This is a genomic window from Congregibacter sp., from assembly GCF_965660375.1.
In the GTDB taxonomy this organism is placed as follows: domain Bacteria; phylum Pseudomonadota; class Gammaproteobacteria; order Pseudomonadales; family Halieaceae; genus Congregibacter.
This window is the reverse complement of record NZ_CBFHZO010000086.1, coordinates 1-45515: the sequence shown is the minus strand read 5'-3', so window position 1 is coordinate 45515 and position 45515 is coordinate 1. Positions and strand designations below refer to the sequence as shown.

The window sequence follows — 45515 nt, the reverse complement described above, 5'->3', positions numbered from 1 at the left end:
TGGTAGGCGCGCACTGAGGGTGTAAAGAGATCGCCGGGGTACTTACCGTCGAGGGCCTGATGAGGCCGCTCGTTGTTGTAAACCTCGATGAACCGGTCAAATCGCTCCTGCTGCTGCAGGAAGTTGAAGGAGGCGGGTTTGGTGGCCTCCTTTTTGAGCGTGAGATGCATGCGCTCATGCCGGCCGTTTTGCTCGGGGTGACCTGGTTTAATGCGCTCGATACGAATGCCCAGGCGCAGCCACCAGATCGACAGCCGACTCAGCCCAAACAACGCATTGGGTGAGGCGAAGGGCAGGCCATTATCGGTACGAATCGCCTCAGGTACGCCAAACTCCTGAAATACCCGCTCAAACACGGTCACTGCGGTGGGCATCTTGGTGGATTCGAGACCCTCACAGGCCAACAAATAACGTGAGCACTGGTCGGTGATGGTCAAGGGATAGCAGTACTTGCGGTTGCCCAGCTGGAACTCGCCTTTGTAGTCGGCGCACCACAGTTTGTTCGGTGCGGTGGCCTGACTGAGGGCCGTGCCCTGCGCTTTGTAGCGTCGTCGCTTTCGGCGTTTTACCAACCCGTTTCGATCGAGCACGGCGTGAATCGTGCTCTTAGCGGGCGGCGGAATGATGGGGTACTGCCGAATGAGCTTCTCGCGAATCTTGGGCGCACCCCAAGTAGGGTACTCCCGTTTGATTTGCAGGATCGTGCGTTCGACCTGAAAGGGCAGTTGGTTGCCGTGGCGGTAAGGACGTCGACTGCGGTCTTCGAGCCCCTCGAGTCCAGATTGTTTGTAGCGATTGAGGATCTTGTAGCCAGTAGGCCTTGAGATACCAAACTCTCGACAAAGCGCCGACATGTTCTCACCGTCGAGACACCTGGCAACAAACCTGAGTCGTTCTTCCATTGGTTTACACTCCTTCCAAGGCATCTGAAGTCCTCCTTCAAATACCTAAATGTGTAAACCATGTCTCCGGTATATTCTGTAAGCTATGTCTCAGGTACTACAAGAATTCCAGCGGTAGCGGTTACTAACAACACAGCTGGTAAGTGCACAGTAAGTGCAAAAAACTGCTAGAAAGCCCCATTTACGCACCGTAGGGGCTGACACTGACGATCTGTTTCTGACTTTCAGTCGACCCTCTCCTTGGATAATTTCTGCTACCTTGAATATTGTATTAAGGCCTATGGATCCAACGTGGAGGCGGGCATGATTCGCAAAGACGCACCGAGAGATCGGCCGAGGAACAGCGGTGCCCCTGGGAGTATTGCCAGCTTCTTTATAAGCTTGGCGAGAGATTTCATGCAGCTATTTTTTGCTTTTGCGATTGGCACCGGCGGTGCGGCGGTTGTGTGCTGGCACTATGAACTACCGCTGGCACTCTCGCTGGTGGGCGGCATTGGTGTTTTGGGTTTGGCCTTGGCCGTAAAGTCGGACAGCATCTTCGACTAAAGTTGGCTGATAGCGGCTGCTGCTTCGGGCGACTACGAATGTCCGCTATTGAGGACTGCCCCGTACGCGCCCAGTGGGGATGACTGGTGGAGGGGGCGTGCCGGTGAGATTTAGTAGGGGTCCGTTGGCATCGGCTTTTGCACTGCTGGCCTCACTTAGGAGTGCGTAGTGGTCAATTTGCGGGCAGTACCTTGTGTGCGAGGGGAGTCAGTCCCTCTATCGATGCATCTACTTCATCGCCCGGTTGTAAAGGTCCAACGCCTGCCGGGGTCCCTGAAAAAATAAGATCTCCCGGCTGCAGGATAAAAAGCTTTGACAGCGCACTGATAATCTCCGCGGTAGACCAAATCATATCCTGCAAATCACCCCTTTGACGCTCGTCACCATTCACATGAAGAGTTATTTGACCCTCATTGATATGCCCGCATTGTGCTGAGGGCGTGATTTGCGACACGGGGGCAGAGTGGTCAAAGCCCTTGGCTGTGTCCCAGGGACGCCCCGACCTTTTTGCCTCTGACTGCAGATCACGGCGAGTGAGATCATTGCCCACAGCATAGCCAAAAACATAATTCAGGGCCTGGTCTTTGGCGATATCGCCGCCGCGTTTGCCAATGGCGATTACCAGTTCAACTTCGTGATGCAAGTTGGCGGTGGCGCGCGGGTAGGGAACATCGTTTCCTGCGACCACGATGGCGTCTGAAGGTTTGGTGAAAAAGAAGGGCGGCTCCCGTTGGGGGTCCGCACCCATCTCTCTGGCATGTTCTGCGTAATTGCGTCCGACACAGAAAATACGTCTCACGGGAAAAAGCTGCTCACTTCCCGTAACGGGAATGGCAACCCGCTCAGGAGGAGCGATAATGAAACTTTCTTCGCCGGGTGCGCTCATGATTCCCTCTCGTCAGACTGTCTTAGGCCGGCCATAAATATGCGGGTGCTGCTGTCGAGCATGTCAGGTATGTCGGCATTGGGGTAAAAGTGAGGCAGCTTGCCGCTCATGGAAATGGCACTCATGCCATGCACCATAGACCAGAGTTTTACGGCGAGATCGAGGCTGTCTACATTTAAGAGCTCCTGTTCCGCGATATAGGCATTCACCGCGTCCACGAGCATGTAAAAGCCCGATGCTTTCTTGTCAAAGCTATCGGCGTCCATGGCCCGGGCGCCAAGATCGCCCCACATAAGATCATAGAAAGCGGCCTTCTCAATAACGTATTGGGTGTAGGCCTGGCCAATGGCGATGATGGTCTCGATGCTCCCTGGTCGCGTGCTGGCGGTGGCCTTCCGCACGCGTTCGCCAAGCCCGAAGAAAGCGAGTTGACTGACGGCTTCGAGAAGGGCGTCGCGATCACGAAAATGCCGGTAGGGCGCTGCGGTACTGACCCCGGCCTGCCGTGCCGCGTCGGCCATGGCAAAGTTCAGGGATCCGCTGTCCTCGATGAGTTGTGAGGCAGCGAGGATCAGCGTGTTCCGCAAATCACCGTGGTGATAGCTTTTGAACGCTGCCGTCATGCTGCGTTGCCCATGAGGCTGTCTCCATCATTGTTGGGCTCGTCTACCCGCATCGGATGTTGCTCTGCCTGTAGACGACGATGCTTGCGACGATAACAAAGCATGAACATGGGCGGTATGTAAAAAAATGAGACTACGGTGGATAGCAGCACGCCGCCGGCAATAGCCATAGCGAAAGGTGGCCAGAACTGGCTGCCCTCCAGGATCAGCGGCAAAAAGCCGCCAAAGGTTGTGATGGTCGTGGATACAATGTGCCGGCTCGAATCCATCACCACATCCCGGACTGCGGCCGGCTCCCCCCGGGATGCGCGGGTGTCCAGTTGCAGGGCCGTGAGAATGATGATGGCCGCGTTGATCGATACGCCGATGGAGCCGATGACCCCGATAAGCGCCTGCACCCCGAAGGGGTAGCGGAAGATCGCCAGCGACAGCAGGCTTAATCCCATGGACAAAACAAACACCGAAAACGCCACGGCTGACAGTCGCCAGGAGTTAAAGGTAAGCACAATGGTTGCCAGCAAGGCGGCGACGATGAGTCCCATGGGGGCAGCGATGTTCTGCACGACGCTCGCCCGGGCATCGGAATTGCCACCAAACTGATAGCGGTAGCCAAAGGGCAGGGCAACGGGATCTTCCGTAAGAATGGCCTGCAGGTCTTTTAACGCCCCTTCGGCGAGCACACCGCGGGTGACATAGCCTTGCACCGTGTTAATGCGCTCACCATCCCTGCGAGTGATGGGACTGTTGGACGGTTCGAGGCTGAATTGCCCGAGGGTGCTCAGGCTGATGCTCTGCAGGGTGCGGCTATCCCCATCAGAGGTGGGCAGCGGCAGACGGATACTCGCTATCTGCTCCGGATCGGACCAGGTATTCTCGTTAAGGCGCGCACGTACGGGGAGCCGCTGTGTGCCTTCAAGAATCTCGCCACCTATGCGGCCACGGAGGGCGGCATCCAGGGTGTCTGCCACCGTCGCGAGATCCAGGCCCGCCATGCGAACGCGCTGCTCATCCAGCTTGAATACCAACTTTGGAGCACCCGCAACCAGCCCCGTGGTGCTGTGGGTGATGTCCGGTACTCGTTCCATGCGCAGGCGGAACTCCTCACCCAGGTGGCGCAGTGTTTCCAGATCCGGGCCGAAGAGGTCGACCTCCAGGGGCGCAGATACAGGGGGGCCCTGTTCGATGCCTAAAACCAGTATTCGCGCCTGAGGGTACTCCGCATCCAGCTCTGTCTGGAGTCTGCGGATGAGGTCGTCCGTGCGATTTTCGTCCGTAGTAAGCACCATTGCCTGGGCATAGCTGGGGATACCTTCCTTGTTACGCACCAGGTTGTAATAAAACTGCGGCGCACTCTCGCCGACCGTCCAGTCCACGCGACGGATGAGTGGCTCGCCGCGCAATCGCTCGTCGAGCTCCTGCACCAGGGCATAGGTATCGGTGATGGAGCGTCCGGGAGGCAGCGTCACCTTTAAGGACAGCTGATCGCGATCGGTACCCGGGAAAAACTGTGCCGTGAGCGTGGGGAAAGCGAGAAAGCCTGCCACCGGTAACGCCAGTGCCAGAGCTACGGATCCGGCGGGGTGGCGGATAGACCAGTCCAGAGCGTGGGACAGGGACTTCCCCATGGCGCCGCTGGCCACGCCGGTCTCCCACCAGTGGGAGCCTTTATTGAGCCCGCCGGGCAGAAGACGCGCCGCCAGTACCGGTGTAATAACAAGCGCCAGCACCAGCGATGAGCCGAGCATAATCACCACCGCCTTGGCGATGGAGCCCAGAAAATCGCCCGCCGGCCCCGGGAGAATAACCATGGGCACAAAGGCAAGGATAGTTGTGGCTGTGGAGGACAGCAGGGGAATACGCATGCGTTGCACGGATTCACTGATGGCGTCCAGGGGAGGCTCGTTATCCAGCAGGCGCTTGCGTACCTCATCGGTCATCACAATGGAGCCGTCCACCAGCAAACCCAGGGCTACCACGAGGCCGGTGACGGACATCTGATGAATGGGCAGTCCTATCTGGTTCATGATAACCAGGGACACCAGGGTGCACAGCGGCAGAATCACCGCTACCACGGTGGCGGCGCGCAGGCCCAGGGTGAACAACAGCACCAACAGCACCAGCAACACACCTATGGCCAGGTTGGTCAAAACGTCTCGAAGGCGCGCTTCGGTATAAGTAGCCTGGTTATAGCTGGTGGTGATTTCGACCCCGGCCGGTGCCTGGGCGCGGTACTCGTCCAAAAACGCCTCAAACTGCTGGCTCCACTTGTCGACCTGTTGGCCTTCGTTCATGGCGACGCCTAACAAAATGCCCCGTCGTCCATCGGTCTGTGCCAATGCCTGGGGCGGCGTTTGCTGTGCGCGGTACACCCGCGCGATATCGCCCACGCTAACGGAGTTGCCCTTGGCGTCGGTTCTGATAATGACGTTGGCAACGCGTGCGGCGGAGTCAAATTCTCCATCGATCTCTATGAGCAGGTCGTTCACATCGCCGCTGGCACGCCCCGACGCTCTTCGGGGGTCAGCGCCCTGCAGCGCCAGGGTAAGTTCACCGATACTAATACCCCGGGCCAGTAAGGATTGCTCGTTAACATCGACCCGGATTTCCTCCCTGGCCTCACCGTAGATGTCGACGAATTGCGTGCCAAAGAAGTTTCGCGCACGCTCGGCAAGATCTTCGGCGCTGCGGCTTAACAGGGGTAGCGAGAGCTCATAGCCCGGGGCGGAGGTCAGGGCGATGATGCGCACGTAAGCGGTGGTGCGGTCGTTGTCGAAGACGGGTGAGGCCACGCCTGCCGGAAACTGACGACTGGCATCGTCGATGGCATCGCGCACTTCGGACCACGCGCGCTCGATGGCACTCGCCTCAAGGGTCTCGTAAAGCTCGATAACAATAGAGGACACGCCGGTAGAGGAGGTTGATTTGACCTCGTCGACCTCAGCAATGGCGCGAAGCTCACGCTCCAGGGGCTTGCTCACCAGCGCTTCTATCCGTGCAGGCTCAGCACCGGGGAAAAAGGTAGTGACCGTTGCGACAAAATTGGTGATGGTTGGATCTTCCTGTCGGCCCAGAGAGCGCATGCTCGCAGCGCCCACCATGAGGATGACGATGACCGTGAGCCAAAGATAGCGGCTGTGAGAATAGAGCAGCTTGGCCAACATGCTTAGGACTCCTTCTGCGAGACGGCGTTTTGCGACTGTTGTGATGATGTCAACGGAGCGACCGCAGTGCCCGGCGCGATGCGATGCACGCCATCGGCAATGAGCCTGTCACCGTCCCTGATGGAGCCGCGAACATAGGCACGATTGCCGCTGACATGGAGAACCTCAACGACTTCGCGAAGGGCCAGGGTGTTTCCCTCGCGCCCGCGCAAGGCCAGTACCGTCCAGATACCTCGCTCACCTTCGATAAGGGCAGAGAGTGGTAGCCATCCGCCGGTTTCCGGTTCGGTGCGGGGGACACTGACGGACACCGGTTCACCGTCAAAGGCGTCGACATCCTCGGGCAGCGAAAAGATAGCAACCGTGGTCATACTGACGGGGTTGACGTCCGAGCGTACCGCGATAAGCGGCGCCCTCAGGGACCGCTTACGCCATCGCAGGGGGTAGCTTTCACCGACAGTCAGGTATTGCGCCTGCTCTACCGCAACGCCGATGTGCGCTTCGCGGTTTTCCAGAGAGGTCAGGGTAAACACCGGAGCGCCAGGCTGGGTGACGGCACCACGGTCCAGTAGTTGACGGCCTATTCTTGCGGCATAGGGCGCACGGAGTACTGACTTCTCGAGATCTATTTCCAGGGAGTCCAGTCTCGCCTGCGCGGCGGACAGTGCGGATTCAACCGCTTTTTCTGCCAGCCGCGTGTCATCAAAGAGCTGTGCAGAAATGGCGCCGCTTTCTACCAGGGGGGCCTGGCGCACGGTGCGTGCGCTCGCCAACTCCAGTTCGGCTCTGGCCTGATCGACCGTTGAAGCGGCTGCACGGCGGCGTGCCTCCAGCGACTGGGTATCCAGTTTCGCGAGAGCAGTGCCGGCCTCAACCGCCTGTCCCTCACGGACGAGTACCTCGGCAATCGCGCCGGGCACCTCGAAGCCGACCTGGCTTCGGCTTGCCGCCTGCACGAGCCCCAAAAACTTTTGCTCTCGCTGAAAGTCCGGCTGTTCCACAAATTCTGTCTGTACAACGGGCATGGGCGCGCGGAGAGCTGTGCTTTGTTCGGCGGACACCCGGGCGTGAAGAGCCACGGTTACCACTCCGGTGATGGATACTGCGATGGCGAGGGCCATAGCGCTGCCGGTCCAGCGGGTTTGCAGAGGTTTGCCTGTCATGGGGGCTGTCCTGAGAAGTTCTAATGTTACGAATCATAACATTTATGTTAAAGGTATTAACATCTACGTCACAAGCACGCGTTTTGGATGAGGCTCCTTGAATAATTCGCGATTTTGGCCTCACGATCCCAAACAGATGCCTGACAAAAGAGCGTGTGGTTTTGCGCCTTGCTACCGCGAAGCCTTTTGGCGACAATGCGCGTCCCCGCTAGTTGGGGTATTAGGGTGGCCCGGGCGGTCCCCTCGCAATGTCAGGCAGTGAACTCCGCCAGGCCCGGAAGGGAGCAACGGTAATTGCTGGTACATGTGCCGGGGTGTGGCTGTCCGGGCCGCTTCCATTTGGGCTCGGGATCCGCCCTGAATCACCAGAGTCAGAGGTGACGAACCGGTAAACGGGGCGTCTATTAACGGAAAAAACATGTCCTATCAGGTGCTGGCGCGCAAATGGCGCCCGGCCACATTCGATGCCCTGGTCGGCCAGGAGCATGTGCTGCAGGCCCTGCGTCATGCGCTGGACAGCAATCGTTTGCACCATGCTTATTTGTTCACCGGCACACGGGGTGTGGGCAAGACAACCATCGCCAGAATCCTGGCACGCAGCCTGAATTGCGAGAACGGCATAAGCGCAACGCCCTGCGGCGAATGCAGCAGTTGCGTCGAGATCAGCGAGGGGCGCAGTGTCGACCTCATTGAAGTGGATGCAGCGTCGCGCACCAAGGTCGAAGATACCCGCGAGCTACTGGACAATGTGCAGTACGCGCCAACCCGCTCCCGCTTCAAGGTCTACCTCATTGACGAGGTGCACATGCTGTCCGGGCACTCTTTTAATGCGCTGTTAAAGACGCTTGAAGAGCCGCCGGAGCATGTTAAGTTTCTCCTTGCTACGACGGATCCCCAAAAGCTGCCGGCGACGGTGTTGTCCCGCTGTCTGCAGTTTAATCTCAAGAATATGTCTGCCCAGCGCGTGGTAGAGCACCTCCGTGATGTACTTACGCAGGAACAGGTGGAGTTTGATGATGCCGCCCTATGGCAGTTGGGACGGGCCGCGTCCGGTAGCATGCGTGATGCGCTGAGTCTCACGGATCAGGCCATCGCCTTTGGCGACGGTAGTCTCCGCGATGCGGAAGTCGCCAGCATGTTGGGCTCGGTGGATCGGCGCCATATCTATGATCTCCTCGAAGCACTCCTTGGCGATGATGCGCAGGCGCTGATTGCGGTCTGCGCGCACATGGACGAGCAGGGGGTTGATTTCGCCTCTGCGGTGGATGAGCTCACCAGTGTGCTTCACCGCTGCGCCCTGGCGCAGGCAGTTCCCGGAGCCATAGATCCGGAGTTTGGGGATGCCCAGCGAGTAGCCGATCTTGGGGGACGTATGACAGCGGAAGATGTTCAGCTGTTTTACGAACTGGCGCAGAGTGCACGAGCCCAGGTTGTGCATGCCAGTGATCCGAGGGCCGCTTTTGAAATGCTGAGTCTTCGCTTGCTGGCGTTTCGTCCCGTGTCGGTACTGGACCCGGATTTGTCCGCAGACGACCTCATGGATGCTTCTCCGTCGGCCCCGGAGGCCGACAATGGCCCAAAAAAGCCTGAGCCGCCTCCGGCGGCAGACGTTAGTCCGGTAGCAAATCCGCAGGCCCCGGCAATACCGGATACAACGGCACCTGACGCCGCGGTCATCGACGCCCCCGGCTCGGGGCCTCCGTCGGGACAGGCTCCCTGGTATGAGACGCTGGCAGCGCTGCAACTCAGTGGCAGTGCACTCAATATCGCGTCCCACTGTATCGTTGAAAACGTGGTGGAGACTCCCGGGGGTGAATCCTGGCAGCTGAGACTGGATGAGAGTCGGGCCAACCTGTTTAATGAGCGGCACATCGGCATGGTGGCCAAGGCCTTGTCGGATTGGCGCCAGAGGCCCTGTGACGTTTCCATCACGCCGGGGCCCGTGAGTCAGGAGACCCCTGCCATGCGAAGGCTGCGCCTGGAGGCGGAGCGCCAGGAAGTGGCAGTAACAGAAATTAACGAAGATCCACGAATCAAAAAACTGGTTCAGGAGTTTGACGCGACGGTACTGCGCGATTCAGTCACCGTTGATCTGCCTTGATGGTGGTCAAATGTTTGAATCGGTTTCAGGAGAGCGAATGATATGAAAGGCGGTATGGGCGACATCATGCAGCAGGCGCAGAAGATGCAGGCTGAAATGCAAAAGGCACAGGAAGCCATGGCCGATCTTGAAGTCGTCGGCGAGTCCGGCGCCGGATTGGTCTCCGTCACCATGACCGGCAAGCACGACGTGCGTCGTGTCGCTATAGATCCCAGCGTGCTCAGCGAAGAAAAGTCCGTTCTGGAGGACCTTCTCGCGGCGGCCGTTAACGATGCCGTGCGTCGTGTGGAAGAGAGCAATCGCAAAGCCATGCAGGATCTGACGGGGGGCATGTCCTTGCCCGCCGGTTTCAAGTTTCCCTTCTGATGCAGCGTTTCAGCCCCGCCATGGACGCCCTGATCGAGTCACTGCGTTGCCTGCCGGGCGTCGGGCCCAAGTCCGCCCAGCGAATGGCCCTGCATTTGCTGGAGCGCAACCGGGAAGGTGCCTCCACCCTGAGTCGCTCTCTTGCCGACGCGGTGGAGCGGGTCGGGCGCTGTCAGCAATGTCGCAACCTGGCCGAGGCCGTGCTCTGTGGAATCTGCGCGGACACGCGGCGGGATTCGTCGTTGTTGTGCATTGTGGAAACGCCAGGGGATATTCTGGCCATCGAGCAGGCGGGTGGCTATAGAGGACGCTATTTTGTCCTTATGGGGCACCTGTCGCCCATCGATGGTATCGGCCCCGAGGAGATCGGCTTGCCGCTTCTGGAGGCCCTGGCACGGGACGGTGAGGTGCAGGAAGTGATTCTGGCCACCAATCCCACCGTGGAAGGCGAGGCCACGGCGTACTACATCACCCGCATGCTTGAGCCGCTCATTCCTCGCATGTCGCGTATCGCCCATGGGGTTCCCCTTGGAGGAGAGCTTGAGTATGTGGACGGATCCACGCTGGCGCATGCTTTTTCAGGTCGCCAGCCGGTGCCAGGCTCATGAGCTGGACCCTTATAGATAGTGACGAGGGCTTGCAGACGGCGCTGGTTTCTCTGGCCGGTGCCGACGAGATTGCGGTAGACACGGAGTTTATGCGCCGCAATAGCTATTATCCACACATAGCATTGCTGCAATTGTGCACAGACGATCACGCCTGGCTTATCGATCCCCTGAAGATTACGTCCCTTGAGAGTCTGCGCACGCTGATGACCGACAGCAGCTGTGTCAAAGTTCTGCATTCCTGCAGTGAGGACCTGGAGGTGTTTCGCCATTGGCTGGGCGTGCTGCCATCGCCGCTGGTGGACACCCAGCGCGCCACCGCACTCCTGGGCAAGGGCTTTGGGTTGGGCTATCGGGCGCTGGTGGAGCAGTTGCTGGGCGTCGAGTTGGATAAGGGCGAGACCCGCTCTGACTGGCTCAAGCGTCCCCTCAGCGAGTCCCAGTGCCATTACGCTGCACTGGACGTGCTGGAGTTGGTCCCGGCCTGGAAAATCCTTCGAGAATTGGCGGAGGCGCAGGGCCGCATGCAATGGATTCTGGATGAGGGCGAGGAGGCTATCCGTCTGCTTAAGGATCGCGACGGTCAGATATATCGCCGGGTAAAGTCGGCTTCACGACTCTCCCCACGCCAGCTGGAAGCGCTGCGGCGCCTCTGCGAGTGGCGTGAGGACCTGGCCCGGGCCGTGGATAAACCGCGGGGATGGATCGTCGAGGACAAGGCCTTTCTGGCCATCGCCATGGCTATGCCCGACAATCACGACGCTTTGGCGAGTCTGGACGTATTGCCGGCGTCGGTGCTTCGCAAACAGGGTGACAGTCTCCTTGCCTGTGTGCAAAAGGCGCTGAGGCTGCCCGACGATGAACTTCCCCCTGCGCTGCCGGGTCCCCTGGCAGCGCCCCAGCGCAATCTCCTCAAAGCCCTCCGCGGCGCTGCCAGGACCATTGCAGCAGAGTTGAACGTGGCGCCCGAAATATTAATTTCCAGCGCGGATTTAGAGCTTATCCTTCGGGAGGCGTCGGGAGAGGTGATCACCGAACCCATGCGCTGGCAGGGCTGGCGGGCAAAGGCGGTGATCGAGCCGCTGCGGGCATCGCTGCCGGGGGCGAATTGAAGATGAAGATTCTGTGCGAAGTGTTTCGAAGTCCTCGCAAGGAAGGGATGTACTTGTTCGTCAAACGCGAGGAGGGACTGGAACGCGTTCCGGAAAACCTGTTATCGGTATTTGGGAGCCCAGAATCTGCCCTGGTCTTCGCTCTGGAGCCCTCGCGCAAGCTGGCGCTGGCAGATACTCAGGCGGTCCTGGCGGCGCTGGATTCCGAAGGTTATTACGTGCAGATGCCACCGGGGAAGCAGGAGGCAGCCCTGGATCAGCGGCGAAAGGCCGCTGTGACAAAGGGGGATGTCGATGCTCACTGAAAGCGCCTATATCACCGCACTGATTCTCTACACCCTGTCCGCAGTTATTGCCGTTGTGCTCATGAATGTCTGGTTGCTCCGCAGCCGCTCGCTCGCGGTGAAGCTAGTAGTTTCTCTTCCAGTGCTGGCGTTTTTGCTGACCCCGGCGCTGATTCAGCCCGAAGCGGACACCTTTGCTCCGGCGCTGATTGTTTTGGCATTCCAATGGCTCAGTCTTGGCAAGGAGGCTGCGGAACACGCGCTCCGGCCACTGTTACTGTTTACGGGCCTTAGCTTTGGACTGGGCCTTATTCTCGCACTGGTTGCACTGTTTCGCAGCCGTGGATCTTCCCGGGATCCGGGGGACCCTCCCGGCAGCGCCTAACTTGCCCGTCCTTGGCAGTGTTGGGTACCCTTGCACGCCTTTTATTTTTGATCAGTGCCGCCCAAGGCGCAGATCCCCGTAATTTTAAAGTGGAGCCCGTCGATGAAGTTTGAAGGTACCGAACGTTACGTAGCGACAGAAGATCTCAGCATGGCAGTTAATGCGGCCGTCGCTCTTCAGCGTCCCCTCCTGATCAAGGGGGAGCCTGGCACGGGTAAGACCATGCTGGCTGAGGAGGTCGCCAGTGGTCTGGGAGTGCCCCTGATCCAGTGGCACATCAAATCCACGACCAAAGCCCAGCAGGGCCTCTACGAGTACGACGCTGTCTCCCGTCTGCGGGACTCCCAGCTGGGTGACGACAAGGTCCACGACGTCAGAAATTACATTAAGAAAGGTAAGCTCTGGGAAGCGTTTACCGCCGAGGAGCAGGTCGTGCTGCTTATCGATGAGGTGGACAAGGCCGATATCGAGTTTCCCAATGATCTGTTGGTAGAACTCGATCGCATGGAATTCTTCGTCTATGAGACCGGAGAGACCATCAAGGCGACACGGCGTCCCATCATTATCATTACCAGCAACAACGAGAAGGAGCTGCCCGATGCCTTTCTCCGTCGATGTTTCTTTCACTTCATCAATTTTCCCGACAAAAGCACCATGGAGCGCATTGTGGACGTGCACTATCCGGGTATCACCCAGACCCTGGTGCAGGAAGCGCTCGAGGTGTTTTTTGATCTGCGCTCCGTACCGGGTCTCAAGAAAAAGCCGTCTACCTCTGAGCTTATCGACTGGCTCAAACTGCTCATGGCCGATGACATCCCTGATGAAATTCTTCGCGAGCGGGATCAATCCAAGGCGATTCCTCCGCTCTACGGTGCGTTGCTGAAGAACGAGCAGGACGTGCATCTCCTTGAGCGGCTTGCGTTCATGCACCGACGAGAGACGCGATAGCGTCTGATCCGGAGGTTTAGGCGTGCTACTTAATTTTTTCAGCTCCCTGCGCGACGTAGGAATTCCGGTCACCACCCGCGAGCTGCTGGACCTCTACGAAGGGCTCAGCAAGCACGTGGCTTTTGGTAGCGCCGACGAGTTCTACTTTTTCAGTCGCACCTGTTTGGTGAAGGACGAAAAATACTTTGATCGTTTTGACAAGGCCTTCGGCGCGCACTTTGAAGAGCTTCAGGACCTGGATGATGTGATCGAGGCGATGATTCCCGATGACTGGCTGCGCAGTGAATTTATGAAGCAGCTCTCAGAGGAAGAAAAAGAAAAAATAGAATCGCTAGGCGGGCTGGAAAAGCTCATCGAAGAGTTCAAAAAGCGTCTGGAAGAACAAAAGAAGCGTCACGAAGGGGGCAACAAATGGGTGGGTACCGGGGGAACCTCACCCTTTGGGCAGGAAGGCTATCACCCGGAAGGTATTCGCGTAGGTCCCAACGGCGGCAACGGAAAAGCGGTGAAGGTCTGGGATCGCCGGGACTTCAAGAATCTGGACGACAGCGTAGAGCTTGGTACGCGCAATATCAAAATGGCGCTTCGTCGCCTGCGCAAATTTGCCCGCAACGGGGCGGCAGATGAGCTCGATCTTGATGACACCATCCGCTCCACGGCACGGAACGCGGGACTTCTGGACATCAAGATGGTGCCCGAACGTCACAACGCGGTAAAAGTACTGTTGTTCTTTGATGTAGGCGGATCCATGGATCCTCATGTGCGGGTTTGCGAGGAGTTGTTTTCGGCGACGCGCACCGAGTTCAAGCACATGGAAAGCTTTTACTTTCACAACTTCTTCTACGAAAGTGTCTGGAAAAATAACGTACGTCGCCATGCGGAGCGTACCAATATGCTGGATATCCTCCACAAGTATGCCCATGACTACAAAGTGATCATCATCGGTGACGCATCCATGTCCCCCTATGAAATTATGCAGCCGGGCGGGTCCGTGGAGCACTGGAACGAGGAAAGTGGTGAGGTTTGGTTTAAGCGTATGCTGGAGACCTACGAAAAGGTTGTGTGGATCAATCCTGTGCCCCAGGAGGAGTGGGAGTTCACCCAGTCGATTTCCATTACCCATCAGCTCATGGATGGGCGTATGCATCCCCTGACGCTGAAAGGGCTCGAGGACGCCATGACCTACCTGTCTCGCTGATCCCGCTGCTTCAAAGGGGCTGTGCGCCGTTGGCAGCGATGTAAGCCACCAGAGCGCCGCTCACAGCGACATTGAGAGATTCGACTCCGTTACTCATGGGTATGCCCAGATTTTCTCCGGGGAGGGCGCTGAGCTCCCTGGAGATGCCATCTGATTCGCCACCGAGCACAAAGAGTGCCTGCCGCGCAAAACCCTCATTGTCAAAAAGACTGCGCCTGCCGTCAGCCTGGAGACGGTACAGGTCAAAGCCGGCGTCACTCAGTTGCCGGGCACCCTGCAAAATTGATTCACAGCGCAGCAGCGGGGCACGAAACACCGTGCCGGCACTGGCCTTGATTACCAGAGGCCCTAGGGCCGGGTTGCCGCGGTCCGCGTAAAGAAGACCCTCAATGCCCGCGGCGGCCGCGCTGCGGATCACCATGCCCATGTTCTGAGGGTTGGTCACGCCATCGAGAGCAAGAAGACGCTGCGGCGTATCGGCCATGCCGCTGGTGAGTATGCCGTTGATATAGTCATGCAGTTCACGCATGGCAGGGCAGTACACATCCAGGGCAACGCCCTGATCCTGTCGGCCATTGCGAGAGATGCGTGCAAGCTCTTCCCGGCTATGATCCCGGCAGTCCAGACCTCTCGCCTGCGCCGCCCGCTGAATATCCCTGATGACACCGCCGCCGCGATTGCTGTGTGCCATATGCAGTATCCGGCAGTCCATGTGTTGGTCCTGCAATGCCTCCAAAACGGCTTTACGCCCATAAATAGTGAGGAAGCGGCGGCGCTCCTGTCGATCCGGTTTGCGATTTTGGCTCATGCTAAGCTCGCCTGATAATAGAGGCGGAATGATGGACGAAGTGACCCTGATTCTCTACAGCACTGAGGGCTGCCACCTTTGTGAAGACGCAGAGGCGTTGTTGTATGCCGCTCAGGCTCAATACTCTCCGTTGCGATGGACGGTAGTCGATATTGCCGATGACGATGCGCTGTTTGAACAATACGGTTGGTTGATACCGGTGTTGCAGGCGGAGGGCGGCACCGATGAACTACGCTGGCCCTTTGACAAGCCAGCGCTGGACGGGTATCTGCGTGATGCGGGGATCGTGCCCTGAAGCTACCCTACGCGGACGGCGAGTACGTCGCAGGTGGCACCGTGTAAAACGCCGTTGGCGGTGGAGCCCATCAGTAGCGCCAGTCCATAGCGGCCATGGCTCCCCACTACGATCAGGCCGGCACTCATTTCTTCGGCCAGCGTATGTATCTCTACCTCCGGACGTCCCAGCACGACATGACGACGCTCTTTGTCTACGCCGTGTTTGGTCGCAAATTTTTCCAGCTGCTGCTCCGCCTGCTGATAGATCTCGTCCTGAATACCCGAAAAGTCCATGGGTATATCCCCACCGTAGGCAAAGCTCAGGGGTTCAATGACGTGGATGATGTGAAGTTCGGCGTCGTTGTTTCGTGTTATAGCGAGCGCGCGCTCTGCTACGGTGTCAGAATCCTCACTAAGATCCACGGCCATGAGAATCTTGCTGTAGTTGGACATTGGCTCTCTCCAGGTCTGCTGTTGTGATTGTGCTGCCTTATCGTAAACAGCGCCGGGTAGGAGGCTTGCAGCCACTGCTGCTAGCATGCTGCCCCACGCTCGTACATTTATAACATAGTGATTTATGTCGAAAACATCGATTGAATCAATGAAACGCGGGAGATTTATGTGGCCTACGCCATTATTGCGCTGATCGTGCTGTTTGCAATGGCGCCGCTGTGGCACTTCATGCCCACCAAGCGCCAGAAACATCAGGCCCGCCTTCGGGAGGCTGCCGCCCTGGCGGGATTGTTTGTGGAGTTCAGGGATTTACCCCTGGGACCTGAGCGGAGCGCGCGTCTGCCGGCCAGTGAGCGCCAGGTGTTGTACTACGGACTACGGCTCCCGGCATCGCGAAAAAAGCCGCGAAAACGACAGGCCTGGTTCAGGGATAATGCGATCTGGCGCAGTCCTACGGGGCGAGACAAACCGCCGGATCTTAGCGAAAAGCTCCCCGAATCCGTGCTCGCCATAGGAATGTCCGAGGAGAGCTGTGGCATCTTCTGGCAGGAGCGTGGCGACGAGAACACCGTGCGCGAAATTGCGGACCTGCTGGAGCAATGGAAGGGTAATCTCTTGCTGCCGTGAGGGGCCGTTCCCTTGACCGCACCGCAGTGGAGCTATATATATGCGCCCCTTCGCCCGTTTCTGCGACGCCTTTTTTTGTTTTTGGATGTCCCGGCTAGCGGTTAATTTGTATTTTTTAGCACAGGCCTGCAACCCCTATGGGTAAATCCCTCGTCATCGTCGAATCACCAGCCAAGGCCAAAACTATCAACAAGTACCTTGGCAATGACTTTGTGGTGAAGTCCAGCGTCGGTCACATCCGTGATCTGCCTACGGCGGGTTCGGCCAAGACCACCGACGCGAAGGAGCGCGCGGCCAAGGCGGCGCAGACGCGCAAGATGTCCCCGGAACAAAAGGCGATCCAAAAGAAAACCCGGGCGCGGGAGCAACTGGTTCGTCGCATGGGCATCGATCCCGACCAGGGTTGGGAAGCGAACTACGAAATTCTCCCGGGCAAAGAAAAGGTGGTTTCTGAGCTTCGCAAGCTGGCGGAAACATCCGACACCGTCTACCTGGCGACGGACCTTGATCGTGAAGGGGAGGCCATTGCCTGGCACCTGCGCGAGGCGATCGGAGGCGATGATGATCGCTATCAGCGTGTGGTCTTCAACGAAATCACGAAAAAAGCCATACAGGATGCATTCTCTGAGCCATCACGCATTGATCAGGCGCGGGTCAACGCTCAGCAGGCGCGACGGTTCCTGGACCGCGTTGTGGGCTACATGGTGTCTCCATTGCTGTGGGCAAAGGTCGCCCGGGGACTGTCCGCGGGTCGCGTGCAGTCGGTAGCGGTGCGTCTGATTGTAGAGCGGGAGCGGGAAATTCGCGCTTTCGTTCCCGAGGAGTACTGGGAGATCCATGCGGACCTTGAGACTAAAGCTGCCGAAAAGGCGCGCTTTGAAGTCCGGCGCATGCGCGGGGAGAAGTTTCGCCCCAACAACGAAAAGGATGCCATGGCGGCGCGAGACGCGCTGGCCGATGCTCAGTACGTCGTCAGTGACCGGGAAGACAAGCCGACACGGTCAAAGCCGCCGGCACCCTTTATTACCTCCACGCTGCAGCAGGCGGCGAGTACGCGCCTGAGCTTCAGCGTCAAGAAAACCATGATGCTGGCGCAGCGTCTCTACGAGGCGGGCTACATTACCTACATGCGAACGGATTCCACGAATCTGAGCGCGGATGCGGTGCAGGCCTGTCGAGACCACATCAAGGCTAATTTTCCCAAGGAGTACCTGCCAGAGCAGGCCGCCCGTTATTCCTCCAGTGACAATGCCCAGGAAGCTCACGAAGCGATCCGTCCTTCGGACGTAAATGTGTTGCAGGGCCATCTCCAGAACATGGAGCGGGATGCGGAACGCCTCTATGAGCTGATCTGGCGGCAGTTTGTGGCCGGTCAAATGCCCGCGGCCGAATACACATCCACCACGATTACCGTGAGCGCTGGTGATTTCCATCTGACCACCCGCGGTCGCATTGTGCGCTTCGATGGTTATACCCGGGTACAGCCGCCCCAGGGTCGCAAAGCAGAGGATACGGTGCTACCTGATCTCTCCAAGGGCGATGAGCTTTCCCTTCTGAAGCTTGATCCGGTGCAGCACTTCACGGCGCCGCCGCCACGGTACGGCGAGGCCAAGCTGGTGAGCGAGTTGGAAAAACGCGGTATCGGACGACCATCGACCTATGCCTCCATTATCTCTACCATCCAGGATCGCGGCTACGTGCGTCTGGAAAACCGGCGTTTTTATGCCGAAAAAATGGGTGAGATTGTCACCGACCGGTTGGAGAGCAGCTTCAGCGATCTGCTGGATTATGGCTTCACCGCGGGTATGGAGGAGCATCTCGACTCCGTGGCTGACGGCAAGCTGGACTGGCGTCAGCTCCTCGATGATTTTTATGCCGAGTTCAAGGAGCGGGTAGAGACCGCGGAGCTTCCCGAGCCCGATGGGATGCAGGCCAACGCGCCCACTATGACGGATATTCCCTGCAAAGCCTGCGGTCGTCCCATGCAGGTCCGCACTGCCAGCACAGGTGTTTTCCTGGGCTGCTCAGGCTACGCGCTGCCGCCGAAGGAGCGCTGTAAAGAAACGGTCAATCTTATTCCCGGCGACGAAGTCATCGACGCGGATGCCGATGATGAGGCCGAGTCTCGCCTGCTGCGCAGTAAGCACCGCTGCCAACTCTGCAATGCGGCCATGGACAGCTATCTCATTGACGAAGAGCGCAAGCTGCATGTCTGCGGCAATAACCCCGATTGTTCCGGCTTTGAGGTGGAGCTGGGTAAATACAAGATCAAGGGCTATGACGGGCCGACGCTGGAATGCGACAAGTGCGGCAACGAAATGCAGCTTAAGACCGGACGCTTCGGTAAATACTTTGGCTGCACCAACAGCGAGTGCAAAAACACGCGAAAGCTCCTGCGCAGTGGCGAGCCCGCACCGCCAAAAATGGATCCGGTGCAGATGCCCGAGCTCATCTGCGAGAAGGTGGAAGATCACTACGTGTTGCGTGATGGCGCGGCGGGGTTGTTCCTTGCCGCCAGCCAGTTCCCAAAACACCGGGAGACTCGGGCGCCCCTGGTAAAAGAGCTGCTGCCCCATAAAGACGAGATTGACCCGAAATATACGTTTCTCTTTGACGCGCCCACGGAGGATGACAGCGGGAATCCTGCGCAGATCCGCTACAGCCGAAAAACCAAAGAACAGTATGTAATGACTGAGGAAGACGGCAAAGCTACGGGCTGGAAAGCCTTTCACGATGGTGGTCGTTGGCAAATTCAGGAAGCGCCGAAGCGGAAGCCCAAAGCCAAAGCCAAAGCCAAAGCCAAATCCACTGCCAAGGGCGGTAAGGGCGCCTAAACAGTGGCGCGTACCCGTGGCGAAGCTAACCGGGCGCTGTACCGCGCGCGCATTCTCCTGGAGGCCTGGGACCGCATGCGCAGCGAACAGCGACACAGCGATGTTGCGCTGATTGACGCCTTTCTGCCCGCAAGCCGTGAGCTGCTAATCGAAGCTTATGGCTGGTTCCTGCTGTCTCTGGCGGGGATTGAAGACTCTGCGAAGGCAACACGGCCGCAAAGCACCGTAGATCTTCCTGCGCCAGACCCGGGTAAGGCGCTCAGCCCTGAGATCGCGGAATTTGCTCAGCTAGAGAAGGGGGGGTGGCTGGCGCAGCTGCTGGCGGACGATGGTAAAGGCGCTCCCGCTGCCCAAAGCGCTCAGGGGGCCGTAGGCGGTCTCCTGGTCAGTGATCGCGAGCCTCTGGGATATCCTGTAGTGGTGGCCTGGGCGGAGGGACTGGCTGCCACAATGGCTCGCATGGATGATTCCTTGTCTGAGTGCTGAGTGCTGAGTGTTTAGTGTTGATTCCAAAGGTCCTGGCAGTCGACTTGTTAGCGGGGGATGAGGGCTGCTACCATTGAATCGCAACTCTCAAATAGAGGTTACTGCGTGCCTACATCTTTGCTCGAGATCGTGGATCTCGGTGATGGCGACATAGTTCTACAACGTGCTGATGATGACAGCGAACCCCTCGTGACCATCAGTTTCTCCGACGAAACCCGTATGTACATCATGGATCAGGGACTGGAAGTGGCTAAAGCCATGATTCAGGCTGGGATCCAGGCGGCCGCGCAAGTGGCGGAACAGGGGGATGTTGAGGTAGAGACCGAGCCGACGCAAACCGCGCCCCGAACCCTGCATTGACTCTTGATTGACCCGGCATGGCAGCGCAGCTGACGGACGCTCGGTCAGCGGCACCTAGTTCAAGCCGATTTAGAGAGTCCGGCGAATAATACCCACACTCAAGCCTTCAATGGCGAAATTGCTTTCCGCAAGATCGACGGCAATCGGAGAGAGGTGGTCGTTTTCAGGCAGAAGCTGCAAATGCTGCTTGTCCCGCCCGCGTTTGAGTCGTTTGACGGTCACTTCGTCGTCGATTCTGGCAACGACAATCGCACCATTGTCAGCAACCGGTGTGCTGTGCACCGCGAGAAGGTCGCCGTCGTGGATCCCCACGTTGATCATACTGTCACCCTCGACTCTCAGGAGATAGTCCGCGGGTGGGTGAAACATGGCGGGGTCGACGGCGCAGTGATCCTCAACGTTTTCCGCGGCCAGGATAGGCTCCCCCGCGGCTACCTTACCCACAATGGGCAAGCCTGCGTCTTCGGGCAGGCGGATACCCCGTGAAGCGCCCGGGACTATCTCAATGGCTCCTTTGCGGGCGAGGGCTTTTAAATGCTCCTCAGCGGCGTTGGCAGACTTGAAGCCGAGCTCCCTGGCTATGTCGGCTCGAGTGGGCGGCATGCCGCTAGCGCCAATATGACGCCGGATAACGTCCAGAACCTGTTCCTGACGGGCGGTAAGCTTGAGCATAAGGCACCTGTGAAAATGTACAGTGCCTGTAATTATATACAGTACTGGGGCGGTGGCAAGCCGCGCTGAAGGCGCCTTTCAAGCGTTTGTACCGCCGTGAAATGTCGGGTTCCGTATCAGGCGGTTAGCTGTCGTCCAGGGCCAGTATCGTGTCCGGCTCGATGGCAGACAGGGGGCTTCCCCACTGGAGGGGATGCATGGCGCCGTCCGGATCTCTTGCATCGGCGTCATCGAGCTCAAAGGCCGTGCGCCAGTCCTCAGGGGCCGCGGCCGGACGCAATTGCAGTTCGGCCCAGACGTCAAGGTCGAAGTCGGCGAGCTCACCATCGAGGTACTGCACCTGAACATTGGCGTCCTCAATATCCAGGGACACGATTTCAAAAAGCTGACCACTCTCGCAATCCTGGTACCAGCGGCCGAGCTTTGGAACAAAATGACTCATGAAAATCCTCCTTCATACCCTTTAAAACTATCAGCTAATCCCCGATGCGCCAGCGCATTTTTTATCGCGGACGGACGGCTGAAGGCGTGGGGCTCCCGTTGCAAAAATCGATGAAGCGAGACTATTCAATCACTTGGCGTTTGACGCGCAGAAAGCGTCTGAGCTTCCAGTGGCACTGTTATACTTTCGCTGCCTTAACGACGATTTCTACATTCTGAAACAGTCTAAAAGCCAGCCGGGAATTTTATGGAATCACAGCTCGCCGTTGCGTTTGCACACGTTGCCAATAGTCTGAATCTGCCCTGGGTATGGGTGGCCGCCGGTGGCCTGCTGCTCATTGCGCTGGTGGGTCAATGGATTATCGGCGCATTATTTCGACGACTGCACCGATTTGCGGAGCAGTCCGAGCAGCAGTGGGATGATGCCTTTGTGCTTGCGCTCATTTCCCCTGCCAAGCTCGCCTGGTGGTTGCTGCTCCTGACGTTGCTTTTTGCGCTGCTGCCTGCTCTGGCGTCGGTCAGAGCGCTTGCACTCACCGCACTGCATGCATCACTGGTGTTGCTGGTGCCCTGGTTTCTCCACCGGCTCATTGCCAATGTCGAGGAACAGGTCATCGTTGCAAAGTTCTCTGATGGCGCCTCGGTGGACAAGGCCACGGTGCGTTCCACGGCGCGATTACTTCGGGTGGCTCTCTGGCTGATCACCGCATTGATGTTGTTGCAGACCCTCGGCGTGTCCGTCTCCGGCCTGCTGGCCTTCGGCGGCATAGGCGGCATCGCCGTGGGCTTCGCGGCCAAGGATCTCCTCGCCAATTTTTTTGGCGGCCTCGGGATTTACATGGACCGGCCTTTTACCATTGGTGACTGGGTACGTTCTCCGGATCGCTCTCTGGAAGGCACTGTCGAGGAAATAGGTTGGCGCGTGACACAGATTCGCACTTTTGATAAGCGACCGATCTATGTTCCCAATGCGGTTTTCAGCCAGATCATTATTGAAAACCCCTCGCGCATGCAGAATCGGCGCATCTACGAGAAGTTCGGTTTGCGCTATGGCGACAGCCGCAGCCTGCGGCCGGTCATTGATGCCATTCGGGACATGGTCAACAAGCATCCTGATATAGATACAAGGCAAACCATTATCGTGAACTTCGAATCTTTTGGCGGCTCGTCTCTGGACTGTTTTCTCTACTGTTTTACGCGCACTACCAACTGGGTGGAGTATCACGACGTCAAACAGGACGTGTTGATAAACGTTCTGGAAATAGTGCATGCGCAGGGCGCTGACATCGCGTTCCCCACACGAACATTGCACATGCAGGATCCCGCAGGGACGGATTCTCCATGAGCCTTGGGCTGATTGGCGGCACGGGGCTGAGTTCCCTGTCCGGATTGCAGGTGATGGCGTCCCACGCCATCGCTACGCCCTACGGCGCGCCGTCCATGGCGATTGAGGAGGGGGTGTTGGCTGGCAAGAAAATCTTTTTTCTTCATCGTCACGGGGGCGGCGGGCAGCCGGTTCCGCCGCATCGAGTCAACTACCGGGCCAACCTCTGGGCGCTGAATGAGCTCGGTGTAGACAGGATTCTTGCGGCTAACGCCGTGGGGGCCGTCACCCCTTCCATGACCGCAGGCAAGCTCGTGATACCTCATCAGCTTATCGACTACACCTGGGGGCGGGAGCACAGTTTTGATGATGGCAGCAGTGGCTCGCTCCAGCATGTGGACTTTACCCATCCCTACGACTCGGCTTTGAGAGACGAGGTTCTCCGGGCGGCGGGCGCGGCAAAGGTGCCCCACGTGGATGCTGCAGTGCTCGGTGTGGTTCAGGGGCCGAGACTCGAAACGGCCGCCGAGGTCACACGGTTTGCCCGGGATGGCTGTGATTTACTGGGAATGACCGGGATGCCGGAAGCATCGCTGGCGAGAGAATTAGGTATTCCCTATGCGGCGATCTGCATGGTGGTCAATGCCGCTGCAGGCCTCAGCGATACGCCTATTGCCATGGACGCCATACGGGAAACCTTGCTCAAGGAGACAGCGCTCTTCACAGCTTTGCTCACCGTCTTTCTCGAGCAGTCGTCCTAGCGCTCCTTGTCCACAGACTCCTCAGCGGAGGGTGGCAGCACCTCTACGGGTAGCGCGTGCCGTTCCCGGAAGTCGCGTAGCTCCGGCGACCGTAGTGGCAGTGCGTCTTCGCTCATGGGGGTTATTTTTACGATGACGCCGATCACCGGGTGATCAAGATAGTGGATCTCCCCGGAACGCATGCGCCGCGTCTGGCGATGCACGATGGCGTGGCGCCAGGGATAGGGAGGTGATTCGAGAATATCTTCCGACGAGGATTCCCCAGTCTGTATTTCCTCCGACGAAGGTGATGCTTGCGGTACATCGCCGCCAGCTATGGGAGACGTCAGGGGGGCTTCGCTCGCGACCATGTTTTCGGGCTCCGGCGCTGGCGCCCAGGGGTCCATGGGATTGCCGCCCAGTGTTTTTGCGGTGAGTGATGCCGGGGCGAGAGGCGGCGCATCTATCTGCCAACCCGCGGGCAGATAGTCCCCCAGAGTGTTGAGCCAAAGATCGAGCACGATGTGCAGGTAGCGGGATCGATATATCTGCAGGCTACCCTGGAGGGCGGGCCAGTCCGTGCTGTCCATATCCCCGGAGCGATCAATGATTAAAGCAGGCGTTGCCTCCTGCTCATCCAGCATGGCCCACCAGCTGCCATGAAACATCACGCGCTGCCCACGGCGACGGAGACTCCGCGCCTGCGCGCGGAACTCGAGGCTGTCCCTATCCAGCAGCTCATAGGGCAGGCTGAGCACCGGGCTCGTGAGATCTACCGTGGGTTCGTTGGGATCAAGAAGCGGATCGTCGGGGTCAAGGCTGGGGCCGTTGGGGTCGACGTCGGCAAGGGGATCAACGCTGTCCTCGTCGGCGGGGAGAAGCTCGTCCAGAGCTTCATCCGGTGCACCACTCAAGTCTCCATCGCCTTCGGGCAGGGGCACGGTGATGGTATCGGGCCGGTTATGATCGAGGAGTTCCTCAATGGGTGCGGGCACGCGAAGCGTCTGCTTCCCCTGGGCATCGATGCGACTCTCGAAGGCAAGGCTTTCTTCGAACCGCCGATCGGCCATTGCTGAATCCAGCAAATAACGGTGGCGCTCGGGATAATCAAGCACGGGGAGGGGATCCCACTGTTCCGCGCCCTGGCTTTCGGCGTCTTCCCGCACGAAGATCAGCACCTCGGTTCGGTACCAGTTCTCGGCGAGTTCTTCGGGGACCTCGGCTGTTGCACTCATGCTTAGCAGTGCAACAACCACCAGCAGTGCGCGAGGCGCAATGCAAAGGTCAGGCTGCCTCATTCAAAGCCTCCCCGGCGAGCCGTTGTAAAAGATCCCGGGCAAGGACTTCCCGCTCCTTGATATCCGGTAGTGGTCGATCGACACGCAGTCGCGTAGGGCCCGCGAGGCGGTAGTGCAGGGGTTGTTCCTGTACCAGGGTGACGAGCTGGAGGGGATCAACGTTGGTGTTATCCATAAAGTCGATATGTCCTCCGCCCTCGCCAAGCTCCAGGGCCTTGATGCCACATCGCTGCGCCAGCAGTCGAAGGGAGCTGGCAATAAACAGCCCCTTTACCGGCGGTGGCAACAGTCCGAAGCGATCAATCATTTCTACCTGCATTTCCCGAAGCGCGGCATCATTCTCGCAGGCTGCGATGCGCTTGTAGAGTATGAGGCGCATGTTGGGGTCTGGAAGATAGTCGTCGGGAATCAGCGCCGGACTGTGCAGATTGACCTCAGTAATTGCCTGCAGCGGCGCATCGACGTCGGGAATGTCGCCCCGTCTCAGTGCCTCAACGGCCTGGCGAAGGAGCTGGGAATACATGGCAAAACCGACGCTCTGGATTTGACCGCTCTGCTCATCGCCGAGAAGTTCTCCGGCGCCCCGAATCTCCAGGTCGTGGGTTGCCAGCTGATAGCCCGCGCCAAGATCGCCCGCGGCCTCGATGGCCTCCAGACGCTTGCTGGCATCTGTGGTCATGGCCGATGCCGGTGGGCACAGGAGGTAGGCATAAGCCTGGTGATGGGAGCGTCCGACACGACCCCGGAGCTGGTGCAGCTGCGCGAGACCGAATTTATCGGCCCGGTCGATGATGATTGTATTGGCATTGGGGATGTCAATGCCCGTTTCGATGATGGTTGAACAGACCAGAATATGGTGGTGCTGGTGATAAAAATCAGACATCACCCGCTCCAGCTGGGTTTCATGCATCTGACCGTGGGCCACGGCTACGGAAAGATCCGGTAGCAAATCCCTTAAAGCCTGGGCGCGTTGCTCGATGGTGCGCACCTCGTTGTGCACGTAGAACACCTGCCCGCCGCGCAGAGACTCCCGTAACACCGCTTCCTTGATCAGGCCGTGATCTTGCTCTCTTACAAAAGTCTTGATGGAAAGCCTACGCGCTGGCGGTGTGGCGATGATAGAGAGGTCACGCATACCCCCCAGGGCCATGTTCAGCGTGCGGGGTATGGGCGTCGCGGTGAGCGTGAGAATATCCACCTCGGCGCGCAGTGCCTTGATGCTGTCTTTCTGGCGCACCCCAAATCGATGCTCTTCGTCAATGATCAGCAGACCCAGATCCGCAAATTTAATATCGCTCTGGATAAGCTTGTGCGTGCCGATGAGTATATCCACGTCTCCCGACTCCAGGCGTTTGGCGATTTCCCGGGTGTCAGAAGCGGCGCGAAAACGCGAAATCACCTCGATTTTTACCGGCCAGTTGGCAAAACGATCCCGAAAGGAGTTGTAGTGCTGCTGGGCGAGAAGGGTGGTGGGGACCAGTACTGCGACCTGTCGAGCGTTTGCCGTGGCGATAAATGCGGCGCGCATGGCGACCTCGGTTTTCCCAAAGCCCACATCGCCACAGACAAGCCGGTCCATGACTCCTTTGCCACACATGTCGGCTTCTACCGCATCGATGGCCGCTGCCTGGTCGGGGGTTTCCTCAAAGGGAAAGCCCGCGGCAAATTTTTCGTAGTCGTCGTCCGGACTTGCGAACTGCACGCCTTCCCGGGCCTCGCGGCGAGCGTAGACCTCCAGGAGCTGAGCCGCCACATCGTTGGCCTTTTCCCGCGCTTTACGCTGGGCTTTCTCCCACTGCTCAGAGCCAAGGCGGTGAAGGGGCGCATGCTCAGGGTCACTTCCGGCGTAACGACTGATGAGCTGCAGAGACGAGACGGGAACATACAGTTTGGACTGGTCCGCATACTCCAGTGTCAGGAACTCCGCAGCGGCACCGTCCACATCCAGATGGGTAAGGCCCACGTAGCGTCCGATACCGTGCTCCGCATGAACCACGGGAGAGCCTTCCCGCAGCTCGTTGAGATCACGGAAGATGGCTTCGGGGTCGAGGGCGTCCCGGCCACGGCGGCGTCGACGCTGGGCAACCCGCTCTCCAAATAACTGGGTTTCCGTTATCAGCATGGGTGCCGTCGGACCGAGATTAATGCCCCGGTCGATGGGCGCTACGGCAAGTGCAAAATCCACGCTGGAATTTATGAAGTCATGCCAGCTGGCGACTTCCCGGGGTGGTTTGCCCAGAGACTCCAGGAGAATCTCGCGCCGGCCTTCGGTTTCGGCGCAAAGCAACACCGGGCCCCTGTGATCCTTGAGTAGTGTCTGCAGCCGGGTGGACAGGCCGGTCTCGTTTTCTCCGTCCAGTAGCTGAGGCGGCGGCTCCGTGTTTGCGGCGATATGCGCCGGCGCCTCGGCGCTTGGGCGCAACTCGAGTACCGCATGTTGTTTGAGTGCCTGAAAGAGCTCCTCCACCGGCATGAAGAGCTCCGCGGGAGACAGCAGGGGCCGCCGCGGATCCACCCCGTAGTCCGTGAAACGTCGGGAAGCCTCCTCCCAGAAACGCGAGGCAGCGCTGTAATGATCGCCGAGAGTGAGCAGCGCTGCGTTGTCCGGCAGGTAGTCCAGCAATGACTCGCAGTTGTCAAAGAACAGGGGCAAGTAGTATTCGGCCCCTCCCGGCGCACGACCCTCACTCAGCTCTGTGAATACGGGACATTGATCGTGATCTACGTCAAAGCGCGCGTACCAGCGTTGTTGAAACGCACGTATCCCCGGCTTATCCAGAGGAAACTCCCGGGCGGGGAGCAAATCCACCCGGGGCAGTTTTTCGATGGTTCGCTGGCTCTCGGGATCGAAGCTGCGGAGGCTGTCGATCTCATCGTCCAGAAGGTCGATGCGCAAAGGTAGCTTGCTGCCCATGGGGTAGATGTCCATGAGCGAGCCGCGAACCGCGAATTCACCATGCTCGTACACTGTGTCCACGACGCGATAGCCGTTTTTGGACAGAGCAGTACGGAGGGCGTCGATGTCCAGAGACTGGCCTTCCTCCAGAATAAGGCTGTTCCCTTCGATGTAGTGCCGTGGAGGCAGTCTCTGCATGAGCGCCGCGATGGGGAGCAGCAGCACGCCGCGATGGGTCTCCGGCAGTCGGTGGAGCGTTCGCAGGCGCTCGGACACTATGTCCTGGTGGGGTGAGAAATTATCGTAGGGCAGGGTTTCCCAGTCGGGCAGCTGGAGGATTTCGCAGTCCTCGGGCAGAAAAAACGGTAATTCCCGGGCGAGCATCTGTGCTTGCGCCGTATCTTCCGTAAACACCACGAGCAAACGCTCCGCCGCCGCCAGCTCTGCGATACACAGAGATGCGGTGCTGCCGTAGAGCGGTCCAATGGCTGTGCGGGAGCCGGTCTTCGTCGGCCAGGGACAGGATCCCAGCAGTGGTGCAAATAGCATAGTGTCGGAGTGGTTCGGCGGCTTGCGGGCGGCCATTGTAGAGCGAGGTGGGGCGGGCCTCCAAACTGTGAAGGACACAACATTTGTCATGTTGCGGGCGCAGGAGCGCGCAGGGATAATGCGCGGCGACCAACAGTGCTTCGCTGTGATCGCGCCTCGGCACGCCCCAACGTGTCTTAACACGCCAAAAAAGGATCATTACCCGTGACGGACCGCAAACGACCTCGCCCGGACGACTACTTCAAAGACTGGAAAGAGCGCGAAGCGCTGGCGGAAGATATTATCCCTCTGGTAGGACGTCTGGCCCGGGAAAAGAACGTCAAGTGCTTCTGCTACGACCGTTCCATGGTGAACACCTCGGTGCTGGATCTTATGAAGACCCACCGCTATGTGCGGCAGGTAGAGGGCAATGAGCTGTCCGAGCGGGAGACGCATCCGGTGCTTGTGGCGATGAGCAAGCTTGACCTGGGGCCGGCCCACATCGATGTGGGGCGTCTTGCCGTCAACTACTACGACAAGAACCATGGTGAAGGTCTCAGCATCGACGAGTATGTGCGCGAGCAGCTGGGATACCTTCTCGCCAGTGAAGGCACCGAGGTGGAGAAACCCCGGGACGTTGTGCTCTACGGCTTTGGGCGTATCGGTCGCCTGGTGGCGCGCATACTGATTGATAAAGCGGCGGGGGGAGAAGCGTTTCGCCTTCGCGCGGTGGTGGTGCGCAAGGGTAGCGCTCCCAATGATCTCGAGAAGCGCGCGAGCCTGCTCCGTCGTGACTCTGTGCACGGGGCCTTTAAAGGCACGATTCGCGTGGACGAAGAGCGTCAGAGTTTCGTGGCCAATGGCAATGAAGTTCGGGTGATCTATGCCAGTTCTCCCGACAGCATCGACTACACGGAATACGGCATCAACGACTCCATTATTATCGATAACACCGGTGTCTGGCGCGATGAGGAAGGTCTGTCTCAGCACCTGAAATCCCGGGGCGCGGCCAAGGTGATTCTCACCGCACCAGGAAAAGGGGACATCAAGAATATTGTTGCGGGCATCAACAACGAGGACATTGCTGCGGATGACAGCATTATTTCGGCGGCGTCCTGCACGACCAACGCCATTGTCCCGCCGTTGAAAGCTATTAACGACAAGTTCGGCATTCAGCACGGGCACGTGGAAACGGTGCACGCCTATACCAATGATCAGAACCTCATCGACAACTATCACAAGGCAGACCGTCGGGGACGCAGTGCGCCCCTGAACATGGTGATTACCGAAACCGGCGCGGCAAAGGCCGTAGCCAAGGTGCTTCCGCAGCTGTCCGGCAAGCTCACGGGGAACGCGATTCGTGTCCCCACACCCAACGTATCCATGGCCATTTTGAACCTCACCCTGGCTGAGGAAACAGACACAGAAACGTTGAATGAATACATGCGCCACATGGCTTTACATTCCACGATGCGTCGTCAGATTGACTATTCGGCATCCCCGGAAGTGGTGTCTTCAGACTTCGTGGGATCCCGCACGGCCTGTGTCTATGATGCGCGAGCGACAATTGTCAGCGGAAATCAGGCTGTTATGTATCTGTGGTATGACAATGAGTTTGGTTATAGCTGTCAGGTATACCGCGTGATGGAGCGAATGGCCGGTGTCAACTATGCGGTTTATCCACAGCAGGCGTAGCGAAAAGGGCCTCGACGCGGCTTCGAGGTCTTATCTTCAACAGCCGCTGTAAATAGCGTGTCACTTCAGTAGCGGGAGCCCCCGACGCTTCGCTATAATGCGCGCGGCCTGATACCGGTTCGTGGGGGAGCGAAGCGAATCGGTAAGTCATTCAAGGTCAACACAAGCAAAAAAACAGCGCTCCGCGCGCATTTGTGGTGGCCCATTCGCTTGAAACACAACGACAATCCAGGCGGATTACATGATTAAAATTTCGCGGGGGCTTGATATCCCTCTTGAGGGTGCGCCCGAGCAGAAGATTGCTGACGCACCTGACGCGCGCGCCGTGGCGGTTCTTGGCGCAGATTACGTAGGCATGAAGCCGACCATGGCGGTACAGGTCGGAGACCGCGTCCAGTGCGGACAGATTCTCTTCAGCTGCAAGAAAACCGAAGGCGTGCACTATACGGCGCCTGCTTCTGGCGTCGTCTCTGCGATAAATCGCGGGGCGAAGCGGGTACTGCAGTCCGTAGTCATTGATGTGGAAGGCGCCGATAACGAAGACGCTGTAGCTTTTGACGCCTATGGTGCAGACGAAGCCCGAGCGCTGGCGCCGAGTGCCGTGCGAGCGCAGTTACTGGCCTCAGGCCAATGGACAGCCCTGCGTACGAGACCTTTTAGCGCTGTACCTGCCCCGGACCAGGAGCCCGCAGCAATCTTTGTCACTGCCATGGACACCCATCCGCTGGCAGCCGATCCGGCGGTTATTATCGCTGGGCAGGAAGAGGCATTTTCCCTGGGGCTTGATCTCCTCGCAGGCCTGACGAACGGAGCGCTTCATTTGTGCACCGCGCCCGGAGGGGAAGTTCCCGGCGGCAGTGCCGGGAATATCCAGCGAGAAGAATTTGCGGGTCCCCACCCGGCAGGCCTACCCGGCACCCATGTGCACTATCTTATGGGGGCTAGTCCGGAGCGGATGGTGTGGACTGTGGGATACCAGGACGTCATCGCCATTGGCCGTCTCTTTCTCGATGGCCGTCTGTGGACAGAGCGCGTGATAGCGCTGGCAGGGCCTCAGGTGGAAAACCCGCGTTTGCTCCGTAGCCGTCTGGGTGTGGATCTCGAGGCCCTGGTTGCGGGGCAGCTTAAGGCAGGGGAGAACCGCGTGATCTCGGGATCCGTGCTGGGGGGACGCAAGGTTTCCGGCGCCACTGCTTACCTTGGGCGGTACCACTCGCAGGTATCGGTGCTGGAGGAAGGGCGCGAGCGGGAGTTTATGCATTTCATGCGACCTGGCGCCAATAAACATTCAAGTCTGGGAATTTTTATTAGCAGTTGGTTCGGTCTTAAGCCCCTGGCAATGACCACGTCTACTAACGGCAGTGAGCGCGCTATGGTGCCGGTGGGGGCCTACGAGCGCATCATGCCGCTGGATATTCTGCCGACACAGCTGCTGCGCAGCCTCATTGTGGGCGATACCGAAACCGCTCAGGCCCTGGGTTGTCTGGAGTTGGACGAGGAGGATCTTGCGCTTTGCACCTATGTCTGTCCCGGGAAGTACGAATACGGGCCTATCCTCAGGGATAACCTGACACGCATTGAGAAGGAGGGTTAAGTCATGGCATTACGTGGCTGGCTTGACGGCGTTGAACACCATTTTCAGGACGGTGGACGCTTCCAGAACTTCTACCCGCTTTACGAAGCCGTAGATACTATTTTTTACAAACCGTCGTCGGTTACGCGCTCCACGGCGCATGTCCGCGACGGTATCGATTTGAAACGCATCATGATTACCGTGTGGCTGGCGGTGTTTCCGGCGATGTTCTACGGCATGTACAACCTCGGGTTTCAGGCCAACGAAGTGCTCGCAGTGACCGGTGGTAGCGTCGACGGCTGGCGTGGATCGCTGATTGCGGCTTTTGGCGGCACAGACTCCTCGAACATCTGGCACAACATGTGGTTCGGTGCTTTGTATTTTGTGCCCATCTATCTGGTTACCTTTGTTGTGGGCGGTTTCTGGGAAGTACTCTTTGCGATCAAGCGTGGCCACGAAATCAACGAAGGATTCTTCGTGACTTCGATTCTCTTCGCATTGATTTGTCCTCCGGATCTGCCCCTGTGGCAGGCTGCGCTGGGTATCAGCTTCGGTATCGTTATCGGCAAGGAAGTCTTCGGCGGTACCGGTAAGAATTTTCTCAACCCGGCGCTTACCGGGCGCGCGTTTCTGTACTTCGCCTATCCGGCGCAGTTGTCGGGCGACGCAGTGTGGACGGCCATCGACGGTTACAGCAGTGCCACGCCACTGGGCATGGTAGCGTCCCAGGGTATGACCGCCATGCAGGCCCAGTACACCTGGATGGACGCGTTTATCGGGTCAATTCCCGGGTCCATTGGTGAGACGTCAACACTCATGGTCATGGTTGGCGGTGCGATTCTGCTGCTCACCAAGATTGCCTCCTGGCGTGTTGTGGCGGGAGTCTTCCTCGGCATGTTCCTGTTTTCGTCATTCCTGAACATGGTGGGCTCGGACAGTAATCCGGCCTTTTCCATGCCCTGGTACTGGCACTTTGTGGTCGGTGGTTTTGCTTTCGGCATGTTCTTTATGGCAACGGACCCGGTATCCGCCGCAATGACCGATCGCGGACGCTGGGCCTATGGGATATTGATCGGAGTAATGGCGGTGCTCATTCGGGTAATCAACCCGGCCTTCCCCGAGGGCATCATGCTCGCGATTCTGTTTGCCAACCTGTTTGCGCCGCTTTTCGATCATTTTGCGGTGCAGGCAAATATCAAGAGGAGGCTTGCCCGTGGCTAGCAACGACGGTATCGGCAAGATTCTGGGTGTCGCGCTCGCGCTGTGTATTGTGTGCTCGGTCATCGTGTCCACAGCGGCGGTGGTGTTGAAGCCCGCGCAGGAAGCGAACAAGACGCTGGATCGCAAGCGGAATATTCTTCAGGCAGCCGGCATGCTGGAGGAAGGGCGCAGTGTTGACGAGCAGTTTTCGGTGGTAGAGGAACGCTTTGTCGATCTTTCGAGTGGCCGGTTCACCGATGAAGTGGTGTCTGGCTATGATCAGCAGGCGGCGGCAAAGGATCCGTCCCGCTCGCGGGACATTCCCAGCGATGAGGACATTGCCAAGCTCGGGCGCCAGGCTGAGGTCGCGCAGGTTTATCTGGTCCGTGGAGACAGTGGCGACTACGAAAAGATCATCCTGCCTGTGCATGGCTACGGTTTGTGGTCGACACTCTACGGTTTTCTCGCCCTGGAATCTGACGGAAACACCGTGGCGGGGCTCGGATTTTATGACCACGGAGAAACTCCGGGGCTTGGCGGTGAGGTGGACAACCCCCGCTGGAAGTCCCAGTGGCCAGGCAAGAAGGTGTATCGCGAGGGCGAGGTCGAGCTGAGCCTCGCCAAAGGTTCAGTGAACCCTGCCAGCCCTGACGCAGACTGGAAAGTCGACGGACTTTCGGGAGCAACGCTCACCAGCCGCGGCGTAAGCAATCTTATCGATTTCTGGCTGGGTGACGCGGGCTTCGCTCCCTTCCTGGAAAATCTCAGAAACGGGGAGGCTTGATCATGGACTCGGTAAAAGACACGCTCGTCGGTCCCATCGTTAAAAACAATCCTATCGCCCTGCAGATACTCGGTATCTGCTCGGCGCTGGCCGTCACATCGTCGCTTAAGGTCACCTTGGTCATGTGCATTGCCCTGACCCTGGTGACCGCGTTCTCCAACCTGTTTATTTCCTCTATCCGGCATCACATCCCGGGCAGTATCCGCATCATTGTGCAGATGACCATCATTGCTTCTCTGGTGATCCTTGTGGACGAGGTGCTCAAGGCGGTGGCCTATGACATCAGCAAGCAGCTCTCGGTGTTCGTGGGATTGATTATTACCAACTGCATTGTGATGGGACGCGCGGAGGCCTTCGCGATGAAGAACCCGCCGGTGGCCAGTTTTATGGACGGCGTAGGCAATGGCCTGGGTTACTCGGTGGTGCTGATTTTTGTCGCAGTGATCCGGGAACTCTTTGGCGCGGGCAAGCTGTTCGGTTTTGAGATCCTGCCGCTGGTGACCGAAGGAGGCTGGTACAACCCCAACGGTTTGCTCCTGCTGCCTCCCAGTGCGTTTTTCCTCATCGGTCTGTTTATCTGGATTCTCCGCTCCGCGGATAGCAAGCAGGTCGAAGAGCCTGACTTCCGCATGGCGAAACACACGGTAGCGGAGGAGAGCGTCTGATGGAGTATTACCTGGGCCTGTTCGTACGGGCGATTTTCATTGAGAACATGGCGCTGTCGGTCTTTCTCGGTATGTGCACCTTCCTGGCGGTGTCCAAGAAAGTCAGCGCTGCCATCGGACTGGGCGTTGCCGTCGTGGTGGTGCTGACCATTACCGTACCGGTGAATAACCTGATTTATAACTACCTGCTGGCCGACGGGGCACTGGCATGGGCGGGTTTACCGGAGGTGGATCTTAGCTTCCTGGGACTACTTTCCTACATTGGCGTCATCGCAGCCCTGGTGCAGATTCTGGAGATGTTCCTGGATAAGTATGTGCCGGCGCTGTACAACGCCCTGGGCGTGTTCCTGCCCCTGATTACGGTGAACTGCGCCATTCTCGGTGCCTCGCTTTTGATGGTGGAGCGCGACTACACCTTCGGCGAGAGCGTGGTCTTTGGGGCAGGTGCCGGCGTCGGCTGGGCGCTGGCTATTGTGGCTCTCGCGGGTATTCGGGAAAAGCTAAAGTACAGCGATGTCCCCGACGGCTTGCAGGGGCTTGGCATTACCTTTATCACTGTAGGACTGATGTCCCTCGGCTTTATGGCCCTGGGCGGCATTGATCTCTGAGGTTTATTTACACATGGATATGACAATCGTATACGGCGTTGGCATGTTTACCGCGATGATTCTCGCGCTGGTAGCTATCATTCTTTACGCCCGAACGCTGTTGGTAAGTAGTGGTGACGTCACCATCGAGATAAATGGTGAACGCAACATTACGGTGCCTGCCGGTGGAAAGCTGCTCCAGACCTTGTCAGACGCCAACGTATTTCTGGCCTCGGCCTGTGGCGGCGGCGGCACCTGCGCGCAGTGCAAATGCATCGTCAACGAGGGCGGTGGATCCATGCTACCGACGGAAGAATCCCACTTCACCCGTCGTGACGCGGCGGATGGCTGGCGCCTGTCCTGCCAAACCGCGGTAAAGCAGGATATGAAGATCGAGGTCCCGGAAGAGGTCTTCGGGGTCAAACAATGGGAATGCACCGTCGAGAGCAATCCCAATGTTGCCACGTTCATTAAAGAGCTAACCCTGCGTCTTCCCGAGGGAGAAAGCGTGGATTTTCGCGCTGGTGGCTATGTGCAGTTGGAATGCCCACCTCATCTGGTCAACTACAGCGATTTTGATGTGGACGAAGAATACCGGGGGGACTGGGAGCGCTTTGGGTTCTTCAAGATGTCCTCCAAGGTAGACGATACCGTAATCCGCGCCTACTCCATGGCGAACTACCCCGAAGAGAAGGGGGTCGTTAAGTTCAATATTCGTATCGCTACGCCCCCTCCGGGGAGCGAAGGCATCCCGGCCGGACAGATGTCTTCCTGGGTGTTTGGCTTGAAGCCCGGCGACAAGGTCACGGTGTATGGTCCCTTCGGCGAGTTTTTTGCCAAAGACACCGATGCGGAGATGGTGTTTATCGGTGGTGGTGCCGGCATGGCACCCATGCGTTCGCACATCTTCGATCAGCTGAAGCGTCTTGGCAGCAAGCGCAAAATTTCCTTCTGGTACGGGGCTCGCTCTCTGCGTGAAATGTTCTACGTGGAAGACTATGACCAGCTGGCCGAGGAGAACGAGAACTTTGACTGGCACGTCGCCCTGTCAGATCCCCAGCCCGAAGACGATTGGGACGGACTCACAGGCTTTATCCACAACGTGCTGTATGAAGAATATCTCAAGGACCACCCCGCACCGGAAGACTGCGAATACTACATGTGCGGTCCCCCGATGATGAACGCGGCGGTCATCAAGATGTTGACGGACCTCGGTGTCGAGCCGGAAAACATCATGCTGGATGATTTCGGCGGCTAGGTAGTCTCCCGGGGCCTCATGGGGTCCCGCTGGCCCGCGCTATGCTCTTACGCCTCCGCTTGCTTGCTGCCGTCCTCGCGACAGCGCTGTTGCTCTCATCCTGTGACCGGGGGGGGCAGCGCGTTGTGCTCAACGGTGCCACCATGGGGACAACGTGGTCGGTTATTTTTCAACTGCCGGAGAAGAGTGGCAGGCAGCCCAGCGGCGAGGAGTTGCGTTCCCTGATAGATGCCGAGCTGCAGGCCATCAATCAGGCGCTGTCGACCTACATACCAGACGCTGAGATATCCCTGCTCAACGCCGAGCCCGGTGACGTAACCCGGACCCTGTCCCCACGCTTTGCCACGGTACTGGACGCCGCATTATCCATCGGCGCTGTTACCGATGGTGCCTACGACATTACCGTTGGACCGTTAGTGGAGTTGTGGGGCTTTGGCGCACGTACCCGCGAACCCACACCACCGTCAGACTCGGATATTGCCGACGCCATGGCCCGTGTCGGCGCTGAACGTTTGTTCTGGAAAGCAGACAGCGCGACATTGAGTCGACCCGCGGGCATGAGAATCGACTTGTCCTCGATCGCCAAAGGCTACGCAGTGGACCAGTTGTCCGAGCTTCTCGCAGAGCAGGGTATTACCAACAGTCTGGTAGAGATTGGGGGAGAGCTTCGCGCGTCTGGGGTCCGTCCCGAAGGAGGCCTGTGGCGGCTTGCGGTAGAGTCTCCGGATCCGTCCCAGGCCCGTTTTATTGAAGCGATTGCTGCGGGCGATGCTGCGGTGGCGACCTCCGGGGATTACCGCAACTATTTTGAGTACCAGGGCCAGCGCTACTCGCATCTGGTGGATCCTCGCAGCGGATATCCCGTGGCCCATGAGCTGGTTTCTGTCACCGTTATTGACCGTCAGTGCATGATCGCTGATGCGCTGGCCACGGCCTTACTGGTCCTCGGGCTGGATTCTGCGCTTGAGCTCGCAGAGCGCGAGGGGATCGCCGCACATTTTGTCTCTCGGGGCGATGCGGGCCTTGAGGTACACTATACGGAGGCATTTGATGCTTACCGGCAGAGTTCCCAGGCTGACACTGCTAAACTGTAGGACCTCTGCCCCCGGGCGTATCGATAAGGCCACGCTGGAGTTTTTATGGTTTTTGTACTCGCATTCCTGATTATGGGCTTGATTATGGCTGGCATGGCCATCGGGGCCATGGCCGGGCGTGGATCTCTGAAGGGATCCTGCGGAGGACTCTCTGCCGTAGGTATAGAAGGTCGCTGTGAAATCTGTGGTGATGATCCGAGTCTGTGCAAGGAGGAGGGGGAGAGCGGCGGCAGTAGCGACGCTTCGGATGCCCGCTTTTACGACGCCAGCAAGTAACAGCTGAAGCGTTGACCGATGGCCTCCTACGCACGTTTTTTGGGGCTTCGTTACGGCTTTAGCCGTCAGCGTTCACGGTTTACGACCCTGGTGTCTATGGCGTCCATGCTGGGCATGATGCTCGGTGTTGCCAGTCTCATTACTGTTCTTTCAGTCATGAATGGCTTTGCGGGGGAGCTGCGAGGGCGCATTCTGGCATTGGTTCCCCACGCTTACGTGGAACAGACTCCGGGGACGGGTCCACAGAAAACGGCGGAAGCCACCGCGGAAACGGAGTCACTATCCTCTGATCTGCTCGCTCACCCCGAGATACTTGCCGTGGCACCTTTTGTGCGCGAAACCGTGCTTTTCTCCGGCCCCTATCGACAGCAGGGAGCTTCACTCACAGGTATCGATATCGCAAAACAGTCGGCGCTGACCGAGCTTGACCAATTCCTACCAGTGGGAGGTCTTGATGACCTCGCAGCGGACTTTACGGTGATTCTCGGCAGCACTCTGGCGCGTATGCTGGGTGTGGTGCCGGGTGATGAAATACGCATTGTGTTGCCCCAGGTGAGCGTTACCCCCCTTGGACTGTTTCCGCGATCCCGCCTGCTCACGGTGGTGGGGCTTTTTGAGGTTGGCGCCCAGCAGGACAGTCTGCTGGCCTACGTCTCCCTGGCTACCGCAAATCGCCTCCTGAAAAACGGTGGCATCCGGGGGCTGCAGCTGCGCACGACCGATCTGATGAACGCGCCGGGACTAGGCGCCTCGTTGGAATCCTTGCTGGAGGGCCGGGGTGTTTATCGGCCCTGGAGCGAGACCCAGGGCTCGCTGTTTCGCGCTATCCGTATGGAAAAGCTCACGGTGAGCATTCTGTTACTGGGCGTGGTGCTTGTGGCGGCGTTCAACGTAGTATCAACGCTGGTCATGGCGGTGACAGAAAAACGCCGGGACATAGCAGTTTTGCGCACCATGGGCGCCACCCCCGGCGCTATATCTCGGATTTTTTTGACGCAGGGCCTTGCCCTGGCGCTTTTGGGTGTAGTGGCCGGCGCTGGAGCCGGCGTTTTACTGTCCGTTTATGTGGCGGACGTCGTGGATTTCTTTGAGAGCCTGTTGGGCGCGAGAATCTTCGATCCGTCGGTTTATTTTATCTCCCGTTTGCCGTCCCGCCTGCTGTGGACGGATGTTGTGACAGTGAGCGTGGCGGCGGCGATGCTCAGTGTGCTTGCTGTGATCTATCCCGCCTGGCGCGCCAGCCGCGTTGCCCCTGCAGAGGTTTTACGCTATGAGTGACTCTTTTGCCTCGTCTGACGTCCTGGCATTGTCCTGTCGGGACGTGCACAAGAGCTACGAAGACGGACGTTCCCGCGTCACGGTGTTGCGCGGCGTGGAGTTTTCGCTGACCGATGGTGAAAAGGTGGCGATCATCGGTGCTTCCGGTTCGGGTAAATCCACATTGTTAAATCTCCTTGGCGGCCTTGATCATGTTAGCGAAGGAGAAGTCGCCCTCGCGGGCACCGTGCTCTCCACTCTGTCTGAGGCGCAGTTAGCGGGATGGCGTAATCGCCATCTGGGCTTTGTTTACCAGTTTCATCACTTGCTGCCGGAGTTCTCAGCACTGGAAAACGTGGCCATGCCCCAGCTTATCGCCGGAGTCCCTCGCAGGGCTGCGGAGGCTGCAGCCGCCGCTATGCTGGACGAAGTCGGTTTGGTTAACCGCAGCGCGCATCGTCCGGGGCAGCTTTCCGGCGGCGAGCGTCAGCGTGTCGCTATCGCCCGGAGCCTGATTAACAACCCCCGCTGTGTGTTGATGGACGAGCCCACGGGGAACCTCGACCCGGAGGCCGCTGAGCAGGTGCTCGGACTCATCGACAAGCTTCGGGCGAAACACAGTGCTTTTGTGGTGGTTACCCATGACCTAGCGGTGGCCGGGCGTATGGAGCGCGTGCTGTGTCTCACCGACGGACGTCTGGAAGCTGCCCCGTGACCTTTTGGGAGACCCTGCGCATTGCGCTGCGCTACACCCTTGCCTTCGGTCGCGGGCATCTCTCGGTTTTTATGGCGGGCGTATCCATGACCGGGCTCGTGTTGGGCACCGCTCTGCTGCTTACGGTGCTGTCTGTGATGAATGGCTTTGAGCGTGAAATGCGCGAACGGATACTGGCCCTCGTGCCCCATGTGACCGTACATACACCCCCTGACGGCGAAGCCGGGTCGGAGCTTGCAAAGCGCTTCGAAACGCTTCCCTCTGTGCAGACCGTGTCCCCCTTTGTGAGCTTTGATGGCATGGCGATCCGCGGTCGCGACGTGACGGCGATATCCGGTTTGGGACTGGAGAGCCTCCCGGCAGGGACACCTGGGGTTCTTGCGGTCGAGGGGCTTCAGGATCTGTCCGGGGTGGTGCTCGGCGATTCGGTGGCCAAGCGTCTGGCCGTGGAGGCGGGAGAGAGCATTACGATTATTGTGCCGCCGCGCAGCAGGGACCGGCGCAATGTCATTGCGACAAAGCGGCTGGCCGTAGCCGCCGTGGTCGATACCGGTACTGAGCTGGATGAAACCCTGGCGCTGATGTCGCTCACACAGGCCTCAACGTTGGCGGGCCTCGATGGTGGCATCAGCGGCCTGCAGCTTCGCTACACGGACCCCTTTGCTGTGGATCTACTGTTGCCGCAGCTGCGCCGGGAACTCTCGCCGGGCAGCTACGCCACCACGTGGCGCATGACCCACGGTAATCTCTACGCGGCGATACAGCTGTCCCGGGATCTGGTGGTTCTGTTGCTGACGTCCATCATCGGAGTCGCTGCGTTTAACGTGGTGTCTGCCCTGGTGTTGATCGTGATCGATCAGCGGGGCGCTATCGCGATCATGCGCACTCTGGGGGCCACGCCTGCGAATATGGCAGCCATCTTCATCACTCAGGGCTTGCTTATTGGCTTTATAGGTTCGTCGCTGGGCTGCGCCCTCGGCATGGCAATATGCGTAGCGCTACCGACAATTGTTGCAGTCTTGGAGCAGGGATTGCAGTTCCAGTTTTTAAGCACTGACGTCTATCCGGTGTCCTTCATCCCGGTGGATTTACGAGGGTCAGACGTACTACTTATTGCCGCGGTCGCGGTTGTGATGTGCGTCCTGGCGGCCTTATACCCGGCGCTTCGTGCGGCACGTCTCCAGCCGGCGAGGGTGCTCCATCAGGATCTCTGAGCGCGGATTTTTTTGCGTTTCTTCCACTGCCTGGCGACCCGCAGACGCCACAGCACGTTCACAATAAAGTAGCCGAGACTGCCAAAAAACAGCCCACAGAGGAGGCAGCCGACCACCAGGGGCCGCCAAACGCGCTGTAGCTCCTCATTAATCCATTGAATGCTCAGCACAAACTCCACTTCCTTAATGGGCACATCGATGATCAACGCGCCTACCTGGTAAGCCAAATAAAAAATGGCGGGTACGGTCAGGGGGTTGGTGATCCAGACGAGCCCCACGGAGATAGGCAGGTTGCAGCGAAGCAAGATGGCGCCAAGCGCTGCCAATATCATTTGTCCGGGAATGGGTATGAAGGCCAGGAACAGGCCGACAAAAAATGCCATGGATGCGGAATAGCGGTTGAGGTGCCATAAATTGCTGGCATAAACCCACTCGCCAAGAATGTCCAGCGTGCCGTTTTTCCGCAGCCGTGCAGGGGAGGGCATCAGTGATTTAAGCGTATTCCGCGGCATGGTCAGCTGACCGGAAATGCTGTTCGTTGGGAGGGGGTGTCGTGCTTCACTAGAACATCGGCCAGGTAGCGGAAAATTCATAAATTGTGGGCTTTATTATGCCGCCGGAAGCGCAGCGATGGTAGCACCGTACCCCCTGATGCTTTTGTTCCTGGCGACCGGGCTTGTGGCCCTGCAAATTCCCGCGCTCCCGACACTCCCGCTTACAGTCTTTGCTGCAACTGGTATTACCTTGGCTCTGGTTCTGGCCCTGGTGCGGTTGCGGGTGAGAGACGTCAAGGACGCCGAGGGTGGTTCTTCGCAGCTGCAATGGGTTCGTTGCGCGGTTTTGCTCTCGGTGCTAACACTGTCAGTGTTGGTCCTTGTGCTCTACACATCACTTAAATGGCAGACTCGACAGCTGTCACCGCTCTGTCAGCGTGAGCTGGTGACCGTCAAAGGGACGGTGGACGGCTTGGTGCAGCATTTGTCCGGCCCACGCGATGTCTACCGCTTTAACCTTCGGGTGGCGCATATGGAGCCCCAGCGCTGTGCGGGGCCCGAGCGTATCCGTTTGTATCTCGATGCCGACAGCTTGCGGGCCAGAGATCAACGGCTGGCGAGGGCGGGCGCTTCGAGGATCCTGCGCCGGGAGCCTGCGGACCTTGCGCCGGGGGCACAGCTGAAGTTTGAGGCGCGTCTTCGTCACCCCTGGGGCACCGTGAATCCGGGGTCCAGAACGGGCGAAAAGGCCTATGTCGTTTCCGATATTCACGCCGTGGGTTCGCTAAGAACCTTACATTCGGTGAGCGCGGCTCTGGACGGCACGCTAAGCATTAATGCGAGGATTCACAGGCTAAGGAGTGCTATTTCGTCGTCTCTGCGAGACCGGGTGCCCGAGAGTGCAGGGGCCTTACTCGCGGCGCTGGCGGTGGGTGATCGTCGATTTATGACTCCTGAGACCTGGACTCGCCTGCGGGTCTTTGGCCTCACGCATTTGATGGTGATCTCGGGCCTCCATATCAGCATGCTGGCGATACCGGGGTGGTATGTCGGGGCCGCTCTGGGACGCGCTGCTGCCGCCCTCAGGGCCCCTCAAAGTTTCACACTGGCGCTGGCGCCGTCCTGCGCGGTGTTCTTCGCCGGCGGGTATGCATTGCTGTCGGGGCTGGCGCTGCCGGCCCAACGGGCCCTGCTCATGCTGAGTCTACTCATGATCCCCCGCTTGCTGGGACGCAGCGTCAAAGCCGCGGGGGTGCTTCCCATGGCTGCGATAACGCTGCAGCTTCTGAATCCTTCGACGCTTCTCACCGCCAGCTTCTGGCTAACCATAGGAGCGGTGGGACTATTGCTCTGGTTCAGCAGCTGGCGGAGTAATAGTGGATGGCTGCGCAGTTTATGGAGCGCCCAAGGATACATGTTGATGGCGATGCTACCCCTGGGGCTGTTCTGGTTTCAGGAAGCCGGCAGCATCGGTGCGGTGGTGAACCTGCTGGCGGTGCCGCTCATTACCTTTTTAGTGGTCCCCTTGCTCCTTTGCGCGGTGGCGCTTGAGCCGCTTTGGCTGTCATTGGCTACGACGCTTCTCGATTGTGCCGCTTTTTGTCTTTCCAGCCTGTGGTCTGCGCTCGCTTACTGGGAGCCAATAATCAGCCGCTGGAGCGTCCTGCGGGTGAGTCCGGGCGTCACGGCCCTGCTCCTGGCCCTGCTGGGGGTGCTTGTGGTGGCGCTGCCGAGATTCCAGGGGCGGGTTTCCGTCGTAGGCTTGCTCCTCATGCCCCTGAGTATTCCGGCGTCAAACAGCAACGATGCCGTGGAGCTGTTATTTTTTGATGTGGGGCAGGGCACCGCGGTTTTGTTGCGTCATGAGGGCAAAGCCTTGCTATACGATACCGGCGGTGGGCCGGTGGCAGGGCCCGCGGTTGCCTCTCGGACCGTAGTGCCAGCGCTGCAAAGCATGGGCATCCAGACCCTGGAGGCGCTGATCATCAGTCATGCTGATCGCGATCATGATGCCGGTGAGACGGTGATTATCCAAAGAAGTCCGCCGGACGTCATACACAGGGCTGTGTCATCGGCAGGCGCCCGAGCCTGTCGGCTGGGAGCAACATGGCGCTTTTCTCGCGGTGTGACTTTGCGGTACCTCTCCCGGCATCTCGCCGGTGATAGCGACAACAACGGCTCCTGCGTTCTGTTGATCTCTGTTTATGGCCGCAATGTTCTGCTGCCGGGTGACATCGACGCGGGGCGAGAGCGTGAGATTCTGCGCTATTGGGGAAAGGATCTGACTGCGGATGTGCTGTTGGCGGGCCATCACGGCTCCGCGAGCTCCAACAGTCGACTCTGGTTACGCTCGCTGGCGCCCGAAGCGCTGATAGTCACTGCCGGACATGGCAATCGCTTTGGTCACCCCGCGCCCCGGGTAGGGGATAGCGCTGCGGCGTCGGGTATTCCGCTGCTTAACACCGCATCTCGTGGTGCAATCTCCATGAGCGTGTTCCCCGACGGGCGCATGAAATGTCGCGCCTTCCGCCATCGCTGGGCACCTTTTTGGCGCCGGGGTGATTTTGACCGCGATTGTCTTCCTCCCTGAGGGGCCATCCGCGGTTATAATCAGCCCGTCACAAGAGGAGCCTCACAGTGCTGGAACTCATCACCGCCGGTGGCCTGCTGATGATCATCATCATCGCCTGCTCGGTCGTCGCCATTGCTATCTGCATTGAACGAACCTATGTGCTGAATCGTCGTCGCATCGCGCCGCCGCATTTGCTCGCCAATGTTTGGAAGCAGCTTAAGGCCGGGGAGCTGGACACGGCAAAACTCCGTAATCTCAGGGATTCTTCGCCGCTGGGGAGGATTCTGGCAGCGGGACTTGCCAATGCCCATCACGGGCGCGATGTTATGAAGGAAAGTATTGAGGAGGCCGCGGGGCACGTGGTGCACGATCTTGAAAGGTATCTCAATACTTTGGGAACCATCGCAGCCATTGCGCCCCTGCTGGGTTTGTTGGGTACCGTCGTGGGGATGATTCGCGTATTCGCGGAAATCATGTCCCAGGGTACTGGCAATGCAAGTGCTCTCGCCGGGGGCATCTCCGAGGCCCTGATCACGACCGCCGGGGGGCTCTGTGTGGCGATTCCGGCACTGGTAATGCACCGCTATTTCAGTGGTCGCATCGACGGCATTGTGGTGGAGTTAGAGCAGCAGACGATCAAGCTCGTTGATGCCCTTCACGCCCGGGAAGAGGGGCGGGGAGAGGGACAAAGAGAGGGGCGGGAGCAGGCGTGAAGTTTCGCCGTCAAAGCCGTGAAGAGCTTAACGTCAATCTGACACCTCTCATTGATGTGGTGTTTCTGCTGCTGATCTTTTTTATGGTGTCCACGACCTTTACCCGGGAAACACAGCTATCCGTGGATCTGCCGGAAGCCACCGGTCTTGTGCGCGATGAAGTGGAGCAGCAGGTGGAAATTCTTATCGACGAGCAGGGTAACTACCGGGTGAACGGTAACGCGCTGGTGGATACCAGTATGCGCACACTTCAGGCTGCGGTGTACAAGGTGTCCGAGGGCGATACGACGCTGCCGCTGGTGATTTCGGCCGATGCTCAGGCAGCCCACGAGTCGGTGGTCAAAGCCATGGATGCGGCGGGGCAGATGGGATTCAGCCGGCTGAGCATTGCGTCGGTTCAACCCACGCAGGCTCCCTGACCGAGGTGTTAGATCGACTCGCACTGGCGCTGGAGCGCGCCTGGTATCAGCCGCCCCGGCTTCTGCTATTGCTACTACCTCTGGAATGGCTGTTCGCGGCGCTTACGGCCCTTCGTCGTATGGCATTTCGTAAAGGCTGGTTCTTTAGTAACCATCCGGGAACACCCGTGATTGTAGTCGGCAATATTTCAGCCGGGGGTACCGGCAAAACGCCAGTGGTGATCGGCATTACCCAGGCACTCCACAACCAGGGGCTTCGCGTGGGCGTTATCAGTCGGGGTTATGGCGGCTCGGGACAGGGCGTTATCCCTGTCACCGCAGATGCCGATTACCGTCTCGTGGGGGACGAGGCGCTACTGATTGCCGGGAGCACCGGTGCCAGCGTGACCGTAGGTCGCGACCGCGTTGCGGCCGCACATCGCGCTGCAACGGAGGATGTGGACGTGATTATTTCTGACGATGGCCTGCAGCATTATGCGCTGCAGCGTGATGTAGAGGTGGTCACCAGTGATGCCGAAAGCGGTTTTGGAAACGGGCATCTGCTCCCGGTAGGGCCCCTCCGCGAGCCACGACGGCGCCTGGCCACGGTGGATTTTTTTCTTCTTCGCGGCGGTCAGGATCCTCACTCGGGTACAACTTACCGCCCAAAGCACTTTCGCCGTGTGTCCGATGGCGCTGTGCGTGAGCTCCAGAATCCCGGCTTTGGTCCTGCCGTGCATGCCGTGGCCGCCATCGCCCGGCCGCAGCGCTTTTTTGAAACCCTCCGATCTCTGGGATTGGAGCCCAGGGAACACCCGTTTATCGACCATCGGGCGTTTGAAGAAAAAGATTTTGCGGCTCTTGGCGATTTGCCGGTGGTCATGACTGCTAAAGATGCCGTGAAATGTCCAGACCTTACGGGCATAAATGCCTGGGTGCTGGATATGGAGATACAGTTCCCCGAGGGTTTTGTCTGCCAGCTTATGGACCGCAGCGG

At 58.6% G+C, this 45515-nt stretch carries 44 protein-coding genes and 1 other RNA gene; 33 read left to right on the top strand and 12 right to left on the bottom strand.

What is annotated here, in order from left to right; all coding sequences use genetic code 11:
- The coding region (locus tag ACTG3T_RS07835; protein WP_439101708.1) for an IS481 family transposase at positions 1–902 on the bottom strand (902 nt) is incomplete at its 3' end.
- Positions 903–1298: 396 nt separating this feature from the next.
- Here ACTG3T_RS07835 and ACTG3T_RS07830 point away from each other — a divergent pair.
- Positions 1299–1448: a hypothetical protein gene (locus tag ACTG3T_RS07830; protein WP_439101707.1), complete on the top strand. Its 150-nt coding sequence runs from the start codon at positions 1299–1301 to the stop codon at positions 1446–1448.
- A 172-nt stretch (positions 1449–1620) separates the two neighbouring features.
- Here the strand turns inward: ACTG3T_RS07830 and ACTG3T_RS07825 are convergent, their stop codons facing one another.
- From ACTG3T_RS07825 to ACTG3T_RS07810, 4 genes are read right to left on the bottom strand one after another with little or no spacing between them, the layout of a single operon-like run.
- Positions 1621–2334: a fumarylacetoacetate hydrolase family protein gene (locus ACTG3T_RS07825; protein WP_439101706.1), complete on the bottom strand. Its 714-nt coding sequence runs from the start codon at positions 2332–2334 to the stop codon at positions 1621–1623.
- Positions 2331–2957, bottom strand: coding sequence for a TetR/AcrR family transcriptional regulator (locus ACTG3T_RS07820; RefSeq protein WP_439101705.1), 627 nt, complete (start codon positions 2955–2957; stop codon positions 2331–2333). Before ACTG3T_RS07820 ends, ACTG3T_RS07825 begins: the two co-directional genes overlap by 4 nt.
- Positions 2954–6118 (bottom strand): efflux RND transporter permease subunit, encoded by a 3165-nt coding sequence (locus tag ACTG3T_RS07815; RefSeq protein ID WP_439101704.1) that lies wholly within the window; start codon positions 6116–6118, stop codon positions 2954–2956. Before ACTG3T_RS07815 ends, ACTG3T_RS07820 begins: the two co-directional genes overlap by 4 nt.
- Before the next feature lie 2 nt (positions 6119–6120).
- On the bottom strand, positions 6121–7281 hold the full coding sequence (locus ACTG3T_RS07810; RefSeq protein WP_439101703.1) for an efflux RND transporter periplasmic adaptor subunit: 1161 nt from the start codon (positions 7279–7281) through the stop codon (positions 6121–6123).
- A 232-nt stretch (positions 7282–7513) separates the two neighbouring features.
- Here ACTG3T_RS07810 and ffs point away from each other — a divergent pair.
- The 9 genes from ffs (at position 7514) to ACTG3T_RS07765 (ending at position 14280) form a co-directional block, all read left to right on the top strand.
- Positions 7514–7610: signal recognition particle sRNA small type (ffs, locus tag ACTG3T_RS07805), an RNA gene on the top strand.
- Positions 7611–7699: 89 nt separating this feature from the next.
- Complete coding sequence (dnaX, locus tag ACTG3T_RS07800; RefSeq protein WP_439101702.1) at positions 7700–9382, top strand: DNA polymerase III subunit gamma/tau; 1683 nt, start codon at positions 7700–7702, stop codon at positions 9380–9382.
- 42 nt (positions 9383–9424) lie between these two features.
- A complete protein-coding gene (locus ACTG3T_RS07795; RefSeq protein WP_439101701.1) occupies positions 9425–9748 on the top strand; it encodes a YbaB/EbfC family nucleoid-associated protein in 324 nt (107 codons plus the stop codon).
- Entirely contained in the window at positions 9748–10356 is a 609-nt protein-coding gene (gene recR, locus ACTG3T_RS07790) for a recombination mediator RecR (RefSeq protein WP_439101700.1), read from the top strand. Before ACTG3T_RS07795 ends, recR begins: the two co-directional genes overlap by 1 nt.
- Entirely contained in the window at positions 10353–11465 is a 1113-nt protein-coding gene (gene rnd / locus ACTG3T_RS07785; RefSeq protein WP_439101699.1) for a ribonuclease D, read from the top strand. The genes recR and rnd overlap by 4 nt, the downstream gene beginning before the upstream one ends.
- 2 nt (positions 11466–11467) lie before the next feature.
- Entirely contained in the window at positions 11468–11770 is a 303-nt protein-coding gene (locus tag ACTG3T_RS07780; RefSeq protein ID WP_439101698.1) for a YcgL domain-containing protein, read from the top strand.
- A complete protein-coding gene (locus ACTG3T_RS07775) occupies positions 11760–12134 on the top strand; it encodes a hypothetical protein (protein ID WP_439101697.1) in 375 nt (124 codons plus the stop codon). The genes ACTG3T_RS07780 and ACTG3T_RS07775 overlap by 11 nt, the downstream gene beginning before the upstream one ends.
- A gap of 102 nt (positions 12135–12236) precedes the next feature.
- Complete coding sequence (locus ACTG3T_RS07770; RefSeq protein WP_439101696.1) at positions 12237–13082, top strand: AAA family ATPase; 846 nt, start codon at positions 12237–12239, stop codon at positions 13080–13082.
- Between the two features lie 22 nt (positions 13083–13104).
- Positions 13105–14280: a vWA domain-containing protein gene (locus tag ACTG3T_RS07765; protein WP_439101695.1), complete on the top strand. Its 1176-nt coding sequence runs from the start codon at positions 13105–13107 to the stop codon at positions 14278–14280.
- A gap of 10 nt (positions 14281–14290) precedes the next feature.
- On the opposite strand, the gene ACTG3T_RS07760 is transcribed toward ACTG3T_RS07765, so the two are convergent.
- The gene (locus ACTG3T_RS07760) at positions 14291–15088 is read right to left on the bottom strand and encodes a TrmH family RNA methyltransferase (RefSeq protein ID WP_439101694.1); all 798 of its coding nucleotides are present in this window, start codon (positions 15086–15088) and stop codon (positions 14291–14293) included.
- Between the two features lie 28 nt (positions 15089–15116).
- Here ACTG3T_RS07760 and ACTG3T_RS07755 point away from each other — a divergent pair, with 28 nt between their 5' ends.
- Positions 15117–15383: a glutaredoxin family protein gene (locus ACTG3T_RS07755; protein ID WP_439101693.1), complete on the top strand. Its 267-nt coding sequence runs from the start codon at positions 15117–15119 to the stop codon at positions 15381–15383.
- Between the two features lie 2 nt (positions 15384–15385).
- Here the strand turns inward: ACTG3T_RS07755 and ACTG3T_RS07750 are convergent, their stop codons facing one another.
- Entirely contained in the window at positions 15386–15817 is a 432-nt protein-coding gene (locus tag ACTG3T_RS07750; RefSeq protein ID WP_439101692.1) for a universal stress protein, read from the bottom strand.
- Between the two features lie 168 nt (positions 15818–15985).
- Here ACTG3T_RS07750 and ACTG3T_RS07745 point away from each other — a divergent pair, with 168 nt between their 5' ends.
- From ACTG3T_RS07745 to ACTG3T_RS07730, 4 genes are all read left to right on the top strand, one after another.
- The gene (locus ACTG3T_RS07745; RefSeq protein WP_439101691.1) at positions 15986–16444 is read left to right on the top strand and encodes a hypothetical protein; all 459 of its coding nucleotides are present in this window, start codon (positions 15986–15988) and stop codon (positions 16442–16444) included.
- 137 nt (positions 16445–16581) lie between these two features.
- A complete protein-coding gene (gene topA, locus ACTG3T_RS07740) occupies positions 16582–19278 on the top strand; it encodes a type I DNA topoisomerase (protein WP_439101690.1) in 2697 nt (898 codons plus the stop codon).
- A 3-nt stretch (positions 19279–19281) separates the two neighbouring features.
- On the top strand, positions 19282–19764 hold the full coding sequence (locus tag ACTG3T_RS07735) for a hypothetical protein (protein WP_439101689.1): 483 nt from the start codon (positions 19282–19284) through the stop codon (positions 19762–19764).
- Between the two features lie 105 nt (positions 19765–19869).
- Positions 19870–20124 carry a hypothetical protein gene (locus ACTG3T_RS07730; RefSeq protein WP_439101688.1) on the top strand — a complete coding sequence of 85 codons (255 nt, stop codon included), beginning with the start codon at positions 19870–19872 and terminating at the stop codon, positions 20122–20124.
- 69 nt (positions 20125–20193) lie between these two features.
- On the opposite strand, the gene lexA is transcribed toward ACTG3T_RS07730, so the two are convergent.
- Both lexA and ACTG3T_RS07720 read right to left on the bottom strand, forming a co-directional pair.
- The gene (lexA, locus tag ACTG3T_RS07725) at positions 20194–20796 is read right to left on the bottom strand and encodes a transcriptional repressor LexA (protein WP_439101687.1); all 603 of its coding nucleotides are present in this window, start codon (positions 20794–20796) and stop codon (positions 20194–20196) included.
- Positions 20797–20920: 124 nt separating this feature from the next.
- Positions 20921–21238, bottom strand: a complete 318-nt coding sequence (locus tag ACTG3T_RS07720; RefSeq protein WP_439101686.1) for a DUF6763 family protein — start codon at positions 21236–21238, stop codon at positions 20921–20923.
- A 246-nt stretch (positions 21239–21484) separates the two neighbouring features.
- Between ACTG3T_RS07720 and ACTG3T_RS07715 the strand changes: the two genes are divergently transcribed.
- Entirely contained in the window at positions 21485–22582 is a 1098-nt protein-coding gene (locus ACTG3T_RS07715) for a mechanosensitive ion channel family protein (protein ID WP_439101685.1), read from the top strand.
- A complete protein-coding gene (locus ACTG3T_RS07710; protein WP_439101684.1) occupies positions 22579–23322 on the top strand; it encodes an S-methyl-5'-thioinosine phosphorylase in 744 nt (247 codons plus the stop codon). Before ACTG3T_RS07715 ends, ACTG3T_RS07710 begins: the two co-directional genes overlap by 4 nt.
- Here ACTG3T_RS07710 and ACTG3T_RS07705 read toward each other — a convergent pair.
- Complete coding sequence (locus ACTG3T_RS07705; protein WP_439101683.1) at positions 23319–24599, bottom strand: CsiV family protein; 1281 nt, start codon at positions 24597–24599, stop codon at positions 23319–23321. The two genes, ACTG3T_RS07710 and ACTG3T_RS07705, sit on opposite strands and share 4 nt — an antisense overlap.
- On the bottom strand, positions 24586–28044 hold the full coding sequence (gene mfd, locus ACTG3T_RS07700; protein ID WP_439101682.1) for a transcription-repair coupling factor: 3459 nt from the start codon (positions 28042–28044) through the stop codon (positions 24586–24588). The genes ACTG3T_RS07705 and mfd overlap by 14 nt, the downstream gene beginning before the upstream one ends.
- Positions 28045–28248: 204 nt before the next feature.
- Between mfd and ACTG3T_RS07695 the strand changes: the two genes are divergently transcribed.
- The 12 genes from ACTG3T_RS07695 to ACTG3T_RS07640 all read left to right on the top strand — a co-directional run bounded on the left by ACTG3T_RS07695 (position 28249) and on the right by ACTG3T_RS07640 (position 40341).
- A complete protein-coding gene (locus ACTG3T_RS07695) occupies positions 28249–29718 on the top strand; it encodes a glyceraldehyde-3-phosphate dehydrogenase (RefSeq protein ID WP_439101681.1) in 1470 nt (489 codons plus the stop codon).
- A gap of 241 nt (positions 29719–29959) precedes the next feature.
- The gene (locus ACTG3T_RS07690) at positions 29960–31312 is read left to right on the top strand and encodes a Na(+)-translocating NADH-quinone reductase subunit A (protein ID WP_439101680.1); all 1353 of its coding nucleotides are present in this window, start codon (positions 29960–29962) and stop codon (positions 31310–31312) included.
- A 3-nt stretch (positions 31313–31315) separates the two neighbouring features.
- Positions 31316–32512: an NADH:ubiquinone reductase (Na(+)-transporting) subunit B gene (locus ACTG3T_RS07685; protein ID WP_439101679.1), complete on the top strand. Its 1197-nt coding sequence runs from the start codon at positions 31316–31318 to the stop codon at positions 32510–32512.
- Complete coding sequence (locus tag ACTG3T_RS07680) at positions 32505–33275, top strand: Na(+)-translocating NADH-quinone reductase subunit C (RefSeq protein WP_439101678.1); 771 nt, start codon at positions 32505–32507, stop codon at positions 33273–33275. The genes ACTG3T_RS07685 and ACTG3T_RS07680 overlap by 8 nt, the downstream gene beginning before the upstream one ends.
- A gap of 2 nt (positions 33276–33277) precedes the next feature.
- Positions 33278–33940 carry an NADH:ubiquinone reductase (Na(+)-transporting) subunit D gene (locus ACTG3T_RS07675; protein ID WP_439101677.1) on the top strand — a complete coding sequence of 221 codons (663 nt, stop codon included), beginning with the start codon at positions 33278–33280 and terminating at the stop codon, positions 33938–33940.
- Positions 33940–34548 (top strand): NADH:ubiquinone reductase (Na(+)-transporting) subunit E, encoded by a 609-nt coding sequence (gene nqrE, locus ACTG3T_RS07670; protein WP_439101676.1) that lies wholly within the window; start codon positions 33940–33942, stop codon positions 34546–34548. Before ACTG3T_RS07675 ends, nqrE begins: the two co-directional genes overlap by 1 nt.
- A gap of 13 nt (positions 34549–34561) precedes the next feature.
- Positions 34562–35785, top strand: a complete 1224-nt coding sequence (gene nqrF, locus ACTG3T_RS07665; protein WP_439101675.1) for an NADH:ubiquinone reductase (Na(+)-transporting) subunit F — start codon at positions 34562–34564, stop codon at positions 35783–35785.
- A 41-nt stretch (positions 35786–35826) separates the two neighbouring features.
- Complete coding sequence (locus ACTG3T_RS07660; protein WP_439101674.1) at positions 35827–36879, top strand: FAD:protein FMN transferase; 1053 nt, start codon at positions 35827–35829, stop codon at positions 36877–36879.
- A 45-nt stretch (positions 36880–36924) separates the two neighbouring features.
- Positions 36925–37155, top strand: a complete 231-nt coding sequence (gene nqrM, locus ACTG3T_RS07655) for a (Na+)-NQR maturation NqrM (RefSeq protein ID WP_439101673.1) — start codon at positions 36925–36927, stop codon at positions 37153–37155.
- Positions 37156–37173: 18 nt separating this feature from the next.
- Positions 37174–38433, top strand: a complete 1260-nt coding sequence (locus ACTG3T_RS07650) for a lipoprotein-releasing ABC transporter permease subunit (protein ID WP_439101672.1) — start codon at positions 37174–37176, stop codon at positions 38431–38433.
- Positions 38426–39127: an ABC transporter ATP-binding protein gene (locus ACTG3T_RS07645; protein ID WP_439101671.1), complete on the top strand. Its 702-nt coding sequence runs from the start codon at positions 38426–38428 to the stop codon at positions 39125–39127. Before ACTG3T_RS07650 ends, ACTG3T_RS07645 begins: the two co-directional genes overlap by 8 nt.
- Positions 39124–40341 carry an FtsX-like permease family protein gene (locus ACTG3T_RS07640; protein ID WP_439101670.1) on the top strand — a complete coding sequence of 406 codons (1218 nt, stop codon included), beginning with the start codon at positions 39124–39126 and terminating at the stop codon, positions 40339–40341. Before ACTG3T_RS07645 ends, ACTG3T_RS07640 begins: the two co-directional genes overlap by 4 nt.
- On the opposite strand, the gene ACTG3T_RS07635 is transcribed toward ACTG3T_RS07640, so the two are convergent.
- Positions 40329–40853, bottom strand: a complete 525-nt coding sequence (locus tag ACTG3T_RS07635; protein WP_439101669.1) for a DUF2062 domain-containing protein — start codon at positions 40851–40853, stop codon at positions 40329–40331. The genes ACTG3T_RS07640 and ACTG3T_RS07635 overlap by 13 nt on opposite strands.
- A 118-nt stretch (positions 40854–40971) precedes the next feature.
- Here ACTG3T_RS07635 and ACTG3T_RS07630 point away from each other — a divergent pair, with 118 nt between their 5' ends.
- The 4 genes from ACTG3T_RS07630 to lpxK form a co-directional block, all read left to right on the top strand.
- Positions 40972–43425: a DNA internalization-related competence protein ComEC/Rec2 gene (locus tag ACTG3T_RS07630; RefSeq protein ID WP_439101668.1), complete on the top strand. Its 2454-nt coding sequence runs from the start codon at positions 40972–40974 to the stop codon at positions 43423–43425.
- 47 nt (positions 43426–43472) lie between these two features.
- The gene (locus tag ACTG3T_RS07625; protein ID WP_439101667.1) at positions 43473–44120 is read left to right on the top strand and encodes a MotA/TolQ/ExbB proton channel family protein; all 648 of its coding nucleotides are present in this window, start codon (positions 43473–43475) and stop codon (positions 44118–44120) included.
- Positions 44117–44539, top strand: a complete 423-nt coding sequence (locus ACTG3T_RS07620; RefSeq protein WP_439101666.1) for an ExbD/TolR family protein — start codon at positions 44117–44119, stop codon at positions 44537–44539. The genes ACTG3T_RS07625 and ACTG3T_RS07620 overlap by 4 nt, the downstream gene beginning before the upstream one ends.
- 5 nt (positions 44540–44544) lie before the next feature.
- On the top strand, positions 44545–45515 hold a 971-nt coding region (gene lpxK / locus ACTG3T_RS07615), incomplete at its 3' end, for a tetraacyldisaccharide 4'-kinase (protein WP_439101665.1).

Bases quoted from the DNA above. Each gene is read 5' to 3' on its own strand.
- ACTG3T_RS07830 (WP_439101707.1), top strand. From the start codon at position 1,299: ATGCAGCTATTTTTTGCTTTTGCGATTGGCACCGGCGGTGCGGCGGTT.
- ACTG3T_RS07825 (WP_439101706.1), bottom strand. From the start codon at position 2,334: ATGAGCGCACCCGGCGAAGAAAGTTTCATTATCGCTCCTCCTGAGCGG.
- ACTG3T_RS07820 (WP_439101705.1), bottom strand. From the start codon at position 2,957: ATGACGGCAGCGTTCAAAAGCTATCACCACGGTGATTTGCGGAACACG.
- ACTG3T_RS07815 (WP_439101704.1), bottom strand. From the start codon at position 6,118: ATGTTGGCCAAGCTGCTCTATTCTCACAGCCGCTATCTTTGGCTCACG.
- ACTG3T_RS07810 (WP_439101703.1), bottom strand. From the start codon at position 7,281: ATGACAGGCAAACCTCTGCAAACCCGCTGGACCGGCAGCGCTATGGCC.
- dnaX (WP_439101702.1), top strand. From the start codon at position 7,700: ATGTCCTATCAGGTGCTGGCGCGCAAATGGCGCCCGGCCACATTCGAT.
- ACTG3T_RS07795 (WP_439101701.1), top strand. From the start codon at position 9,425: ATGAAAGGCGGTATGGGCGACATCATGCAGCAGGCGCAGAAGATGCAG.
- recR (WP_439101700.1), top strand. From the start codon at position 9,748: ATGCAGCGTTTCAGCCCCGCCATGGACGCCCTGATCGAGTCACTGCGT.
- rnd (WP_439101699.1), top strand. From the start codon at position 10,353: ATGAGCTGGACCCTTATAGATAGTGACGAGGGCTTGCAGACGGCGCTG.
- ACTG3T_RS07780 (WP_439101698.1), top strand. From the start codon at position 11,468: ATGAAGATTCTGTGCGAAGTGTTTCGAAGTCCTCGCAAGGAAGGGATG.
- ACTG3T_RS07775 (WP_439101697.1), top strand. From the start codon at position 11,760: ATGCTCACTGAAAGCGCCTATATCACCGCACTGATTCTCTACACCCTG.
- ACTG3T_RS07770 (WP_439101696.1), top strand. From the start codon at position 12,237: ATGAAGTTTGAAGGTACCGAACGTTACGTAGCGACAGAAGATCTCAGC.
- ACTG3T_RS07760 (WP_439101694.1), bottom strand. From the start codon at position 15,088: ATGAGCCAAAATCGCAAACCGGATCGACAGGAGCGCCGCCGCTTCCTC.
- ACTG3T_RS07755 (WP_439101693.1), top strand. From the start codon at position 15,117: ATGATGGACGAAGTGACCCTGATTCTCTACAGCACTGAGGGCTGCCAC.
- ACTG3T_RS07750 (WP_439101692.1), bottom strand. From the start codon at position 15,817: ATGTCCAACTACAGCAAGATTCTCATGGCCGTGGATCTTAGTGAGGAT.
- topA (WP_439101690.1), top strand. From the start codon at position 16,582: ATGGGTAAATCCCTCGTCATCGTCGAATCACCAGCCAAGGCCAAAACT.
- lexA (WP_439101687.1), bottom strand. From the start codon at position 20,796: ATGCTCAAGCTTACCGCCCGTCAGGAACAGGTTCTGGACGTTATCCGG.
- ACTG3T_RS07720 (WP_439101686.1), bottom strand. From the start codon at position 21,238: ATGAGTCATTTTGTTCCAAAGCTCGGCCGCTGGTACCAGGATTGCGAG.
- ACTG3T_RS07715 (WP_439101685.1), top strand. From the start codon at position 21,485: ATGGAATCACAGCTCGCCGTTGCGTTTGCACACGTTGCCAATAGTCTG.
- ACTG3T_RS07710 (WP_439101684.1), top strand. From the start codon at position 22,579: ATGAGCCTTGGGCTGATTGGCGGCACGGGGCTGAGTTCCCTGTCCGGA.
- ACTG3T_RS07705 (WP_439101683.1), bottom strand. From the start codon at position 24,599: ATGAGGCAGCCTGACCTTTGCATTGCGCCTCGCGCACTGCTGGTGGTT.
- mfd (WP_439101682.1), bottom strand. From the start codon at position 28,044: ATGCTATTTGCACCACTGCTGGGATCCTGTCCCTGGCCGACGAAGACC.
- ACTG3T_RS07690 (WP_439101680.1), top strand. From the start codon at position 29,960: ATGATTAAAATTTCGCGGGGGCTTGATATCCCTCTTGAGGGTGCGCCC.
- ACTG3T_RS07685 (WP_439101679.1), top strand. From the start codon at position 31,316: ATGGCATTACGTGGCTGGCTTGACGGCGTTGAACACCATTTTCAGGAC.
- ACTG3T_RS07675 (WP_439101677.1), top strand. From the start codon at position 33,278: ATGGACTCGGTAAAAGACACGCTCGTCGGTCCCATCGTTAAAAACAAT.
- nqrE (WP_439101676.1), top strand. From the start codon at position 33,940: ATGGAGTATTACCTGGGCCTGTTCGTACGGGCGATTTTCATTGAGAAC.
- nqrF (WP_439101675.1), top strand. From the start codon at position 34,562: ATGGATATGACAATCGTATACGGCGTTGGCATGTTTACCGCGATGATT.
- ACTG3T_RS07660 (WP_439101674.1), top strand. From the start codon at position 35,827: ATGCTCTTACGCCTCCGCTTGCTTGCTGCCGTCCTCGCGACAGCGCTG.
- nqrM (WP_439101673.1), top strand. From the start codon at position 36,925: ATGGTTTTTGTACTCGCATTCCTGATTATGGGCTTGATTATGGCTGGC.
- ACTG3T_RS07650 (WP_439101672.1), top strand. From the start codon at position 37,174: ATGGCCTCCTACGCACGTTTTTTGGGGCTTCGTTACGGCTTTAGCCGT.
- ACTG3T_RS07645 (WP_439101671.1), top strand. From the start codon at position 38,426: ATGAGTGACTCTTTTGCCTCGTCTGACGTCCTGGCATTGTCCTGTCGG.
- ACTG3T_RS07635 (WP_439101669.1), bottom strand. From the start codon at position 40,853: ATGCCGCGGAATACGCTTAAATCACTGATGCCCTCCCCTGCACGGCTG.
- ACTG3T_RS07630 (WP_439101668.1), top strand. From the start codon at position 40,972: ATGGTAGCACCGTACCCCCTGATGCTTTTGTTCCTGGCGACCGGGCTT.